We start from the raw sequence: 55,441 nt of genomic DNA, 5'->3' as shown, positions 1-55,441 counted from the left end.
GAAGGTCCCACATCGATTGGGCCAGGGCATAGCCGCCATCAGCGGCCGCCGCAAGGGCCTCCTGCGACCGCTTGCGGACGCCGCGGGCGCGCTCGCCCGCGCAGGCCGCGGCCTCCTCGAGGTCCGCGAGGCGCAGTCCGCCGGTCCCGGTGACTGGCCTGCCGCCACCCAGCCAGCCCAGCAGCGCACGTGCGCGCTGGACGAGTGGCAGGGACGCGAAGGACTCCGCCTGCTCGTCCTCAGTCAGCGACGGCACGTGGATCACCGGGCCCCGGGACCCCAGAGGACCGCCTTCCCCGACCAGCGCATGGACTTGGGCATAGTCGTCTTCGGACCCGGACCACCGCCCGGTGCCGTAGAGGAAATCGACATAGCGGTGAAGCATGTCCAGGACCACGAGGGGAGTCACCTCGTCGTCGGCCTCGTCTGCGAGCTCACCCAGCAGGTCCTCCAGCGGGCCGGGCTCAAAGGCCGTCGCCGTCACCGCGCCAGTCTTCTCGAAATAGGCCGCAACCAGCGACGTGACCACCTCGAGGCAGGCCAGCCCCTCCTCGGCGGGTCCGAAGTCCGCCTCGAACCAGCGCATGAAATCGCTGGCGAGCGCGTCCACAGCGCGGGAGGCCCGGGCCGCGACGAGCGACGTGGGCCTTCGGCCCCCATCAGCCCGGCCGGAAGAAGCCTTGCGTCCGCGCGCCTTCATCTTCTTCGCCACGATCAGCCCTCCCCAAACTCCGTAACGGTCTTGCAGGTGGCCCATCGCGATGTCCGCGGTGCCGGCCTTCATGGGCCACGGGGCTAGTCGTCCCGCTCCACCTTGACGCACACCGTGGTTGGGGGCAAATGATCACGCCACGTAGTCTTGAGTCGACTGGGGGGCTGGACGCGACATGCAGCGGAGGCGATGAGGCGTGAGCGAGAAGCCCGAGAGGTCAGTGCACGCAGAAGAGCCGGGCATCGGGCGCTGGAACGCTGACGGTGACAGCGCGGGTCTGATGCGTCCGGCAAACGGCGACCTCCTTGACCTGTTCCTCGACAGCGCCGACCTCGCCGCCTTCCTGGCCAGGGTCTCCGAGCTCGCGGCCCGGGCCCTCTCGGCCCCCGGGGCCGAGGGAACGGTGCACTGCAGCGTCACAGTGGGCCGCGAGAACCGCAGGGACACGGTCGGCAGCAGCGACGAGGCGGCAGCGGCCATGGACGAGCGCCAATACGCGAGCGGCCAGGGCCCGTGCAGCGAGGCGGTCTCGACGCAGCGGGCCGTGTACGTCCCGGACCTCCGGACGGACCGGCGCTACCCCCGGTACACCGCGGCGTTGGCAGACTCGGACCTGCGCTCGGTCTTTGCCGCGCCCATCCCGCTGCCGGCCTCCTCGAAGGCTGACGCCGCGCTGAACTGCTACAGCTCCGCCGTGGACGGCTTCCCGCCCGAGCTGCAGGGAAGGGTCGCGGAGCTCGCTGGCCTCGTGTCGAAGACGATCCACCTCGCGGTGAAGTTCGCCAGCGAGGCGGACCGCTCGTCCGACCTCGCCGCGGCCCTCGAGTCGCGGACGGCGATCAACCTCGCCGTGGGCGTCATCATGGCCCAGTCCGGCTACTCACAGGCCCAGGCCATTGAGGTGCTCAAGGCCGCCTCCAACCACCGGAACATTAAGCTGCGGGACGTCGCGGCCGCCGTGCTCGCCCGCTTCGACGAGGAGGGTCCGACGACGAGCTTCAGTTAGCGTGTGGTAACCGGCGAGCAACCCGAAACGCCGCATCGCAACACGCCCCAATCCCGCCCGGATTGCGTCGTGTTGTGATGCCGCGTTGGGCTGGGTGCCTCCTACCAGCGTGGGCCGTCGAGCGTCCCGGAGCCGAGACCCGCGGACCGCTCGGCCGTGCCGCCCGTGTAGACGGTGCAGGTCTCGCCGTCCAGGCCCTCCGCCATCTCGGCGCCGCCCGGCGCGGCGAGCCTACCGCCCGAGACGACGAGCCCGCCGTTGACGTCGATCGCCCCGTTGCCGTTGGCGGTCGGGCCGTTGACGACGACGCCGCCCGAGATGCTCGCCGTGCCGTTGAGCGTCCCTGCGACCCGGGTCACGTCCCTGCGACGAAGCCGGCGTCCGCCGTCGCGGGTTGTCTGGGGTGGGTCTCGGCAAGAGACTGGGTGTGGTCCAGCGGCGCGAGCGAAGGGTGGCAGTGTGGCTGTTGAACGGATGGACAACGTCGCGATCGTCGTCGAGGACCTGGACGCCGCCGTCGCGTTCTTCGCCGACCTCGGCATGGAGGTGGAGGGCAGGGCGCCGATCGAGGGGCTCGTCGCCGACCAGACGGTCGGACTCGACGGCGTCCGGACCGACATCGCGATGATGCGAACCCCCGACGGCCACGGCAGGCTCGAGCTGACGAAGTACCACCACCCGCCGGCGGTCGACGCCCAGCCGCAGAGCCCGCCGCCCAACACGCTGGGCCTGCACCGCGTCATGTTCGCCGTCGACGACATCGACGAGACCATCGTCCGTCTGCGCGCCCACGGCGCCGAACTCCTCGGCGAGGTGGCGCAGTACGAGGACAGCTACCGGCTCTGCTACCTTCGCGGCCCGGCGGGCATCATCGTTGCCCTCGCGGAGCAGATCGGCTGAGGCGAGGAATTCCTTGGATGTGCTGGGCGTGATGAGTCGCGAGGAACTCCACCTCTGGTCTTGGGTTCTGCCAGGCATCTTCGTGGTTGTGGCCGGCATCGTGAGCTGGCGCAAGATTCATTGGACTGTGGGATGCGCGCTGGTCTGTGGGCGGAGAGCCCCCGTTGATCGCTCCGCCGCTTTCGGGGACACCCCTCGTGGGGCAGTTTCTGGGGCCCCTCGATTCCACGCTGAATGCAGTGGTCGGCGAGGTGAACGATTTTCTGTCCTTCAAACAGGCACTTCCCATAGCGCTAGAGTTCCTCTCCGCGTCGGGGTGGGCACTGCTGGTGTCGTTCCCTTTGGCAATCCTCGCTGCCGTCATCAGTTTCACCGTGGCTCGGCGCCGAACGGCGGACTTCGAAAAGTACCGCGCCACCGTGGACCTGCTCAAAGAGGAAGTTGAGCAGGACAAGAGGCACATGTCGTCGGGAACCGTGACCGTGGACGGCCGCGAGCAGGGCCTCGAGGTCTATCGTCGGCTACGTGACCGTATCCGCGACGAGCCTCGCCATGCGCTCCCCCATATCGGTGCCGGGCGCGGGCAGGTAGGCGACGATGCGCAGGCTGGGCACGTCGGAGGGGACGAGCTGGTGCTGCTCGAAGTCCAGCCTCCCGGCCACAGGATGGAGGAAGGTCCGGGCCCGGGAGGCGAAGCGGCGCACCTCGTGGTCGTCCCAGACGCGGGCGAAGTCCTCGCTGTCCTCCCGCAGCCGCGTCACCAGCTCGACGTGCGCGGCGCGGTCGGCGTGCGACCCGGCCTCGGCGCGGTAATCGGCGAGGAAGCTGCGGCTCGTGACCTCCCAGTCGGGGAGCATGCCGCGGACGTAGGGGTCGGTGAAGGTCAGCCGGAGGAGGTTGCGATCGCGGGCGGGGACCGTCGCGATGCCCGGGAAGAGCGCCTGATACCCCCGGTTCCACGCACCGATGGCCCACGTGGACGTGATGGCGAACGCCGGCGAGGGATCGAGGGCGTCGAGCAGGTGCTGGATGTGCTCGGGGACGGGCTCGGGCGCGCCGGGAGCCTGTCGCGGGGCAGGGGCGAAGCCGCTCAGGCCGAGGATGTAGTCGTGCTCGGGGGCGGTCAGGCGCAGGTTGACGGCGACGGCGTCGAGCACCTGGCGCGAGGGGTTGATGTCCCGGCCCTGCTCGAGCCACGTGTACCACGTGACCGAGACCCCGGAGAGGAACGCAATCTCCTCCCGGCGCAGGCCGAGGGTGCGCCCGCGACCCACCGGCGGGAGGTCGTACTCGGCGCGGACCAGCCGCTCCCGGCGCTTCCGGAGGAAGGCCCCGAGCTCCTTGCGCCGATCGTCAGGTCCCGCGCTGCCCACCCCCCAACGCTAGCACTCCCACTACTAGTACCAAGGCAGACTGGCGGCCGCCCGCGCGCGCGTGATGTTCTGGTCCAATGCCAGCTCTTCGCTCCCGCACCGTCACCCATGGCCGCAACATGGCCGGCGCCCGCGCACTGATGCGCGCCTCCGGCGTCGCCGACTCGGACATCGGGAAGCCGATCATCGCCGTCGCCAACTCCTTCACCGAGTTCGTCCCGGGCCACACGCACCTCGCCCCGGTGGGCCGCATCGTCTCGGACGCGATCCTCGCCGCCGGCGCCGTCCCGCGCGAGTTCAACACGATCGCCGTCGACGACGGCATCGCCATGGGCCACGGCGGCATGCTCTACTCGCTCCCCTCGCGCGACCTCATCGCCGACTCGGTCGAGTACATGGTCAACGCGCACTGCGCCGACGCCCTCGTCTGCATCTCCAACTGCGACAAGATCACCCCGGGCATGCTCATGGCCGCGATGCGCCTCAACATCCCGACCGTGTTCGTCTCCGGCGGCCCCATGGAGGCCGGCCGCGTGACGCTCACGGACGGCTCGATCCGCTCGCTCGACCTCGTCAACGCGATCGCCGACGCCGTCGACGAGTCCGTCTCGGACGCCGACATCGACCTCATCGAGCAGAACGCGTGCCCCACGTGCGGCTCGTGCTCCGGCATGTTCACGGCCAACTCGATGAACTGCCTCACCGAGGCCATCGGCCTCTCCCTCCCGGGCAACGGCTCCGTCCTCGCGACCCACACCGCGCGCAAGGCGCTCTACGAGCGCGCGGGGGCGACCGCCGTCGAGCTCGCCACCCGCTACTACGCGCACGACGACGACTCCGTCCTCCCGCGCTCGATCGCCACCGCGAAGGCCTTCGACAACGCTATGGCCCTCGACATCGCCATGGGCGGCTCGACCAACACGATCCTGCACCTGCTCGCGGCGGCCCAGGAGGCCGGCGTCGAGTACGGCCTCGCCGAGATCGACGCGAAGTCCCGCAACGTGCCGTGCCTCGCGAAGGTCGCCCCGAACGTGGCCAAGGACAAGACGTACTACATGGAGGACGTGCACCGCGCCGGCGGCATCCCCGCCCTCCTGGGCGAGCTGCGCCGCGGCGGCCTCCTCCACACCGACGTGCGCTCGGTGCACTCTCCGGACCTCGAGTCGTGGCTCGACGACTGGGACATCCGCGGCGGCAAGGCCACCGAGGAGGCGCAGCAGCTGTGGCACGCCGCGCCGGGCGGGCAGCGCTCCTCGACGGCGTTCTCGCAGTCCAACGAGTGGACCTCCCTCGACCTCGACGCCGAGGGCGGCTGCATCCGCTCGGTCGAGCACGCCTACTCGAAGGACGGCGGCCTCGCGGTGCTGCGCGGCAACATCGCCGTCGACGGCGCGGTCGTGAAGACGGCCGGCGTGGACGAGTCGATCTGGACGTTCGAGGGCCCGGCGGTCGTGTGCGAGTCGCAGGACGAGGCCGTCGAGAAGATCCTGAACAAGACGGTCAAGGAGGGCGACGTCGTCGTCATCCGCTACGAGGGTCCGAAGGGCGGGCCGGGCATGCAGGAGATGCTGTACCCGACCTCGTTCCTCAAGGGCCGCGGTCTCGGGAAGAAGTGCGCGCTCATCACCGACGGGCGCTTCTCGGGCGGCACCTCCGGCCTCTCGATCGGGCACATCTCCCCCGAGGCGGCCTCGGGCGGCACGATCGCGCTCGTCGAGGACGGCGACCTCATCCGCATCGACATCCCGAACCGCTCGATGGAGCTCGTCGTGGACCAGGCCGAGCTCGACGCCCGGCGCGAGCGGCTCGAGGCCACGACCGGCTACCACCCGGCGAACCGCGAGCGTCAGGTCTCCGCGGCCCTGCGCGCCTACGCGGCGATGGCCACCTCGGCCGACAAGGGCGCCGTGCGCGATGTCGACTCCCTCACCCGGATCACGTCCCCCCAGCCGGTCGCCTAGCGCGGACCCCACCACCCACGACGCGGGGTCACCTTCCTGCGTTGCGGGGTCACCTTCCTGCGTTGCGGGGTCACCTCTCTATCACGCACTTGAGGCGTTTTAGAGACGTGACCCCGCATCCTTGAGACGTGACCCCGTAACGAGGGTTGGGTTGTTGGGGTGCCAGGCTCAGGGGGCACCTACCGCCCTTGCTGCCTCGGCGATGGAGGCCGCCGCCGCGTGGAGCTCGGGCACGAGGCGGGCCACCTCGGCGTCGCGGTCCTCACCCTGCCCGGCACCGTCGAGCCGGGCCGAGAGCGCGACGTTGATCGCGGCGAGCGTCCGCCCATCCGCGCCCAGGACCGGCACGGCGACCGAGCGCAGCCCCACCTCGAGCTCCTGGTCGACGACGGCGTAGCCCGCCTCCCGCACGCGCGCGAGCTCGGCCTCGATCGCCTCGCGCGATGTGAGGGTGCGCGGGGTGAGGGGAGCCAGGTCGGCGCGGGCGAAGTAGTCCTCGAGCTCGGCGGGCCCGAGGCCCGCGAGCAGGACGCGGCCCATCGACGTCGCATGCGCGGGGAACCGCGTGCCGGGCGAGATCCCCACGGTCATGATCCGGCGCGTGTGGATGCGCGTGAGGTAGACGATGTCGGTGCCGTCGAGGATCGCGAGCGAGGTCGACTCTCCCTGGCGATGCGAGAGCTCCTCGAGGATCGGCTGGGCGAGCTCGGGCAGCCGCTGCCCGGAGAGGTACGCGTAGCCGAGCTGGAGCACGAGCGGCGCGAGCGCGAAGACCCGCCCGTCGGTCCGGACGTAGCCGAGGCCGACGAGTGTGTGCAGGAAGCGGCGGGCCGTCGCCCGCGTGAGCGACGTGCGCGCCGCGACCTCCGAGAGGGTCATCTCGGGGTGCTGGGCGTCGAACGCGCGGATGACGGCGAGCCCGCGCGCGAGCGACTGGACGAACTGGTCACTCGCGACCGGCACCGGCGGGTGGGCGTAGTCGACCGGCCCCGGGCCGGGGTCCGGCATGCTTGGATCAATCACAGTGCCTCCATCCAACCACCGATGCACCCTCAACCAGCGATCAGCGGGACCTCCATGAGCCCCTCGAGCTCCTCGAACGTGATGCCGAACGTCTCGCGGACGCGCACGCCGTCGGCCGCGATGAGGAAGACGGCCTGGTCGGTGTACACGCGCGTCACGCAGCCGACGCCGGTGGCGGGGTAGGTCAGCTCCGGCACGAGCTTCGGCTTCCCGTCCTTCGTCAGCAGGGTCATCATGACGTAGACGTCCTTCGCGCCCGTCGCCAGGTCCATCGCGCCGCCGACGGCGGGGATCGCGTCAGGCGCGCCGGTGTGCCAGTTCGCAAGGTCGCCGCCCGCGGAGACCTGGAACGCGCCGAGCACGCACACGTCGAGGTGCCCGCCGCGCATGATCGCGAACGAGTCGGCGTGGTGGAAGTAGCTCGCGCCCGGGAGCTCCGTGACGGGGATCTTGCCGGCGTTGATGAGGTCGGGGTCGATCTCGTCGCCGGTCGCGACGGGGCCCATGCCGAGCATGCCGTTCTCCGTGTGCAGGGTGATGTCCTGCTCGTCCGTGAGGTAGTTCGAGACGAGGGTCGGCTGGCCGATCCCGAGGTTCACGAACGATCCCGGGGCGATGTCCCGCGCGACGAGCCGTGCGAGGTCGTCGCGGCCGAGGGGAGCGTCGGAAGCCTGGGGGGCGCCGTGAGGCGCGCCGCCCGCGGTGGTGAGGTTCGACGTCGTCTGTTCGCTCATGCTTTCAGCCCACCTTCACGATCGTGTTGACGTAGATGCCCGGCGTGATGACGTTCTCCGGGTCGAGGCCGCCGGTCGGGACGATCTCGGAGACCTGGGCGATGGTCCGCTTCGCGGCCGCGGCCATGATCGGGCCGAAGTTCCGTGCGGTCTTGCGGTAGACGAGGTTGCCCTTGCGATCCGCCGTGAGCGCCTTGATGAGGGCGACGTCGGCGTGGATCGGGGTCTCGAAGACCTGCCACTTGCCGTCGAGGAAGCGGGTCTCCTTGCCCTCGGCGAGCATCGTGCCGTAGCCGGTCGGGGTGAAGAAGCCGCCGATCCCGGCGCCGGCGGCGCGGATGCGCTCGGCGAGGTTGCCCTGCGGGACGAGCTCGAGCTCGATCTGCCCTGCCCGGTACTTCGCGTCGAAGTGCCACGAGTCGCTCTGCCGCGGGAACGAGCAGATCATCTTCCTCACACGCCCCTCCTTGATGAGGAGCGCGAGGCCCTCGTCGGCCTGGCCGGCGTTGTTGTTCACGACCGTGAGGCCTGTCGCGCCGCTCTGCAGCAGCGCGTCGATGAGCTCGAACGGCTGCCCGGCATTGCCGAACCCGCCGATCATGACGATCGAGCCGTCCTCGATCCCCGCCACGGCCTCCGCGACGGTGTCCTTGAATTCCAGCATGTCCGTGGACTCCTTACTTGGCCGAGACGTTCTCGAGCACGACGGCGAGCCCCTGCCCCACGCCGATGCAGATGGCGGCGACGCCCCAGCGCTCGCCGCTGGCCTGGAGCGAGCGGGCGAGGGTGCCGAGGATGCGCCCGCCGGAGGCCCCGAGCGGGTGGCCCATCGCGATCGCGCCGCCGTGCCGGTTGACGATCTCGGGGTCGATCTTCCATGCGTCGAGGCACGCGAGGGACTGCGCGGCGAAGGCCTCGTTGAGCTCGACGGCGCCGACCTGGTCCCAGCCGATGCCCGCCTTGGCGAGGGCCCGGTTCGCGGCCTCGACGGGCGCGAAGCCGAAGAACTGCGGCTCGTTGCCCGCGGCCCCGCGGCCGGCGATGCGCGCGATCGGCTCGAGGCCGAGCGTCCCGGCCGCGGCCTCGGAGCCGAGGAGGACAGCGGAGGCGCCGTCGGAGAGCGGGGAGGCGTTGCCGGCGGTCACGGTGCCGCCCGCCGTCGTGCCCGAGCGGTCGCCGTTGTCGGGGCGGAAGACGGTCTTGAGGCCCGCGAGCTTCTCGGCGGACGAGCCGGGGCGGATGCCCTCGTCGCGCGTGAGCTCGGTTCCGGGGACGGGCACGACGAGGTTGTCGTAGAAGCCCTCGTTCCATGCGGCGTCGGCGCGGTTGTGCGAGCGCGCGGAGAACTCGTCCTGGCGGTCGCGGCCGATCGCGTGCCGCTCGCGCAGCTGCTCGGTCGCCTCGCCGAGGGACACGGTCCACTCCTTCGGCATGTTCCGGTTGACGAGGCGCCAGCCCAGCGTCGTCGAGGCGAGCGTCATGTCCCCGGCCGGGTACGGCTTCTCCGTCTTGGGCAGGACCCACGGCGCGCGGGACATCGACTCGACGCCGCCCACGAGGACAACGTCGGCGTCGCCCACCGCGATCTGGCGCGAGGCGATGATCGCCGCGTCGAGCGAGGAGCCGCACAGGCGATTGACGGTCGTCCCGGGGATCGACGTCGGCAGGCCCGCGAGGAGCGTGGCCATGCGCGCCACGTTGCGGTTCTCCTCGCCGGCGCCGTTGGCGTTGCCGAACACGACCTCGTCGATCGCGCTGTGCTTGCCGTCGGTGCCTTCGAGCGCCTCGGCGGTGAGGCCCGGCGCGCGGTCCACGATGGACCGGACGATGTGCGCGGCCAGGTCGTCGGGGCGCACGCCGGCGAGCCCGCCGCCGAACTTCCCGAACGGCGTGCGGATCGCGTCGTAGACGAATGCTTCAGTCACTTCTGCTCTTCCTTGAGGGTGTCGGCGTCGGGGGTCTGTGAATCTGGGGTCTGGGAGTCGAGCGATGCGAGAGTCTCCTGGGCGACCTTGAAGGCCGTGTTGGCGGAGGGCACCCCGCAGTAGATGGCGGACTGCAGGATCACCTCCTTGATCTCGTCGCGCGTGAGCCCGTTGCGCAGGGCCGCGCGGACGTGCATCGCGAACTCCTCCCAGTGGCCGTGCGCGATCATCGCGGTCAGGACGGCCACGGAGCGCATCTGCCGGGTGAGGCCGGGGCGGGTCCAGATGCCGCCCCACGCGATGCGGGTGATCATGTTCTGGAACTCGGCCGTGAACTCGGTGGTGTTCGCGTTCGCGCGGTCCACATGCTCGTCGGAGAGCACCTCGCGCCGCACGACCATGCCGCCGTCGTACAGCTCGCGCTGCGTCGCGTCCGGCTGGACGGCGCCCGCGCGTCGGTCGTCCGTCCAATTCTGGCCGACCTGCTGGGAGTTCACTGGGCCTTCTCCTGCGTTGCGACGGTGACGGCCGCGCGGAAGTGCGTGCGCAGGAGGTCCGCGACCGCGTTCGGGTCCTCGGTCGGGGCGATGTGTGCGACGCCGGGGAGCTCGACGGCGGTGCCGTCCTGGGCGTGCGCGGCCATCCACTGGGCGTCGGAGAAGGGGCTCACGGAGTCGTGCTCGCCGGCGATCGCGAGGAACGGGACGGCGATCTCGCCGAAGCGGGGGCGCACGTCGTAGGCGGCCAGGGCGCGGCAGACGGCGGCGTAGCCGAAGCGGTCCGCATCGCGGAGGGCATGCAGGAGGCGCGAGCCCTCCGCCGGGTGCTCGCCGAGGAAGCCGGGGGCGAACCAGACCTCGGCGGAGGCCTGGATGCGGATCGCGGTGCCCTGCGCGGCGACGGCGTCGGCCCGCTCGTTCCACATCTCGGGGGTCCCGAACTTCGGCGAGGAGCACAGCATCGCGAGGCTCAGGAGCCGGTCGCCGTGGGCGAGCGCCAGCTCGGCGCCGACGGCCCCGCCGACGGAGTCGCCGGCGTAGTGAAACGCCGTAGGTGAGGACGCAGCTGCCGGGACGATCGAGTCGACGAGCCCGACGACGGCCTCGGCCAGCTCCGCGATCGTGAACGCGCCGGGCGCGGTGGCGTCCTCGGGCGCGGCGGCCGGGGAGTTCCCGTGGCCGGGGAGGTCCCAGCCGAGGAGGTCGTAGTCCTCGCCGAGCAGGCGGGCCGCGGCCTCCCACATCGCAGTCGAGGTGCCGAGAGACGGCCCGAGCACCACGAGCTCCCGCTCGCCGAGCTGCTCGCGCGGCGAGAGCCGCACGGCCTTGATGGTGGGCGTGGTCATGGGGGCGTCACTTCCCTCTCGTGTGGTTTTCGTCGAAGTCGATCAGGATCCGGTCTACGATCCCGGCAGCGTCGCCCTGGTAGTTCGCGGGGTCGAGGACCTCGTCGAGCCGCGCGTCGCTCACGTCCTCCTCGAGGACGACGGCGCGCAGCCGCTCGCGCAGGACGCTCGCCTGGCGCTCGGCGCTGCTACCCGAAGCGTCGGCACCGGCGGCCAGCGCGGCGTCGACCGCGGACTGGATACCCGCGCGTCCGCCCTCAGCGTGGGGGGCGAGCTCGAGCATGATCCGCTCGCTCACGAGGAGCGGGCCGGAGAGCGCGAGGTTCGCGCGCATGCGCTCGGGGACGACGCGCAGGCCCTCGGCGAGCTCGCGCAGCGCGGCGGCGGCGCCGGCGGCGAGGCGCAGGAGGGCGCGCAGGGCCGGCCACTCGGTGTGCCAGGCCCCGCCGGTTCGCTCGTCCTCGCTCAGGGCCGCGGCGAGCTCGAGCTGCATCGCGTGCGCGGGGGCCTGGAGCGCGGCCGAGCGGATCAGGGCCGAGAGCGCGGGGTTCTGCTTCTGCGGCATGGCCGAGGAGACGCCGCGGCCGGCGGCGAGCGGCTCGCCGACCTCGCCGATCTCGGGGCGGGAGAGCAGCATGACGTCGTTGGCGACGTGGCCGGCCGCGGTGCAGGCCGCCGCGAGCGCCCGGCCGAGGTCGGTGACCGGGCCGCGGAACGTCTGCCACGGGGCGACCGCGGGGTGCAGGCCGGCGCGGTGCGCCCAGTCGGCGGAAAGGGCCGCCGGTTCGGCGCCGAGGGCGACGAGGGACGCGTTCGTCCCCGCCGCTCCCCCGCACTGGACGGGGAATCGGAGCGCCTCGAGGGCAGCCTCGGCGTGCGCTACGCTCTGGAGCCAGTTCGCGGCCTTGAGCCCGAAGCTCGAGGGCAGCGAATGCTGGGTGAGGGTTCGGGCGACCTGCGGGGTGGTGCGGTGCCGGGCCGCGAGGTCAGCGAGCGCGTGGCCCGCGGCGCCGAGGTCTGCGGCGATGCCCGCGACGGCCCGGCGGGCGACGAGCATGAGGGCCGAGTCCAGGACGTCCTGGCTTGTGAGGCCTTGGTGCACGGCAGCTGTGTACAGGGATCGGGGGCCCGGACCCCGGGGGTCGACGGACTCGACCGCCTTCCGCAGTTCCTTCACGAGGGGGATGACCGGATTCCCGCCGCCCTGAGCGTCCCTGGCGAGCCGGGCGACGAACGCGGGGCTTGCCGCAGAGTGCGGCCAACCCGCGAAGGCGGCCAGGCCGGCGTCGTGCCCTGCCGCGTGCGGGGCGCTGTGCAGAGCCTCCACGCCCTGCCGCACCGACTCGCCGGCTCCGGCAACCGCGAGCCCCGCGGACTCGAGCGTCTCAGCCCAGGCGGCCTCGAGCTCGAGCATCGCGGCGGCGATCGCGGCGTCGCCCGTCGGGCCGGCCACGGCGGGCGCGGCCCAGACGGGGGCGAGGAGGCCGAGATCGGCGTGGCCGGCAGCCGGCTGGCCCAGCTCCGCCGATGCGCCGGCGGCGGGATCCGTCGTCATCGTGGCTAGCCCTCGCGAGACGCCGGAGAGGCGAAGTCGAGGAACACGGTCTCGTCCTCGCCCTGCAGGCGCACGTCGAAGTGCAGCGAGCCGTCCGCGAGGCGCTCGGCGATGAGGGTCTTGCGGCGGGCCGGCTCGAGGGAGGCCAGGAGCGGGTCGTTCGCGAGGGCCTCTGTGTCCTCGGGAAGGTAGGCGCGGGTGAAGAGGCGGTTCATGAGGCCGCGGGCGAAGACCGCCATCGCGATGAACGGCGCCTTGCCCGGCTCGGTCGCGCCGGGGTTGACCGTGGTGAACGTGTACTTGCCCGTGTTGCCGACCGGGGCGCGGCCGAACCCCGTGAAGGTGTAGCCGTCCCGCACCAGCGAGCCGGTCTCCGTCACGACGTTGCCCGCCGCGTCTGCCTGCCAGATCTCGAGGATCGCGTCCGGGATGGGCTCGCCGTTGCCGTCGTAGACGGTGCCGGCGAGGCGGATGCTGCCAGGCGTGCCGGGGGCGAGGAGCTCGCCGCCCTTCTCGTACGGCAGCGCGTAGCCGAAGAAGGGGCCGACGGTCTGGCCTGGGGTGGGGGTCAGCTTCTCAGTCATGGTCTTCTCAGTGCTCACTGTCTTCGCCCTGCTCTCCGTAGGCCTCGTTCTCGGTCCAGGTCCGCTTCGGGCCCGTGAGCACGATGTCCCACTCGTAGCCCAGCGCCCACTCGGGCGAGGTGAGGTCGTGGTTGTACGTCGCGACGAGGCGGTCGCGCGCGCCCTGGTCCACGATCGACTGGTAGATCGGGTCCAGCGGGAAGAGCTGGTCGCCCGGGAAGTACATCTGGGTGACGATGCGCTGCGTGAACTCCGTGCCGAAGAGGCTGAAGTGGATGTGCGCCGGGCGCCACGCGTTGAGGTGGTTCTTCCACGGGTAGGCGCCCGGCTTGATCGTGAGGAACTCGTAGGAGCCGTCGGGACCGGTGATGCAGCGGCCGACGCCGGTGAAGTTCGGGTCGAGCGGGGCCGGATGCTGGTCGCGCTTGTGGATGTAGCGGCCGGCCGAGTTGGCCTGCCAGATCTCCACGAGCTGGCCCGTGACGGGACGGCCGTCGCCGTCGAGCACCTTGCCCTTGAGGATCATGCGCTCGCCCAGCGGCTCGCCGCCGTGCTGGATGGTGAGGTTGGACTCGAGGGCGTGCACGTCCTGGTGGCCGAACGCGGGGCTGTGGAGCTCGATGGTCTCCGGGTCCGCGTGGTGCAGGCTCTTGGTCGGGTGCCGCAGGATCGAGCTGCGATACGGCGGGTAGTCGATGCGCGGCTGGGTCTCCGCTGGCGCGCCGGCAGCGACCGACGCCTTGTAGGACTCCTCGATGTCCCGGATCTCCCGGCTGAGGATCGCCTGGTTGTCAGCTGCGGCGTCCGACGACTTGACGGGCTCGCCCATGGACCCTCCTAAGGTCGCTCTTGCTTCATTGCCACGTGCCCCGCGGCGGCACGGCGTCCTCGTTCAGGGTAACCGTGTGTTCGCATTCTGCACAAGTGTTCGCGATGCGAACATTTGGAGGTGCCGAGGCGATGCGGGGCGGTCCTGCCAGCGTAGGGCGCGGCTCACAGCGCGGGCCAGAGATCTTCCGTTGAACGGAAGCACAACCGCCGAGCCGCCGTGATGGGTGGCCGGGCGGCTGGACGCGTCTCGCGAGCGGGCGTGGCTACCCACGTCCTCTTGAAGGTGCCGGGGATCACGTTTAGCATGGTCTGAGCGATATTAGAACAATGAATTCTATTATCGAACAAACCGCTGCTGGCGAGAGGTCGCCGCCCCACAGAGAAGTGAGGAAACCCCGTGCAGTTCCACCACCACGGCTACGTATCCGGTGACCCGCGAGTCCAGCCGGCCGCCGGCGTCGGCATCGACCGGCCCGAGGAGCTCCCCGACCACGTCGACGTCCTCATCGTGGGCACCGGCCCGGCGGGCATGATCGCCGCCGCTCAGCTCTCCCAGTTCCCGAACGTGACGACCCGGATCGTCGAGCGCCGCCCCGGCCGGCTCGCGATCGGCCAGGCGGACGGCATCCAGGCGCGCAGCGTCGAGACCTTCCAGGCGTTCGGCTTCGCCGAGCGGATCACGGCCGAGGCCTACCAGATCACCGAGATGAACTTCTGGGTGCCGGACCCGGCCAACCCCGAGAACATCGTCCGCAGCTCGCGCGCGGTCGACGACGAGATGGGCATCAGCGAGTTCCCGCACCTGATCGTCAACCAGGCCCGCGTCCTCGACTACTTCGCCGAGTTCGCGAAGAACTCGCCGACGCGCCTGACGCCGGACTACGGCTACGAGTTCCGCTCCCTCGAGGTCACCGGCGAGGGCGAGTACCCCGTCGTCGTCACCCTCCTCCACACCGCGGGCGAGCTCGAGGGCCAGGAGCGCACTGTCCGCGCGAAGTTCGTCGTGGGGGCCGACGGCGCGCGCAGCAGGGTCCGCGAGTCGATCGGCTGCACGCTCGCCGGGGACCAGGCCAACCACGCGTGGGGCGTCATGGACGTCCTCGCGGTGACCGACTTCCCGGACATCCGCACCAAGTGCGCGATCCAGTCGCACGACGGCGGCAGCATCCTCCTGATCCCGCGCGAGGGCGGCCACCTCTTCCGGATGTACGTGGACCTCGGCGTCGTGCCGGCGGACGACCACGGCGCGATCCGCAAGACCCCGCTCGAGGAGGTCATCCGCAAGGCGAACGAGATCATCCACCCCTACACGCTCGAGGTGCGCAACGTCGCGTGGCACAGCGTCTACGAGGTGGGCCACCGCCTCACCGACCGGTTCGACGACGTCGTGCCCGCCGAGAAGGGCACCCGGACCCCGCGCGTGTTCATCGCGGGCGACGCGTGCCACACGCACAGCGCGAAGGCCGGCCAGGGCATGAACGTCTCGATGCAGGACGGCTTCAACCTCGGCTGGAAGCTCGGCCACGTGCTCGAGGGCCGCAGCCCCGAGAGCCTCCTGGCCACGTACTCGGCCGAGCGCCAGGTGATCGCGCAGAACCTCATCGACTTCGACAAGGAGTGGTCCACGCTCATGGCGAAGAAGCCGGACGAGTTCGAGAACCCCTCGGACCTCGCGGACTTCTACGTGCGCACCGCCGAGTTCCCGGCCGGGTTCATGACCCAGTACGCGCCGTCGATGCTCACCTCCGAGCCCGCGTACCAGGACCTCGCGACCGGGTTCCCGATCGGCAAGCGCTTCAAGTCCGCCCGCGTGGCGCGGGTGTGCGACACCAACCCGCTGCACCTCGGCCACCAGGCGACGGCGGACGGCCGCTGGCGCATCTACGTCTTCGCCGACGCGGCCGCGGCAGGCGAGCAGTCGAAGGTCGCCGACCTCGCCCAGTGGCTCTCGACGTCGCCCGACTCGCCGATCGCCGCGACGCCGGAGGGGCTCGACCGCGATGCGTGGTTCGACGTCAAGGTCGTCTACCAGCAGGACCACCCGCACGTGGACATCAACGCCGTCCCGACCGTGTTCAAGCCCTCGGTCGGGCCGTTCCAGCTCACCGACCTCGAGAAGGTGTACGCGACGCTCCCCGGCGAGGACATCTTCGAGGAGCGCGGGATCGACCGCGGCGGCGTGGTCGTCGTCGTGCGCCCGGACCAGTACGTCGCGAACGTCCTGCCGCTCACGGCCAGGGCGGAGCTCGGCGCCTTCTTCGCGGGCGTGACGAAGGGCCGCGCGGCCACCCCCGCCTGACCTTTCGGGTACGTATCTCGACGCCCAATCACCGTTCCTGGTACGCATCTCGTCGCCCATCAGGCGTCCCGGGTACAGCACGACGGCGGCCGGCGCGCTCCCTGCGGACGCGGCCGACCGCCGTCGTACCCGTTTGCCCGAATCAGGGGCGAGATACGTACCCGACGCTCCTATTGACCGATATGTAAAGGGCCTATCGGAGTTCAATGAAGTGATGAATGGCATCAGGATCGTCCCATGACAAGTGCATTTGCAGATCAGGCGACCGGCTTCGTTCGATGTCGCAGCGCTAGGGAAAGCGGGCCGCTGTGCTCCCGGGTTCTGCCGCGAGGCGTTCCCTGGCACGCCGGCGTCAAGATTAGGCCGTACCTCAAGTACTTTGACGGCGCGCTGCATGACAGGCACATCCCGTTGGGAACGTCATGAGCGCCCGTGCGTCCCTGCGGGAGACGATCCTCACGGAGGGCCTTGAGGACCTGATTCCGTTGCCGGAGATCGCGGAAACGGTCAAGGTCCTGCAACTCGTGGACCCTGGATCCGTGGTCACGGAAGTCTCCTCTGCATTGATCTCTCTTCTCCAGGAAGGCCTCATTCAGGTCTGGAGTGGCCCCTGGCCAGAGGAGCCAGAAGTACTTGATCCAGCCGCCGCTCGGAACCTCCTCCTGGTCCCGGAGCAGTATGAGTTCAACAGTCCCGCCGATCTGATACGCCGGGTCTACTACGTGAACGTGGAGAATCTTCGGGTCGATCAGGAGCACACCTGACGCGGCTCCCAATAACATCCCACGTATGTGCAATTCCACTGCTGAGGAATCATCGAATGAACGCGTACTCCGTCGCCTGTACTTTGAAGCTGTCATCGACCCCCGACGAGGGGCTGAAGGTGCCCATGCCCGCACCGACCCCATCGCTCCTATTGGTCGTCTCTCACCTTGATCCAGAGGCAGACCAAACAGAGCTCCAAATCGGCGCGATGATTAGCGGCCCGGCCGCCTTGGCTCCAGGAACAGCGGTATCGGCCCAACTCAGCTTCTGGGATGACCTCGGGCGCATCTACGCAACCCCCGGAACTGACTTCAAGCTCTGGTACGACGGAAGAATCGTCGGCTTCGGGACGGTCGAATCGTACGTGCCCGAAACATAGCACCGGCACAACGGCGACGACTGCTGGGAGAATATCTCCGGCCTAAGAGGGGGACGCTCATGAGCCCTGAGATTCGAGTCATTTTTGTCCAGCAGGGAACAACGCCGTCCTATGGCTATACCGAGGGCGTTACAGCCCTCGCAGGCTGCGAGCTAGTGTGCGCGGGGGCATTGCGATACAACGTCTATGAAGTGGATCGAATTCTCCGCGCCTGCGCCGAGAATCTCGCACGCCGGTCGTCTCATGAGGCGGCCATGGTGGAAGTCGCCGGACTCGGGACTTTCACGACCGGAGGCGTCGAATCAGACTGGGTAGAGGCATTACTACTCGGCACGCCAATGCGGCGGCTGCAGGCGCATTGGGTTCAGGTCATCCCAGTCGAGCCGACCCCCACCGTCGACACCCCCGACATGGCCAGGAGCCTGAGTGAGGGGCATGATCCAGTTTGGCAGTGGCTAGTGCGCCCCTGGGATCTGCCCATACCAGAGAAGAGCTGCTTGGTCACCACACTCGCGGTCCTCACCAGATTCTCACCGCCAGTATCGATCTATCGCTGGGACGTTGATCAATGGGAGGCCTTGGACAAGCCAGCAGTCGAGCTGGATCGAGCCACTGCGCGCGTGGCGCCCTTCGGGGTGCTCACAGCGCTGGTTGCTGATTGGTCGCTCGCTCTGTCCCTCGAAGTTGGGGAAGGCTTTGAACGCATCGGATCAGAGTGGATGCGGACTCGATGATCATTCCATTGATCTTGGGTTTTCTGCCGCGCGAAGTGGGATAGGCAGCAGCCCAGATGGTCTGGGGATAGCGCCAATGCGCTTGATGCAGATATGGGAGAAGGTGAGCGCGGGAACGGGGTTCGACGCGTCACGGACCGGGTTGGGGCACCACCCCGCGGTAGGGGTGCGCTGTGGGAGGCCGGGAGCCCGACGTCGAGTGAGGCGCGCAGGAACGCACTCATCCAGGCCGTGTTTGCCTGGGTGCTGCGCGGGGGAAAGTCGGGAGGACAGCGCATGACGGACGTCAGGCCTGAAAGGACGGCACTGCCGATGACCTCCGATCCCAACAGCCACGAGCGCCCGCCCTTCCGGCCCCAGCCGGGTGGGGACAGCGAGCGCAGGCCCGGCGAGCGCGGGGCCGCCCGCCCTGTGCCCGCCGCGGGCCATCCTGACAAGCCCCGTGTGACCAGAGCGGGGATGACGTGGGCCGCCGTCGTCACAGCGCTGGTTGTCTTCGTGCTCCTGGTCGTCTTCTTCATCCAGAACCAGGACCTCGTGCTCGTGAGATTCCTCGGATTCGAGGGCCCCGTCCCGCTCGGCCTCGCGCTCTTCATCGCTGCCGTCGCTGGCGGAGTCCTCGTCGCCGTCGTCGGCGCGGTGCGGATCATCCAGCTCCGGGCGGCCGCCCGGCGGCTCCGCCACACCACACCCAGTGCCTGATCCGCGGGGTCGGCCTCCGCGGGACGTGGTCCTGCAGAACGTCGGCCCCGCGTCAGCTCTGGGGCGTCTCGATCCCGCCTGCCCAGGCACCCCGGACGTGCCGCAGATGGCTGGCCATGATCGACGCCGCCTTCTCCGCATCCTGCGCCTCCATGGCGTCGAGGAGAAACTCATGTTCCTCAAGGCGGAGGCCTCCGCTGCTTGGAGTACTGACGTGGGATGCGCCCCGGCGTATCTTCGAGTCCGTAGGTACCAGCGGTCGGACCCCGAACCACCACCGGCCGCTGGGCAGTCTCGGCCGATCGGAAGGACGCCCACTGATGAAGGTCGAAACCTGGCTCTTTGGAACGGGAGCATTCTTCTTCATCCCGCTCGCTGCCATCTACGGGTGGCTCACGAACTGGTCCGAGTGGGTCGGCGTCATCGGCATGCTCCTGCTGGGCGGACTCTCCGTCTTGATCGGCTCCTATCTCGGCGTCACGTCCCGACGTGTCGGAACCCGGCCAGAGGACCGCGAGGACGCCGAAATCCACGAGGGCGCCGGCGAGCAGGGCCACTTCAGTCCGTGGAGCTGGTGGCCCATCACGCTCGGAGCCGCAGCCGCCATCTCCATTCTCGGCGTGGCCATCGACTGGTGGCTGCTCTTTATCGGAGCGGGCGCTGCGCTCATCTCGCTCATCGGGTGGGTCTTCGAGTACAGCCGAGGAGACCACGCCCACTGAACCCGTCCCGAGTGAGTCGCCCCGCTGAGAAGGCTGGAGACGCGTGGGGCGGCACCTCAATCCGAAGGAGAATGCCATGTCCACCAACCCCGGCAGCGCCACGAATCTCGTCACGAGCCTGGCCAAGAAGTCCCACAACGAGCCCGACGAGCGGCGGACCCCCGAGAAGACCCAGGTCGACGTCGTTCACGTTGGCGACTACACAATCGGGCGGTTCACGTTCGAGCCCGGCTGGCGCTGGTCGGAGTGCATCAAGCCGGTGGTCAAGACCGAGAGCTGCCAGAACAACCACGTGGGCTACGTCGTCTCCGGCTCGCTCACGGTCCGCCTCGAGAGCGGCGAGGAGGCCACCGTGACGGCGGGCGATTCCTACACGATCCCGCCGGGCCACGACGCGTGGGTCAACGGCGACGAGAAGTTCGTGGGCCTTGAGTTCGTCAGCGCCGCGATCTACGCGAAGGCCGATTGAGGCTCAGCGACCACAGCGCGCAGCGCGCATCTCTTCTGGGCGATCCGGCTGCCGACGCGCTGCCGGAACAGGGTGCGGATCACCCTCCCGAGGGATGGCCCGACCAGGCACCGAGAGGACAGAATCGGGGCCATGGAAACTCCACTGCTGTTCATCTCCGGGGCCGGCCTTCCCGCGTGGATCTGGGACTCGGTCCGGGAACGGATGAAGCCGCCCTCCGTCGTCGCTCCCCACCCGGGGAGTGGGTCGGTGACGGACTACGCGCAGGCCGCGCTCGAGGCGAGCCCGGGTCAGGACGTCACGGTCGTGGCCCACTCGGCTGGCGGCGTCGTGGCGAGCGAGCTCACGCGCCTCGCCCCCGAACGGATCGCCGGAGTCCTCGGGGTCGCTGCCGTCATCCCGACAGCCGGCGGATCCTTCGTCTCGTCGACGCCGTTCCCGAACCGGCTGCTCCTCCCGCTCGTCCTTCGGGTCGCGGGAACGCGCCCGCCGGACTCTGCCATCCGCAGCGGCCTCGGCTCCGGGCTCGACGACGCGACGATCGAGCGGCTCATTGCCGACTTCGAACCCGAGCCGCTCAGCTACTTCACGAGCCGGACGGACTCGAACACCCTGCGCACCCAGCCGCGCAAGGGGTACATCGTCACAACCGAGGACCGCGAGCTCCCGCCCGCCGCGCAACGCCGCTACGCCGATCGGCTGGGTCCAGCCTTCCGGTCCGAGGTCCCCGCCGGGCACCTGCCCATGCTGTCCCATCCGGCCGCGGTGGCGGCGGCCATCGAGGAGTTCAACGGCTCAGCATCCTGGATCCGTCAGGAAGGGCCTCTGCCCGAGTAGTCGGACGCGGTGCGACTGCGCACTCAGGCAGTTCTCGCAATCGGCGTCTCGGGGCGGTCTACCTCGGCAACGGGGCGGGCACGGGGGCCTGAGGCCGCCTCTCCCCGCAATTGTTGGGTTGGGGCGGGTGCGGAGGCCCGCGACCCGTCCCAACCCAACAATTCCCGCTATTCCTCGAACTCGCCGCCCGCGGGCGGGTAGTCCTCGTCGTCGCCCGGCAGCCCCTCTGCCTGCTCCAGCAGGTCCGCCTCGGAGGCCTCGGCGTCCGGGTTGATCACCCCGGGGCCCTCGTCCGGCACGGCCGGGGTCCGCTGCTCGAGGTAGTCCGCCTCGGTCGCGTCCGCCGGAGTCCCGCCGCCGGGCGCGGCCTGGGCGGCCGCGTCCTGGGCGGCCGGCCGCGCAGGGATGCTCTGCTCGACCGCGTCGGCTTCAGGCACTTCGCCAGTCATGTTCTGCCTCCTTAGGTAGCCGCGGGGGTCGGCGTGGCCATTCGGCCCCGACTGTGCCGTACCCGAGGCGACGGCGCCCAAACGGACGGCGCCCAAACCGACGGCGCCCACACGGCCCGACGGCCTGGGCCCTACGCCGTCGCATGGCCCGCCCCCGCCCGAGGAACCCCCACCGTCTCCATGATCTTCTCGCTCGCGGCCCACGACGCGAGGAGCCGGAGCGCCTCGTCCGCGGGGCTCCCGGGGACGGCGGGGTACACCGTGAGGGTGTGCCCCGGATCCTCCTCGAGCTCGAGGACCTGGTAGTTCAGCTCGAGGAGCCCGACCACGGGGTGCCGAAAGGTCTTGGCCCCCGTGTAGTGCCGGCGGACATTGTGCGCCGCCCACCGGGTGCGGAACTCCTCGCTGCGCATGGAGAGCTCGCCGATGAGCTCGGCGAGCTGCTTGTCATGCGGGTTGCGGCCCGCCTCGCGGCGCAGGATGGCCACGTTGGCGTTCGCGGCCGCGTTCCAGTCCGTGTAGAAGTCCTGCGAGCGCGGGTCGAGGAAGATGAACCGCGAGTGGTTGGCCGGCCGCGAGGGGCCCCGGTACATGTCGGAGTAGAGGGCGAAGCCGAGCAGGTTGGCGGCGACGATGTCCATCCGGTTGTTCCCGATGAACGCGGGCGCGCCCGTGATCGCGTCGAGGAGGTTCTGCAGGACGGGGCGGACGGACGACGACGACGGCGAGCCGCCCGCCGTCGTCCTCCGCCGCGCCGGGCCGCTCGAGGCCCTCGCGAGGTCGTACAGGTGGTCGTGCTCGGCGCGGTCGAGCTCGAGGGCCCGCGCGATCGCGTCGAGGACGCTGTCCGAGACGCCCGAGAGGTTCCCGCGCTCGAGGCGGGTGTAGTAGTCGACGCTGACGCCCGCGAGGCGGGCCACTTCCTCGCGCCGCAGGCCCGCGACGCGGCGGCGCCCGCCGATGGGCTGGATGCCTGCCTGCTCGGGGGTGATGCGTCCGCGGCGGGAGATGAGGAACTCTCGCACCTCGGCTCGGTTGTCCATGCAGACCACGCTACGACGTGGGCCGCGGGCGGAGGGAGGCCCTGCCGCAACCCGTATGGCCCGCATGGCAACGCCGCATCGCAACACGCGCCTTTCAGGCCCGCATTCCAGCGTGTTGCGATGCGGCGTTGCGGCGTCGTCAGCGCTCGTCGATGCGCGTGAGCAGGTCCTTGAGCGCGTCGCGCACGTCATAGTGGTCGTACTGGCCCGCGCGGCTCTCCCCGGAGATGACCGCGCAGCGGTGCACCTTCTTCAGGTCGCCGTAGGGGAACTTGTACTTCCCCTTCGGTCCGCCCTCCTCATCGTCGATCCCGAGGAACCACTTCGAGTACTCGCCCTCGCCCTCGTTGTCGAGGAGCTCGTTGAACGTCTCCGTCGACGGCGCGTGCTCGCTCCAGTCGTCGCGCTCGTCGGAGACGACCTTGCCCTCGCGGACGAGCGCCTTGGCATGCTCGTACGCCTTGTTGTTCAGCTTCACCGTCATCGTGGCCTCCTGTGCGCTCAGGTGGGGGCGTGCTCCCCCCGACGTGGGAGGACTACCCGCGGTGGTCTTCGCCAATCCGGGCGCGCGGCACGCGCAGGGTCCCGTAGCGCTCCATGCGGTGCCACCTGAGGTGCACGCCGGCGAAGGCGGTGACGACAGACTGGATGACGACGAGGTACATGAGCTGGCGGTAGACGAGCTGCTGGAGCGGGAGCGTCCACAGCGGCCCCAGCCGCTCGCCGTCGAGCCTGAAGGCGTACGCGGCCATGCCCAGCTGCACCGCGAGGAACACGAGCCACAGCGCCGCGATCCGGACCGGGTCGAGGAAGATGAGCCCGTAGACGGCGAAGACGTCGACCACGGGGGCGAAGAGCGGGAGCAGGACCTGCAGCACGAGCAGGTAGCCGAGGCCGCGCCGGCCGAGCTTGCCCGCCGCCCCGCGCTGCACGACGGCGCCGCGGTGCTTCCACATGGCCTGCAGCGTCCCGTAGCACCACCGATAACGCTGCTTCCAGAGCGCGCCGAGGGTCGCCGGGGCCTCGGTCCAGGCCAGGGCGTCGTCCTTGTACACGACGCGCCAGCCGTCGCGGCAGAGCGACATCGTGAGGTCGGTGTCCTCGGCGAGCGTGTCCTCACTGACGCCGCCGACGCGCCGCAGGGCGTCGCGGCGGAACGCCCCGATGGCCCCGGGGACGGTCGGCATGCACTCGCCGACGTCGAAGAGCCGGCGGTCGAGGTTGAACCCGACGACGTATTCGATGTGCTGCCACGCCCCGAGGATCCCGCCGCGGTTCGCGACCTTCGTGTTGCCGGAGACGGCGCCGATCGCGGGGTCGGCGAAGGGCTGGACGAGCGCGCGGACGGTGCCCGGCTCGAAGACCGTGTCGCCGTCGACCATGACGACGATCTCGCACGAGGCGGCCTCGAGCCCGGCGTTGAGGGCGGACGGCTTGCCGCCGTTCTCCTTCCGGATCAGCCTGACCCCGGGCAGGCCGAGCGCCTCGACGATCTCCGCCGTCCCGTCGGTCGAGCCGTCGTCGACGACGATGACCTCGACGGGGTGGGTCGAGGCGGCAATGGACCGGACGGCGGCCTCGATCCCCGCCGACTCGTTGTAGGCGGGGACGACGACGGTGACCCGTTCCGTGACGTCGGGCCGGACCGGGATGTCCACGCGCCGGCGGCCGCGGCCCACCGCCCGGTGCAGCCGGGATTGACGGCTGTGCTGCGCCGCGACACCCATGACGAGGACCGCACGGGCGAAGGTCACGATGCCGCTCGCGACCAGCGCCCACGAGATGGCCGTGACGACCCAGCCGCTGAGCCGCACGCCCCAGGCGAACGCGGCCCCGCCGAGCTGCTCGGCCGGCGTCGCCTCGCGCATCGTGCCGACGCCGAGGGCATCGCCGACGCCGGTCACGCGGTAGCCCTGCTCGGCCCATCCGGTGAGCGCCGCGTCGAGCGCGGCGACGGTCTGGTCCCGGCTCCCCCCGCCGTCGTGCATCAGGACCACCTGGCCCTCGTCGCCGGAGAGTGCGAGCTGCTCCTCGATCGCGGGCGCGCCGGGCCGGCGCCAGTCCCCGCTGTCCACGGTGCTGAGGACGGTGAGGTAGCCCTGGTCAGCGGCGGCGCGCATCGCGGACCAGGTGCGGCCGGTGACGGCGGCGTTCGTGGAGCTGAAGGGCGGCCGCAGGAGGGAGGCGGCCTGTCCGGTCGCGTCGACGATGGCCTGCTGGGCGCCCTGCACCTCGAGGTGCTGCCGCCAGGCGGGGGCGCTGCCGAGGTCCGTGTGGGTCAGCGTGTGGACGCCGAGCTCGTGGCCCTCCTCGAGGATGCGCCGGGCGAGCTCGGGGTGGTCGATGAGGGCGGAGCCCACGGCGAAGAACGTCGCGTGCGCGTTGTGCCGACGCAGGACCTCGAGGATCTGCGGCGTCACCTCAGGGTCGGGGCCGTCGTCGAACGTCAGGGCCACGGTTCTCTCGGGCGGCCGGACCGTCTGGACGGCACCGCCGCGCGCGTCGATGACGGGGCCGCCGCCGGTGACGGAGGCGGGGACGGCGGCCTGGGCAGCTCCGGCGCCGGGTGCGGCGTCTCCGGGTGCCGCTCCTCCGGCAGACGCGCCCCCGGCAGACGCAGCCGCCGAGGGGGCGCCGTCGTCGATCCCCGACGCGTGGCGCATGTACCCCTCGACGGCGAGCGCGAGGCCGAGCGCGACGAGGAGGGCGGCGAGCACGGCCCAGTGGGCACGGACCGCCGTCGGGCCGGGTCGCTTCGCGCTCGGGTGCCTCGTGCCGATGCGCCTCGTGCCGATGCGCCTCGTGCCGGTGGGCCGGGCCGTGGTGCGGCGCGGGGTCACGGTTTCGCGGGGGCAGTGGGTCGGGAGGTCTGACCGGGGGCGGACTCGCTCTTGCCCGGGTCAACGGGGGCGGACGGCACGGCCGCGGCGGGGGCCGACGGCGCCGCGACGGGCGCCCCCTCGGCCGGGACGGCGGCGGGCGCCGGCTGAGCAGAGACGGGGACGGCGACGGCGGCGGGGACGGCCCCGGCGACGCTCTCCGGGGCGTCGGCGGCCGGCTGCGGCGCGGGCGTCCCCGTGGTGGCGGGAGCGGGTGCGGCCTGGGGCGCCTTGACCAGGGGCTGGAGGTAGGGGGCGGCGACGTTCGGGCCGCCGAGCACAGCCACCACGAGGAGGACCATGTAGCCCGCGACCGCGGCGAGGGCCGCCCCGCCGATCACACGGACGCGGCCCAGGCTCCTGCCGGAGGCGTCGACGAAGATGGGGCCGCGCCTGCGCGCGGACCTGGACCGGTCACGGAGTCGGGGAGTGTCTGCCATCGGGCATCAAGGCTAGGCCAAACAGACGATTGATATCAAAATGATAACGACGCGGGCCGAAGCCCGCGTCGTCATGTTCTCCAGTCGGAGGCCTTGCTCGGCGCCCCGCTCAGGACCGGGCAGCGCGGCCGGGCGCGGACGCACTCCTCCCGGGAGCGGGCTCCGTCGTCGGCGCGGGAGCGGGCTCCGTCGTCGGCGCGGGAGCGGGCTCCGTCGTCGGCGCGGGAGCGGGCTCCGTCGTCGGCGCGGGAGCGGGCTCCGTGGTCGGCGCGGGCGCAGGCTCGGCCGTCGGCGCGGGCGCAGGCTCCGTCGCAGGGGCGGGCTCGGCGGTCGGCGCGGGGGCAGGCGCCGTCGCAGGGGCGGGCTCGGCCGCGGCGGCAGCGGGCTCCGCCGTCGACGTCGACGCGGGCGCGACGGAGGACCCGGGCGCGACGGCGGGCGCGGGAGCCGCGGCGCGCTCGGCCGCCGTGGGGACGGCCACGAACGCGGGGGCAGGCGCGGCCGCGGCAGGGTCGGCCATCAGCGGCACGGGCAGCTCGGCGGGCACGACGACCTCGACGTCCGGCGCGTTTGCGGCGTCGGCCGCCGGCGCGCCGCCCGTGAAAACCGGGCCGGCAGGCGCCGACAGAAGCGGGAGGGCGGCGTCCTGCGAAGAGTCCGCCGAGGGGGACGGCGCAGCCGCGGGGGCCGAGGCCGAGGCCCCGAGGAAGCGGAGGAGCTCGGGGGCCACGATGCTTGGGCCGCTGAGCACGGCCACCGCGAGGAGCGCACCGGAGCCCACGACGGGGGCCAGGGCCGGCCCACCGGTCAGGCGCCTACGGGCCCGCCTCCTGGGGGACGAGTCGACAAAGGCGGGGCCGCGCCTGCGCGCCGCCCGCGAGCGATCACGGAATTGGGGGGTGTCAGCCATCCCATGAAGGGTAAAGCAAACACACAGTTGATATCAAAAACATAACGACACGGGGCGAACCCGCGTCGTCATGTTGGCCTCGGGGAGGCCCGTGCTAGCGCCTCCCGACCCGTCGCGCTACCGCCCCTGCCGGCGCGCGTGCTGCACGGCGTGACGGATGGGCGCGTTGGGCGCCCCGAACCCGTCGTAGCCGCCGATCCGCTGCACGACCTCGAAGAACACGCTCCCCACGGTGGCCGTGTAGAAGTGGATGAACTCGCCGTCGGCATCCCGGTCGTACAGCAGGTTGAGCTCGCGCAGCGTCGCGAGGAACTCCGGCTCGAGGCCGAACCGCGCGTCGAGATCCTCGTAGTAGTTCTCCGGGATCGTCAGGAACGGCAGCCCGCGCCGCCGGCAGGCCCGCGCGTGGGCCACGAGGTCCTCGACCTCGATGGCGATGTGCTCCTGGAAGGAGTCCTGCATGGTGCCGCGCACCGAGTCGGCCTGGATCCAGGGCGCGAGGTTGAGCGCGAGCCGCACGGCGCGCCCCCCGGAGCCAGCGCCGCGGCCGCCCTCCCCCGCGGCCGCCGTCTGCATGACCTGCGAGCGCACGAGCCCCGTCGGGCTCGAGACGTCCTGCGAAGGCTGCGGCGTGAGCGCGAGCACGGAGGAGTAGAACAGCACGGCCTCGTCGAAGTGCTGCCACGGCTGGGCGAGGTTGATGTGGTCGATCCGGGCGCGCGTTCCCGGCTGCGGCGACGCGGCCGACGGCGCGTGCTCGCCGAACTCGTCCATCCACGCCGTGTCCTCGCACAGGAACACCTCCGTGCCGTCCGGCGCCTGCACGGCCTGGAGGACCTCCTCGCCGGCCTGGGACAGGCGCGGGACGGGCACGGCCTTGAGCTGGACGGCGCGGGCGACGGCGGTGACCGCCTTGGCCACGTCGAAGCCGAGCGCAGAGATCGCCGGGGCGACGCCGCGGGCCTGCTGCCGGTTGAGGACTATCCGCGCGTCGCCGAGCGTCCACAGCGAGACGGGCTTGGTGCGGTGCTCGCCGCGGGCCTCGAAGCCGAGCTGGGCCAAGAGCCGGGCGAGCTCGGCGGTGACCGGCCCCCCGTCCGCGGACTTCACCTCGGCGAAGTTCACGCCGGCGGGCGGGGCCACCTCGGGCAGGGTGCGCAGCGGCATCGCGAGCTTCCCGCTCCCAGCAGCCTGGTCTGTGCGTGCGGCCTGGGCCGTCCGCTCCTCGAGCCAGATGAGCGAGCGCATCGCGTCCACGGCGGTGCGCTCGACGTCGGCCTGGCGGAACGTGTCGTTGAAGACCTCGAGCGAGACGGGCCCGTTGTAGCCCGTGCGTGCCACGTGGCCCAGGAACGTGGGCAGGTCGAACTGCCCCTCGCCCGGGAAGACGCGGTAGTGGCGGCTCCAGGAGAGCACGTCCATCGAGAGCTTGGGGGCGTCGGCGACCTGGACGAAGAAGATCTTCTCCGCCGGGATCCTCTCGATCGGCTCGGTGTCCCAGCCGCGCGAGAGGATGTGGAAGGTGTCGAGGCACGTGCCGAGGCTGGGGTGGTCGGCGTCGGCCACGATCCGCCACGCGTGCTCGTAGTCGTTGACGTAGGTGCCCCACGCGAGCGCCTCGTACGCGACCCTGACTCCGTGCTCGGCGGCGAGCTCGGCGAGGCCGCGCAGCTGCTCCGCGCGGAGGGCGTCGTCATCGATGCTCGCGGTCGCCACATTGCTGCACACGAGGATCGTGTCGATCCCGAGCCGGCCCATGAGCCGGAACTTCGCCTCGGCGCGACGCAGGTTGGCGCGGTAGAGCTCCTCGGGGACGGAGTCGAGGTCGCGGAACGGCTGGTAGAGGTCGAGGCCGAGGCCAAGGTCCGCGGCGAGGGCGCGCACGTCCTCGGGGCTCAGCGGCGAGGCCACGAGGTCGGCCTCGAAGATCTCGATGCCGTCGAAGCCGGCCTTCGCGGCCGCGCGCATCTTCTCTTCGAGGGTCCCCGAGAGGCAGACCGTCGCAATCCCGGTGCGCATCAGCGCGCCCCCGCCTCGAGCGCCTCGGCCTCGATCAGCGCGAGGAAGTGCTCGCGCATGCGCTCCGCGTCCGGCTCGAGGCCCGTGAAGATGCGGAACGCGTCGACGGCCTGGCCCACGGCCATCCGCCCCCCGTCGAGCACGCGGCAGCCCGCGGCGCGCGCGTCGCGCACGAGCTGGGTCTCGATCGGCCGGTAGACGATGTCCGCGACCCAGTGCCGCGGCGTCAGGAGCGAGGTGTCGAAGGGCGTTCCCGGGTGCGCGGCCATCCCGATCGGGGTGCAGTGCACGACGCCGTCGGCGTCCTCGAGCAGCGGGGCGAGCTCCGCCGTCGTGCGCGCCTCGACGGACGCCGCGGGGAAGAGCCGCGCGAGCTCCGCGGTGCGCTCGGCCGCACGCTCGGGGGCGACGTCGACGATCGAGAGGTGCTCGACGCCGGCCGTGAGCAGCGCGTACGCGACGGCCGAGCCGGCCCCGCCCGCGCCGAGCTGGACGACGCGCCCGAGCGCGGCGCCGGGCAGGCCCGCGCGGAACGCGGAGAGGAAGCCCGACCAGTCGGTGTTGTGGCCCACGGTGGTGCCGTCGGGACGGATGACGACGGTGTTCACGGCGCCCAGGCGCGCGGCGTCGGCGTCGACCTCGTCGAGGTGCGCCAGGACGAGCTGCTTGCACGGGTGCGTGATGTTCAGGCCGTTGAAGCCGAGGTTCCGCGCGGCGCGCACGAGCTCGCCGACGGACCCGGGCGCGAGGCCCAGCGCGGCGATGTCGATGGGCCGGTAGAGGTAGAGGAGTCCGTGCTCGGAGCCCTCGCGCTCGTGCAGCGGCGGGGTGAGGGACGGCGTGACGCCGTCGCCGATCAGGCCGGCCAGGTAGGACTCAGAGGGGAGGCTCATGTGATCCAGAGTACACGCGTTTCTGCAACGCGTTGACGTGTTGCAGAAAAAATGTCAGTCTTGATGCAGTCGCTGTGACAGCGGCCACAGATCAGATCAGCTGGACACACCGGACGAGGAGGTTCGCATGGCGACCATTGCCGACATCGCGCAGGCCGCGGGCGTCTCCAAGTCCACCGTCTCCCGGTCCTTCACGCGGCCCGACTCGGTCAACGCCGAGACCCGCGAGCGCATCCTCGCCGTCGCCGCCTCCCTGGGCTACACCCCCGCCCCCGCGAAGGCCGAGGCGACCGGCACCATCGCGCTGTTCATCCCGGACATCGCGAACCCCTACTACCCGCCGCTCGTCAAGGCCGTCCAGGCGGCCTGCCGGCGGCAGTCGATCTCGCTGCTCATCGTCGACGGCGAGGACGATCCCGAGGCGGACGCCGAGGAGCTCGAGCGGATCATCGGGCGCGTCGACGGCGCGCTCGTGTTCGCACCGCGTCTCGGCGCCGGGCGCCTGCGGGCGCTCGACGCCGTTTCGCCGGTCGTGCTCATCAACCACCTCACCGACGGGCTCCCCTCAGTCGTGCTCTCGGCCCCCGAGGGCGCGCGGCAGGCGGTCGAGCACCTTGCGGCCCTCGGCCACACGTCCATCGCGTACCTGCCCGGGCGGGAGGACAACTACTCGAGCCAGGTCCGCATCGCCGCGGCGGAGGAGGCCGCCGACCACCTCGGCGTCACCCTGCGGCTCCTCACGCACGCCGAGCCGTCCTACGCTGCCGGCGTCCGCGGCGCGGACCTCGTCCTCGCCGAGCCGGTCACCGCGGTGATCGCGCACAACGACCTCATGGCCTTCGGCTGCATGAACCGGCTCGCTGACCGCGGCGTCAACGTCGGCAAGGACATGAGCGTCATCGGGTTCGACAACAACTGGCTCGCCTCGGCCTCCCGCCCGGCCCTGACCACGGTGACGACCCCGTACGAGCGGGGCGGCGCCGTCGCCCTCCGCATGCTGACCGAGCGCATCGGCGACCCGGACCGCCCGGCCAGCACCGTCCACCTCTCCGGGGACCTCGTGGTCCGCGCGAGCACCGGGCCCGCGCCCGTCCGGGACTGAGACGTCCCGCCCCTCCCCCTTCACCACCCCCGTTCCGCTGACGCACGAAAGGCGTGCCATGACCAAGCCCTCCGAGACCCAGCTCGCGAGCCTGGATCCCGATTTCCGGTCCCCCGCGGACGAGGCCAGGCGGCTCCGCCGCGCCAAGAAGGCCGCCCTCGCTGCCTTCCTCGGCGGCGCGCTCGAGTACTACGACTTCTTCGTCTACGCGACCGCCGCCTCGCTCGTGTTCTCGAAGATCTTCTTCCCCTCCGGCGACCCGACGGTCGCCCTGATCGCCTCGTTCGCGACCTTCGGCGTGGCCTACGTGGCCCGCCCGTTCGGCGCGATCTTCTTCGGCCACCTCGGCGACCGGATCGGGCGCAAGAACACGCTCGTCATGACGCTCGTGCTCATGGGCGCGGCGACGTTCCTCATCGGGGTCCTGCCGGACTTCCAGACCGCGGGCTACCTCGCCCCGATCCTGCTCGTGCTGCTGCGCCTCATGCAGGGCCTCTCCGCCGGCGCGGAGACTGCCGGCGCTTCGGCGCTGACCATGGAGGAGTCCCCCGTGGGCCGCCGCGCGTTCTTCCCCTCGTTCGCGATGAGCGGCATCTCCGCCGGCATCGTCATGGCCTCGCTCGTGTTCCTCCCGGTCGCATCCATGGCCGAGGCCGACCGCCTCGCCTGGGGCTGGCGCATCCCGTTCTGGTCCTCGCTGCTCGTCCTCGTCGTCGCGTACATCGTGCGCCGCTCGCTCGAGGAGCCCGAGGTCTTCGAGGAGAAGGCCGAGCACAACGACCTCGTCAAGCTGCCGTTCATGGACATGCTCAAGACGCACCCGGCCCAGTTCTTCCAGGTCGCGCTTATGTCCTTCGAGACCGTCACGAACACGTTCATGCAGTCCTTCGGCCTGGCCTACGCCGTCTCGGTGGGCATCCCCGCCTCGACGATGCTCTGGGTCAGCATCCTCGGCAACGTCCTTGCGATCGCCACCCAGCCGCTGAGCGCATGGCTCGCGGACAAGTTCGGCCGCAAGCCGGTGTTCCTCGCCGGCGTGACCGGCTCGACCGTCCTGATCTTCGTGTACTTCTGGGCGATCTCGACGGCGAACATCCCGCTCGTCTTCGTGGTCTCCACGCTCATCACGGCCGGCACGTACGCGCTGTCCAACGCGATCTACCCGGCCTGGTTCGCCGAGCTGTTCAACGTCCGCGTCCGCTACTCGGGCATGGCGATCGGCCTGCAGATCGGCATCCTGTGCGCCGGCTTCACGCCGCTGCTCGGTACCGCCCTCGTGGGCGGCGTCCCGGCCAACTGGGGCCCGGCGGCCTGGATCGTGGCCGGCTCGACGGTCCTCGCGGTCATCGGCGCCCTCTGGGCCCGCGAGACCTATCGGACCCCGATCCACGAGCTGGGCAACAAGGTCCACGGCTCGAAGTAGGGTCCGGCCCGGCGACACAGCGCGACGGAGAGGTGGCCCCGCACCCAGCCATGGATGCGGGGTCACCTCCCAACGTTGCGAGGTCACCTCCCAACGATCCGGGGTCACCTCTCAACGTTCCGGGGTCACCCTATGCGCCCAAGGCGGGGCGACCCCTTCGAGCCAGGATGCGTTGACGCCGCGGGCCCCTCCTCGGCGTAGCGGACGACGACGGCGGGCCGGGTCGCGCCGGTCCCGGCGCTTACGCCGTGACCGGGTGGTGTGGCTATGGGTCTGCTGGGTGCGACCCTCGCCAAGACTGGCGCGCAGATTTCCCCAGCTTTAACCTTCAAACCTCGGCGTGTCGGTCATTTTTGCGGCGTGTCGCGGCCTCGGAGACGGTAACACCGGGGAAACCTGCACGTGCGAGATGTGACCCCGCGTCGCAGGGACACGACCCCGCACCCTTGGGACACGACCCCGCAACGCTGGGAGGTGACCCCGCAACGCTGGGAGGTGACCCTGCGTCGTCATTCGCTAGGGGATGTCGAGAATCTCGCTCCTGATCAGGAAGCGCTTCCCCTCCGGCGCCTCGAGGGAGAACCCGCTCCCGCGGCCCACGACGACGTCGACCGTCAGGTGCGTGTGGGACCAGTACCCGAACTGCTCGCGGGACATCCAGAACGGCAGCTCGCCCCGCCCGGGGAGGTCGAAGACGCCGAGCAGCACATCGGCGTCGCCCGTCATGAACTCCCCCGCGGGGTAGCACATCGGCGCGGACCCGTCGCAGCAGCCGCCGGACTGGTGGAACATGAGCGCTCCGTGCCGGCCCCACAAGGAGTCGAGGAGCGGGAGGGCCGGCGCGGCCAGCGCCACCCGGGAGAAGTCCTCCCCGGGAAGCACGGGCCGCGCGTGGAGCGCAGCTGACGCGGGAACGCCCATCAGAACCTGATGACCACGCGGCCGTCGATCGTGGCGCGGTGCATCTCGTCGAAGACCTGGTTGATCTCGGCCAGGTCCCGCGTGTGGAAGGTCGGGTGGATGTGCCCGCGGGCGTAGAAGTCGAGCGCCTCCTCCATGTCCTGGCGCGTGCCGACGATCGAGCCGCGGATCGTGAGGCCCTTGAGCACGATGTCGAAGATCGGCGCCGGGAAGTCCCCCGGCGGGAGGCCGTTGAACACGATCGTCCCGCCGCGCCGCGTCATCCCGATCGCCTGGCCGAACGCGGCCGGATGCACCGCCGTGACGAGGACGCCGTGCGCGCCGCCGGTCGCCCTCTGGATAGCCTCGACCGGGTCCTCGGCGAACGCGTTGACGGTCACCTCGGCGCCGTGCTTCTTCGCAAGCGCGAGCTTCTCGTCGGCGACGTCGACGGCCGCGACGCGCATGCCCATCGCGACTGCGTACTGGACGGCGATGTGCCCGAGCCCGCCGATGCCCGAGATCACGACCCACTGCCCGGGCTTCACCTCCGTCTGCTTGAGGCCCTTGTACACGGTCACGCCGGCGCACAGCACGGGCGCGATCTCGTACGGGTCGGCACCCTCGGGGATGCGCGCGGCGAACCTCGCGTCGACGAGCATGTACTGCCCGAAGGACCCGTCGACGCCGTAGCCGCCGTTGGACTGCGACTCGCACAGGGTCTCCCAGCCGGTGCGGCAGTGCTCGCACGAGCCGCATGCGCTCCAGAGCCACGCGTTGCCCACGAGGTCGCCCACTCCCAGATCGGTGACGCCCTCGCCGACGGCGACGACGGTCCCGACGCCCTCGTGCCCTGGCACGAGCGGGAGCTTGGGCTTGACCGGCCAGTCGCCCTGGGCGGCGTGGAGATCGGTGTGGCACACGCCGGAGGCGATGAGCTTGACGAGCGCCTGGCCGGGGCCGGGAGTGGGGATCTCGAGGTCGTCGACGCTGAGCGGCTCGCCGAGCGTGCGGACGACGGCGGCCCGGAACGTTCCGGTGGCGGCTGCGGTCGGGCTGGTGGTTGCGGCGGCGGTCATGGACATGCTCCTTTGCATGGGACTGGATGAGGGTGAGGTCTCGCGCGGACTCCGAGAGGGCTCAGAAGAACCCGAGCTTGCTCTCGGCGTAGGAGACGAGCAGGTTCTTGGTCTGCTGGTAGTGCTCGAGCATCATGAGGTGCGTCTCGCGGCCGATGCCGGAGGACTTGTATCCGCCGAAGGCCGCGTGCGCGGGGTACGCGTGGTAGTTGTTCACCCACACGCGCCCGGCCTGGATCTCGCGCCCGGCGCGGTACGCGGTGTTGCCGTTGCGGCTCCACACGCCGGCGCCGAGGCCATACAACGTGTCGTTGGCGATCTCGAGCGCCTCGTCGTAGTCGGAGAACTTCGCCACGGACACGACGGGCCCGAAGATCTCCTCCTGGAAGATGCGCATCCCGTTGTGGCCCTCGAAGATGGTCGGCTCGACGTAGAACCCGCCCGCGAGCTCGCCGGGCAGCTCGGCGCGCCTGCCGCCGGTGAGGACCGTGGCGCCCTCGGCCTTGCCGATCTCGATGTAGGAGAGGATCTTCTCGAGCTGGTCGTTCGAGGCCTGCGCGCCGATCATGGTCTCGGTGTCGAGCGGGTTGCCCTGCTTGATCGCCCGGGTGCGCGCCACGACGTCGCCCAGGAACCGCTCGTAGATGCCCTCCTGGATCAGCGCCCGGGACGGGCACGTGCACACCTCGCCCTGGTTGAGCGCGAAGAGGGTGAAGCCCTCCTGGGCCTTGTCGTAGAAGGCGTCGTCCGCGGCGGCGATGTCCTCGAAGAAGATGTTCGGGCTCTTGCCGCCGAGCTCGAGCGTGACCGGGATGAGGTTCTGCGAGGCGTACTGCATGATGAGCCGGCCCGTCGTCGTCTCCCCTGTGAAGGCGATCTTGCGGATCCGCGGGGACGAGGCGAGCGGCTTGCCGGCCTCGACCCCGAAGCCGTTGACGATGTTCAGCACGCCCGCCGGGAGCAGGTCGCCGATGAGCTCGGCGAGGACCAGCACCGAGGCGGGGGTCTGCTCGGCAGGCTTGAGGACGACGGCGTTGCCTGCCGCGAGCGCTGGGGCGAGCTTCCACGTGGCCATGAGCAGCGGGAAGTTCCACGGGATGATCTGCCCGACGACGCCGAGCGGCTCATGGAAGTGGTACGCCGTCGTGGTCTCGTCGATCTGCGAGAGCGAGCCCTCCTGGGCGCGGATCGCACCGGCGTAGTAGCGGAAGTGGTCGACGGCGAGCGGCAGGTCCGCGGCGAGCGTCTCCCGGACGGGCTTGCCGTTGTCCCACGTCTCGGCGACGGCGAGCAGCTCGAGGTTCTCCTCGATCCGGTCCGCGATCCGGTGCAGGACGAGCGCGCGCTCGGCCACAGACGTCTTGCCCCAGCCGGGGGCCGCCTTGTGCGCGGCGTCGAGGGCAAGCTCAATGTCCTCGGCCTGCGAGCGCGCGACCTCGCAGAAGACCTTGCCCGTGACCGGGGTGATGTTCTCGAAGTACTGCCCGCCGACGGGCGCGACCCACTCGCCGCCGATGAAGTTCTCGTACCGGTCCCTGAAGGTGACCTTGGCGCCCTCGGTCCCGGGGAATGCGTAGACGGTCATGGCGAAACTCCTTCGTCTCTCGTGCCGGTCGTCCGGCCTGATGCGAGCGTAGGAGCGTGGGGGTTGCGGGCTGGTTGCGACCCTGTGGCGGGGGTCACAGCGGACGACGGCGCCCGGTGAGGGGATCGCTTCTCGGGACGTTGACAGGATTGCCGGCGACGCGCGCAATGGTGGCTGAGACCGCACGGTGCACCCCCGCGAGGCTCTCGCCACCACGCACACACTGTTCGGGGCGGCATCTGACGGATTCACTGAACCGGAGGTAAGAACAATGGATTCGCTAGCCTTTCCCTCCCCCGTCCTTCCCGGGAAGGAGGCCGCGCCGGCCGAGATGGGCGCGAAGCTTGCCGAGCATCCGGGGCTGCAGGACTTCCTGGCCGCTGGCACGCTGAGCCTGGTCCGGGTGTACCAGATGACGACACCCATGGGGGACATCGTCACCACCTATGAGGAGGCGGACTCGGTCGAACGGTCCTTCCAGAACCAGATCGATGACCCCTCCGAGGTGGCGCAGCTTCTGCGCGAGTTCGTCAAGGACACCCACGGAATCGACCTCTCGGCGCAACCGCCCCCAGAAGCGGAGCAATGGCTGGAATACTCCGAGCCGAACAGCCAGCGCCATCCCGGCATTGCCTTCTCGGCGCCGATCCAGCCGGGGAAGGCAGGGGTACTCCGCGCCCTCACCGGCGAGACCACGGGTCCCCGGAAGGCGGAATGGGAAGCCCTCAACCGAGAGAACGGGGTAACGCTCCATCGCGCCTACATCATCTCGACTCCGATGGGCGACTTCACGAGCGTCTACTTCGAGGCGCCGGATCCGATCGAAGCGAACCGACGGTTCGCGGCCGATGCTTCCGATTTCGCGACCCACTTCAAGAGTCAGGTGGCCGACGCCCTCGGAATCGACTTCAGCGATCCCCTGCCGCCCATCAGGACCGTCTTCGAGGCGGTGAGGACCACAGAGGCCGCCTGAAGCCCGCGGGGTGTGAACGTTCTGTGGGAAGGCTGGTTAGTGAGGGCTCGGGGGCCGGCAGACCAGGATCTCGCCGTGGCCGTTGGCGGCGATGGGTCCGACGGCATGAGGAACAACCGCGGTGCGTCCCGCGGGCATCGTGACCCCGGAGACAACGGCCTCCCCCTCTGCGATCACGATCACCGCGAAGCCCGAAGCGATCTCCCGCCGACCGTCCAGGAGCACGCGCTCGATGCCGAAGTACGGGTCCGCCGCCCGCGGCAGGAGGGGTCCCGAGTCCCGGCCCGAGTCCGCGGCGCGCGTGATCAGCCCATCGAGCGCGTCCCCGTCGAGGCGTCGGCGCGAAACCGCGGTCAGCGCGAGGTCGAAACCGAGCCCCAGGTGTCCGTCCCGGGGACCGTCCAGATCGAAACCCCGCCACTCGAGAAGGATCGACAGGTCTTCGGGTTCCTGCACCTCGAGCAGGAAGACGCCCTCACCGATCGCGTGGAGCTGCCCGGGCGGCACGAACACTACGTCGCCGGGTGCGACCTCGACGTGGTGGAGAAGGCCCAGCAGGCGCTCGGAATCCTGCTGGTCGATCAGGTCGCGAAGCTCGTGAGCGTCGACGTCCTCGCGCAGGCCGAGGTGCACGGTGCCCCCGCGGAGGATGTACCACGCCTCGGCCTTGCCGTGCGCGTGGCCGAGATGCGCAGCCGCGAAGGCGCCGTCGGGGTGGGCATGCACGGGAAGCCGTTGGCCCGCATCGAGCAGCTTGACGAGGAGCTTCGTGTCCGCCCCGAAGGCGGCCACGTGCTCCCGGCCCAGCCATCGCTCCGGATCCTGCCGGACCGCCGTCGGCAGAGGGACGTGATCCGGCAACACGGTGATTCCCATCTCGGGTTCGCCGAACACGGGGGTGGTGGACGCGATCCAATCCTCGGGCTCGTGGCTTCCCGCCGGGGACTCACCGCGGAAGTCCGTGATGTGGCGGCCCCCGCGATAGAACCGGTTCGCCGGTCGGTTGGATGGCAGGACGATCACGTCCACACTGTTGCTCCTTCTCTCGCGAGGGCGCCTCTCGCGAGGGCACCCAGGAACCCGCCGACGAACGTGTCCCCCAGTCCGACGGTCGCGGCGGCAGGGGCCGTGATGGACCGGGCCGGAACGGCGCACAATCCGTGACCGGACATCGCCGCGGCGAACGCCGCACCCGCTTCGTTGAACGGCAGGTCCGCTGCCTCGGCATACTGTGCCGGCGTGAAATCGTCGCCGAAACGGTAACGGGTGCTTGCCATGGCCACGCCGCCCGCGAGCGCAGGCGCATACCGCTCCGCGCGTTCTCCCGCCGCAAGGGCCCAATACTTCGTGTGGACCACGAGCGTTCGGGCCGGGATGACGACGGCGATGTCCGTGACCGCGCGTCGTACCGACACGGGATCGAGCAGGTCGACCTCGCGGGCGAGATGGGTCTGAAGCTCGTCTTCGTTCATGCCGTAGACGTCGATGCGGTCGAGCAGCGCTGCACGGACCAGCCCACTGAAGGCCGGCCAGTGGAACCCCGCGTCCTCGTAGTACACGAAGGCCTCGTCGGGGAGCGATGTCAGTGCTGATCGCAGCTCGTCGAGCCGAGCTGCCAAGGTTCGCTCGTCCTGCATGGCGTTGAGCCCGGAGAGCAGGACGATGTCGGCCTCGGCGAGCGCCGCAGGAAGATCGCGGCTGAGACGCATCTCGGCGTTCGGCGGATCGTTGACGTAGATCAGGCGGTTGGGGAAGGGAGCGACGAGTTCGGTTTCACCGACGCGGACCCGCGCCCCGCTGTCCCACTGCACGATCAGGTGCGGCTCGATCGAGTCCTGTTCGGCGCTCGTGACCCACGAGCACTCCTGGGGCAGCAGGCGCCGAAAGTGCTCGTTCACGCTGACGAGGTGGAGGGTCGACGGGACCCCGAGCCGGGCCAGGGCGAGTCCCGCCCGGACCCCGGTTCCTCCCAGCGTCACCTTGCGGGGAAGCCGTGAGGCGAAGGTCTCGAGGACGTCGGGGGACGCAACATGATGCTCTCCCCCGACGCCCCTGACGAAGTACCCGAGCACGGACACGACGAGGCTCCGCTCGTCGGTGATCGGCGGCGAGGTCCCGAGCTCGTCGGCGCGAACGCCATAGCTTTCGGCGAGCTCCTCGATCACCTCCGAGGACCACGTGATTTCGTAGTCGACGCTGCCGCCGAGCCCGAGAACCAGCCGTCTCGTCATGTCAGTACAGGACTGCCTTGCCGGCCGCGTCGAACAGATCGATCTTCTGCGCCGCCGTCGCCTTCATCGCATCGATGCACGGTGGCTGGATGCTGAGCGGCTCGCGCAGGCTCGTGTCCGCCAGCACCTCTCGCATCTTCGCGTGGTACGCCACCTTGATGTCGCTTGAGATGTTGATCTTGTTGATGCCGAGCTTGACCGCCTGGGCGATCTCGTCGTCGGGGTTGTTCGATCCGCCGTGCAGCACGAGCGGGATGCCCACCTTGGACTTGATCTCCTTCAGGAGGTCGAGCTTGAGCTCTGGCTTGAGCGTGGCCGGGTAGAGCCCGTGATAGGTGCCGATCGCGACGGCGAGGCTATCGACGCCGGTCAGCTCAACGAAGGTGACGGCGTCGTCCGGAACGGTGTAGATGATTCCCTCGGTACCGTACTCGGCCTCGCTGTCGGTCTTGCCGATGGTGCCCAACTCGCCCTCGACGGAGACGCCGACGGCGTGCGCCGCCTCGACCACCTTCGTGGAGATGGCGACGTTGTCCTCGAACGGCAGCATCGAGCCGTCGATCATGGCGGACGTGAACCCAGCTTGGATCGCGGTCAGGATCTGCTCGTAGGTGGCCCCGTGGTCCCAGTGGATCGCCATCGGGACGGACGAGCGGTGTGCGCGGGAGATGATCGCGGCCATCAGGTCCGTGGTGATGTGGCGGACCTCATCGGGGTGGATCGCCACGATGAGAGGGGCTTCCATCTCCTCGCTGATCTCCGCGATGCCCTTGAACATGGCCCAGTCGCTGATATTGAACGCGGGAACCGCGAAGTTGTGCGTGTTCGCGACGTCCAGGATGGTCTTGCCGTCGACGAGCATGGCGTGTCTCCTTCGTGTGGATGAAAGGTCTTGGGGCGTCAGTCTTTGACCGCGCCAGAGGTGAGGCCGCCGATGAAACGGCGCTGGAAGAGGAGGAAGAGCAGGAGCACGGGAATCGAACCGAGGATGCTCATGGCCATCATCTGGTTCCACTCGTAGGAGTGCTGGCCCATGAGCAATTGGATTCCGATCGGCACCGTACGCATGGCGTCAGTGCGTGTCAGGGTGAGCGCGAAGAGGTACTCGTTCCACGAGATCATGAACGTGTAGACGCCGACGGCGACGATTCCCGGCACCGAAATGGGCACGAGCACTCGCCACAGGGCGGTCCACGCGTTTCCGCCGTCGACCTTGACCGCTTCGTCGAGTTCGCGCGGCAGGGTGTTGAAGTACGCCGTCATCATGATGATCGCGTACGGCAGCGTGAACACCATGTGCGTCAGGATCAGGCCTGGGTAGGTGTTGTAGAGGCCAAGCGCGACCATGAGGCCGAAATACGGGATCACGAGTGTGATCGGAGGAACCGCCTGAACGGAGACGATGGCGATGTTGATCAGCTTCTTGCCCGGGAACTCATAGCGGCTGAAGCCGTAGGCGCTGAGCATCGCCGTCAGGAGGGTGAGCAGGGTGACCGCAATGGCCACGATGTAGCTGTTCATGAAGAACCGCAGCCGTGCAGGGTCAGTGAGGATCGCCGTGTAGGCATCGAGCGAGAATCCCGGCGTGATCAGCTTCGGGGGCACTGCGAAGACCTCACCGTTCCCCTTGAACGACGTGGCGAGCATCCACAGCACGGGCAGTCCCGCGTACAGGGCACCGATCACGAGGCCGGTGAATGCTGCCGCCTTGAGCCAATGGTTGGGGCGCCCGTGCCGAACCGTCACGTCGCTCATGTCAATCACGCACCGTCTGCTGCCGCACGTAGAAGAACGCCAGGATCATCGTGAGCAGCAGCACGATGACTGCACTGGCCGAAGCCGTGGCGAATTCGAAGCTGCTGAAGGCCTGCTTGTAGGTGTAGGTGCTCAGCATTTCAGTGGCACCCAGCGGACCGCCGCCCGTCGTCAACCAGATCAGCGCAAACTGCTGCGAGGTCCAGATGAGGTCGAGCACCGCCATGCTGATGATCACCGGCCGGATATGGGGCAGGGTCACGTACCGGAATCGCTGCCACCACCCCGCACCGTCGACACGTGCGGCCTCGTGCAGCACCGTCGGCACACCCTGCAGGGCGGCAAGGAGGCTGATCATGAAGAACGGGTACCCGGACCAGATGTTGATGAAGGTCAGGGCGCCCATGGCGCTGCCCGGAGTCGCGAGCCAGTTGACCCCCTGGTTGAGGATTCCGACGGAGGTGAGGATGTAGTTCGCGACGCCATACGGGTCCATGATGAGGCGCCAGACGACGGCGATGACCGCGATGGTGAACAGCCACGGAAGGATGTAGACCACCCGGAAGATCGCCTTGGTCACATCGCTCAGCAGCGACGTGTTGAGCAGCATTGCGAAGGCCAGCCCGATCACGAGGTGAAGGATCGTGCTGAGCGAGATGAAGACGAAGGTGTTGCCGAGGGCGAGCAGGAACGTCGGGTCGCTGAGGACCTTCAGGTAGTTGGCGAATCCCACGAAGACCGGGTTCGGTGCGACGATCGCGCTGTCCATGAACGAATAGCCCACGACCATCACGATCGGCACGACAGTCAGCACGGTGATGAGGGCGACCGTCGGCGAGATGAAGGCGAAGGGGGCGAGCCTGCGGGTGCGGACGACGGCGGCGTTCGAGCGGGCGGCCGGCCGGCGCGCTGCGGGGCGTACCCCGAGCCCCTCGATGTTGGTGGACGACAGATTCATGTCTCAAGCTCCCTTGCGGGGCCATACCGCCGGTGTGGCGGCTTGGCTGCGGCGCCTTGGCTGCGGCGGCACGGCCCCTTCAGATATTCAGCGTCAGAAGACGGACGCCCACTCGGATTGGACGGCGGTCAGCGTCTGGTCGACGCTCTGGCTGTCGGTGAGCGTCTTCTGCAGCTGCTCGTCGAACGTGCGCTGCAGATGATCGGACTTCGGCAGACCGACGAACTCATTGGCCGGGTAGCCCGCCTGGTAGATGTCGAACGCCGTCTTGAACAGCGGATCGCTCTTGCTGAAGTCCGGCGACGCCGTCTTGTTGCCGGGGAAGCCGTTCGCGAGCGTGCTCAGCTGGGCGTTGACGTCCTTGCCCATGAGGAATTCAACGAGCTTGGCCGCTTCCGCCTTGTGCGCCGACTTGTCGGAGACGCCGATGCCCCACGAGGCGTAGGGGATGCCGCGCTTGCCGGTGTAGGAGTCCTCGGAGGGCAGCGCCGCGACCGTGAAGTCGAGGCTCGGGTTGTTCTTCTTGATCAGGGTGATGTGAGCGAGCGAGTCGATCACCATGCCGACCTGTCCATTGGTGAACTTCTCGACCTTGTCCTGCTCCTTCATCGTGAGGGCGCCAGGAGCGACGACGTCCGCGTCATAGAGGCTCTTGACGTACTCGACCCCGCTCTTGACCTGGGCGTTCGTGACGTCGGGCTTCCCGTTCTTCAGCATGCTGCCGCCAGAGGCCCAGACCCACGACATGACGTCGTTCTGGATGCCGTTCGGGACCGCGGTGTCGAGGGGAAGGGCCCAGCCCTTCACGTTGCCACCGAGCGCGCTGATCTTCTTCGCCGCATCGAGGAACTCGCTGCGATTGGTCGGCGCCTTGCTCACGCCGGCCTGCTGGAGCAGGTCGTTGTTCACGAACAGGGGGTAGACGAAGTTGACCACAGGGATCATGTAGGTCTTGCCGTTGACCTTGACCTGGCTCGCGAGCTGGTCCTCCGGGAAGTTGTCGGCCTTCAGGAGCGGAGACAGGTCCGCGATGGCGCCCTGCTTCGCGAAGTCGCTGACCCAGGCGCCGTCGAGCCCCACGACGTCAGGAAGCTGTCCCGACGCCGCGGCCGCGACCATCTGCTGCTGGGTGGACGCGAAGGGCGCGCTCAGCAGCTTCACCTTGATGGTGGGGTTCTCCTTCTGGAACTCGTCAATCAGTCCGGCGAACGAGCCTGCCGGCAGCTCCGGCTCCCACCACTGGGCGAATTCGATGGTCACCTCACCCGTGGGGCCACCACCCGGGGCCGGGCCGCTGCAGCCCGACATCGCGACCACCATTGCCGCAGCTGTGCCCAATGTCGCGAGCAACCGCGGGCCGCCGCGCCTCCTCATGCTCATGTCCACTCCTTCGTGCGAATGCTTGATCATGCTCCTTGATGCGTGATGTACGCCACATTAGTCCCGCGCTCCCAGCGCTGGCAAGCATAGAAGCGCAAAGAGATGAACCAAGAGGGCGAAAACTCCTGCTGGAAGTGCATGGAAATGCCTAGGTCGCCTAGCTAAGCAGGCTCGCTTGCGTGATCCTGCATGACTTTGCGGTCCTTCCCTTCGAATGGAGCGGCCCCGGGTGCTAGCATTCGAGCGTGAACGAGCTAGACAGCATGGCCGTCGACGAGAGTCGGGCACACCGGCATCCAGCAGGCAGAAAAGCGCAACTTGCTGCCTACGTCGCTGACGCTGGCCAGGTGACGGTGGGCACCCTGGCAGAGAAGTTCGGCGTGTCGATCGACACCATCCGCCGCGACCTCGATCAACTCGACAATGAAGGGCTCCTCGTCCGCACCTACGGCGGTGCGGTGAGCGTCGCCATGAGCTCCCGGGTCGAGAAGGCCGTCGACGTCCGCCTCGGCATGCAGGCCGCGGAGAAAGAGACGATCGGCACTCTCGCTGCGCGGCTCGTGCGCGACGACTCTGGGGTCATCATGAATGGCGGCACCACGATGCTGTCGGTCGCACGCGCGCTGCACGCCCACCGGGACCTGACGATCGCGACCAACAATCTGCTCGTGCCAGCGGAACTCGACCCGGCAGTCTGGCGGGAGCTCTACATCTTCGGCGGAGCCGTTCGATCGACAACTCTGGCCACGACCGGCCCCACGAGTCTGCGCATCGCCACGGGCGGCGCCGAGCTCGACATTCGCTGCGACCTGGCGCTCGTCGCCGTGGGGGCCGTGTCGGTGCGGGGTGGGTATACGACAAGCAACGTCGGCGAGGCCGCGATGATGAGCGAGATGATGTCACGCGCCACGAAGGTCGCCATCCTCGCGGACTCCTCCAAGTTCGAGAAGCAGCTCTTCGCGCAAGTCGGCCTGCTCAATGCAGCCGATTACTTCGTCACGGACGCGCGGCCCCCCAAGGAACTCGAGGCCGCACTGCGGGACAACGGCGTCCGCATCATCACGCCGGAATCGGCCCCGAGGTCGGTCTCCTAGAGTCCGGCATCCGGCCGACGCCGGGGGGACGAGCCCTCGTAGACGCCGGGCCCGCGGCCCGCGATCATGAAAGTAGCGTGATGATCGGGACTCCGGCAGAGCCTGAGCCGACCCCATCCGCTGGAGGCGTAGAGGCATGTCGCGTGAGACCGCGCCGGCGAGCGTGAATCGGGCGTGGGCGGAGCGGCTGGATGCGGCCCTGCAGGGCCGTCTGCCCCCCGGGCAGGCCGCGCGGCTGTCCTCGCTGTGGTCCGCGGCGTTCCCGGCGAGCTATCGGGCCGATTTCGGGGTCGAGGACGCGGTCGAGGACATCGAACGGTTCGAGCAGTTCGATCTCGACGGCACCGGCGGGCGGCCCCTGGGCGATCCGCTGCTCGTCGTCTCCACCCGCCCGGGTTCCGTGCCCCCGGTGGCCGAGGCCGGCGTCGTCCGTGCTCCCACCCGGAGCGCGCGGCTCCGGCTCTATCTCACGGGTCCCCGGACCCTGACGCAGTTGCTGCCGCTGCTCCACAACCTGGGCCTCGAGGTGCTGAACCAGCGCCCGTTCGACCTCCTGCGCGGCAGGGACCGGCCGCTGTTCCTGTACGACCTCGGCGTGACGTACCCGCCCGGCGTGGACCCGGCCGGGACCAGTGCGCTGCTCGCGGACGCGTTCGGGGCGGCGATGCGCGGGGACGCGGAGTCGGACGGATTCGACGCCCTGGTCCTGCGGGAGGGCCTGGAGTGGCGGCAGGTGGTGATCCTGCGCGGCTACGCGAAGTATTTGCAGCAGCTGGGGACCACCAACTCCTATGGCTTCATCGCGGAGACCCTGCTGGCCAATGCGAGGGCAACCCACGCGCTCCTGGGCCTGTTCCGTGCCCGGTTCCACCCGGCGCTCGGCATCGCCGAGCGGCTCCGCGAGACGGCCGCGGCCCGTGCCGAGGTGGCCGGGGCGATCGACGCGGTCGCCTCCCTGGACGGGGACCGGCTCCTGCGGGTGTTCCTGAGCCTCATCGAGGCCACGACCCGGACCAACTTCTACCGCACCCGGCCGTACCTGAGCCTCAAGCTCAGGTCCGCCATCATTCCGGGCGCACCGTTCCCGCGGCCGAAGGCCGAGATCTGGGTCTACTCCCCCCGCGTGGAGGGCGTGCACCTCCGCTTCGGGCCGGTGGCGCGCGGCGGGCTGAGGTGGTCGGACCGGCGCGAGGACTTCCGCACCGAGGTCCTGGGGCTGGTGAAGACGCAGACAGTCAAGAATGCGGTGATCGTCCCGACGGGCGCCAAGGGCGGCTTCTGCCCGAAGCGGCTCCCCGATCCGGGGGCGGACCGCGCGGCGTGGCTCGCGGAGGGCACGGAGGCCTACAGGGACTTCCTGCGCGGGCTGCTCGATCTCACCGACAACCTGACCCCGCCCGAGGCCGCGGCTCCGGCTTCCACCGGCGCCCGGACCCCCGCCGCCCCGGCTGCGCGGGGTGCCCGGCACTCGGTCGGGCGCGTCGTCCCCCCGCCGAACGTCGTCAGGTACGACGACGATGACTACTATCTCGTCGTGGCCGCGGACAAGGGCACCGCGGCGTTCTCCGACATCGCCAACGGGGTGGCCGAGGAGTACGGCTTCTGGCTCGGCGATGCGTTTGCCTCTGGCGGCTCCGTGGGCTATGACCACAAGCGTATGGGCATCACCGCCCGCGGCGCGTGGGAGTCGGCCAGGGCGCACCTCCACGAGCTCGGCATCGACCCCCAGCGCCAGGACTTCACCGCCGTGGGCATCGGGGACATGAGCGGAGACGTCTTCGGCAACGGCATGCTCCTCTCGGCCCACATCCGGCTCGTGGCCGCCTTCGACCACCGGCACATCTTCCTCGACCCCGACCCCGACCCGGCGGCCTCCCTCGAGGAGCGCCGCCGCCTGTTCGCGCTCCCCCGCTCCTCGTGGGCCGACTACAGCCCTGCCCTGATCAGCCCCGGCGGCGGGGTGCATCCGCGCTCGGCCAAGTCGATCGCCGTCACGCCGGAGGTCCGGCAGGTGCTGCGGCTGGCGGCGAGGACGACGGCGATGACCTCGCCCGAGCTCATCCAGGCCATCCTGCGCGCGCCAGTGGACCTGATCTACAACGGCGGAATCGGCACCTACGTCAAGGCCTCCGCCGAGGCCAACGCCCACGTGGGCGACAAGGCCAACGACCCCGTCCGGGTCAACGGCAGCGAGCTCAGGGCCCGCATCGTCGTCGAGGGCGGCAACCTCGGGATGACGCAGCGCGGACGGGTCGAGGCGGCGCTCAACGGAGTGCTGCTCAACACCGACGCGATCGACAACTCGGCTGGCGTGGACTGCTCCGACCACGAGGTCAACATCAAGATCTTCGTCGACCGCATGATCGCCGCCGGCAAGATGCCCCCCGGCGAACGCGCCGACTTCCTGCGCTCCCTCACCGACGAGGTGGCCCGCCTCGTCCTGAAGAACAACCAGAACCAGAACACCCTCCTCCTCAACGACCGCGCCCTGATCCTCAACTGGAGCCCCGGCTTCGACCCCAACTGGAGCCCCGGCTTCGAGCGCACCATGGACTGGCTGGAAAAGGTCGCCGACCTCGACCGGTCCCTCGAGGCACTGCCCACCACGGACGAATTCCACGCACGACTTCAGGCCGGCAAATGGCTCACCTGCCCCGAGCTGTGCGTGTTGGCCGCCTATGCCAAGATCGCGCTCGCCAAGCAACTGAACGAGAGCGACGTCGCCGACGACCCCTGGTTCGACCGCGTCCTGCGCAGCTACTTCCCGCACCAGATCGTCGAACGCTTTGGCCCGGAACTCCAGGAACACCCGCTGCGCCGGCAGATCATCAGCACCGTGCTCGCCAACGACATCATCAACCTCGGAGGCATCACCTTCGCCTTCCGTGCCGTCGAGGAGACCACGGGGAGCGCGGCCGCTCTCGCACGGGCCTTCGTGACAATACGCGAGGCCTTTGACCTTCACTGGCTCGCCGACTGGATGGCTGGGCTTCCGCCGTCCATTCCGGCCGAGCACGCGGCCGAATTGGCCCTGTATGTGCGCCGGATGCTGGACCGGGGCACGCGCTGGTACCTGACGCATGACCATCGGGACCAGCCAGTGGAACGGGCCCTGAAGAGGATCACCCCGGCGATGGAGCTCCGGCGGAACCGCACCGTGGTTTACCTGCGCGGTGACGATATCGACCTCGGACAGGACCTTCTGGCGCACTGGGAGGCCATTGGGATCCCGCCGGACATTGCGCGACGGGCGTTTGAGGCAGTCCTGAGCTTCACGTTGTTGGACGTCTCACGCATCGCTGAGCAGGTTCATGAACCTGTCGAGCGCATTGCCGATCTCTATTCCGCCGCGTTCCAGCGCATCGGGGTTCTGAAGCTGCTCCTGAAGATCACCGACCTTCCGCGCCAGACCCCGTGGGAAGCGCTCGGGCGCGCTGCCCTGCGTGACGACGCCTACTCCGTCGTGGCCGATCTGACCCTTTCGGTGATGCACACGACACGAGGGCACGACCCCGCGCGGGCCGATCCCGCGGAGCGGATCGTGGAGTGGGAACGCGGCCATCAGGAACAGCTCGCACGGATCAAAGACACTCTCGCCGAAGTCACGGGGCCCGGAGAGGTGGGATTCATCCCGCTCTCCGTTGCGCTCAAGCAGCTCAGGACGCTCGTGCGCAACTGACCCGACCACCTGAGTTCTTCACGGACGGCATGGGTGGCTTCCTGCCCGCCGCTCAAGCGGGCGTGATCCTGACGGTCGCGGCGCGCGGGCTCGCCCCGACCATCGTGGGCAGGTAGGTGCTGCCGTCGTATTGGGGCTGCCCGCAGGGCGTCCTTGTTTCCCCGTGAGACGCCGTCTGGTTTCCCTGTGAGACCCCGTGTTTCCCCTCGAGACGCCACGGGTCGTTGTTACGCAGGCGCATGGACGGGGGCAGGTGCCTTTCGTAGATTCGGACCAGGATCAAGAGCCCCGGCGGAAAGCTCTGGCTGGCCGGGCGGCAACCCTCTCCCGTAGTGGGGTGCCCCAGATGAGGATCCGGCCGCGGTGTTCCATCCGCGGCAAGTACGGCGCCCGGAGGCGGGCGTCCGGGGGGAGGGCTGAGGGATGACGATGACGGTGACGACTGTGCAGGCCGTGAGCGGGGCGGAGCTCCGCCGCGCGATGGGGCACTGGGCAACGGGCGTCTCGGTCATCACTACCCGCAGCGAAGGCACTCTGGCGGGCCTGGTGAGCAACTCGCTGACGTCCGTGAGCCTGGACCCGCCGCTGGTCTCGTGGGCGGTGGACCGGCGGTCCTCGTCCTTCGATGTGTGGAACACCACCGACAACTTCGCGGTGCACATCCTGTCCGAGTCGGATCGCGACCTCGTGCGGCGCTTCGTGGCGAAGGGGACGGAGAAGTTTGCGGGACTGGCCTGGGAGCCCGGGGTGCTGGGCTCGCCGATCATGGCCGACGACGTCCCGCGCCTCGAGTGTCGCCTGTGGCAGCGGGTGGAGGCAGGGGACCACGTGATCCTGATCGGCGAGGCAGTGAGCGTCTCGGATCCGGAGAGCTTCCGTCCCCTGACCAACCACGTCTACTGGGCCAAGTAGTCTTCCGGACCCTGTAGCCGGCCGGGCCGCCGCCTCCGGGCAGACGGCGCCTATCGCCCCGGGCGCGGCGGCCCGCCTGGCCCCCTTCATTCCATCCTGCGCGCGGAGTCCCGCGCGTCCCTCACGGCTGCCTTCGTGCACCCCAGAAACCCTAGGAAACGTCCATGAAGAAACTCACGTCCATTGCAGGTGCGGCGGTCGCTGCCGTCATCGCCCTGGCCGTTTCGGCCTGCTCAGGCTCCGCTGCCGCCACGGGCGCCGGAGGGCAGGAGACCACCGAGCTCCGCTATCAGGGCTCCGCGAACAATGTCACCCTGGCCGAGCTCGCCCAAGATCTCGGCTTCCTCGGCGACGTCAGGCTCAGATGGGTGGGCAATACGACGAGCGGGCCCCAGGACATCCAGTCCGCCGCGACAGGCCAGACGGATGTCGGCGGCGCGTTCGCCGGCGCCGTCGTCAAGCTCATCGAAGCAGGGGCACCCGTGAAGGCGGTCGTGAACTACTACGGCGAGGACGAGAAGACCTTCACCGGCTACTACGTCCGGGACGACAGCCCCATCCGCAGCGCCCGGGACCTGATCGGCAAGAAGGTCGCCGTCAACACGCTCGGCGCGCATCACGAGGCTGTGATCGACACCTGGCTGGAGAAGAACGGGCTCACGCCGGAGGAGATCGAGCAGGTCCAGCTCGTCGTGCTCCCGCCCAACGACACGGAGGAGGCGATCCGCCGCGGTCAGGTGGACGCCGGCTCGCTGGGCGGTGTTCTCCAGGACAACGCGGTCGCGGCTGGCGGCCTGCGCTCCCTCTTCAGCGACTACAGCCTGTTCGGCGCGTTCGCGGGCGGGCAGTACGTGTTCCGCAGCGATTTCATCGCCCAGAACCCCGAGACCGTTCGCGCGTTCACCACGGGCGTCGCGAAGGCCATCGAATGGGAGCGCACGACCCCGCGCGAGCAGGTGATCGAGCGCTTCACCCAGATCATCGAGAAGCGCAACCGCGGCGAGAGCACCAAGAACCTGAAGTACTGGCAGAGCGTCGGCGTGCCCAACGCGGGCATCATCGGCGACGCCGATTTCGCCCGCTGGGACAGGTGGCTCCATGAGTCCGGGATCGTGAACGGCCCCATTGCCCCGTCGAAGTACTACACGAACGAGTTCAACGAGCTCGCCACCGCGCAGCCCGCAGCGAAGGGATGACCCATGACGCCGAAGATCAGCCTGCGCGACGTCAGCCAGCATTTTCCGGTCCGCGGCGGCGCCGGCACCCTGACCGCCCTCGACACGATCACCCTCGACGTCCATGAGGGTGAATTCCTGACCCTCGTGGGCCCGAGCGGCTCTGGCAAGACCACGCTCCTCGACCTGCTCGCGGGCCTCACCAGGCCCACCTCGGGCGAGGTGCTCGTGGACGGCAGGCCGGTCACCGGCCCGGGCCCGGACCGGGCCGTCGTGTTCCAGCAGTACGCGCTCTTCCCGTGGCGCACGGCCTCGCAGAATGTCTCGATCGGGCTCGAGGGCACGGGCCTGGGCAAACGCGAACGGGCCGAGAGGGCCAGCCACTACCTGGGACTCGTGGGGCTCGCGGGGTTCGAGGACCGGTATCCGCACGAGCTCTCGGGCGGGATGAAGCAGCGCGTCGCGATCGCCCGCAGCCTCGCCTACGAGCCCGACATCCTCCTCATGGACGAACCCTTCGCCGCCCTCGACGCCCAGACCCGCGAGCAGCTCCAGGGCGAACTGGTGAAGATCTGGCGGGCCACGGGCAAGACCATCGTCTTCATCACGCACGGCATCGAGGAGGCCGTCTACCTCGGGCAGCGGGTCGCGGTCCTGAGCTCCCGGCCCGGGCGGCTCAAGGCGATCGTGGACATCCATCTCCCCACGCACGACGACGAGGCGGACATCCGCTCGCACCCCGCCTTCGTCGACTACCGCCATCGCGTGTGGGACCTCCTGCACGACGAGGTCCGCCGCGCCCAGGATGCCGGCCACCGCAAGATCCAGCCCGACGGCTCGGCCCCCGATGAGCACGCGAAGACCGCAACAAGCGCCGAGCGCGAGAGGAGCCTCGCCTGATGTCAACCCTCACATCCCCCGTCCATGCTGCCACCGCCCCCGCCGCGGCAGAATCGGGCACGACCGCCCTCCACCCGGTGCCTGCCGGCCGGACAGAGGCCGCTGCCCGCACGCTCCGGCGAGCCGCCGCCGCCGTCCGTTCCACCCAGCGCGTCGTCCGTTCCACCCTGTGGAAGTCCGCGGCGATCCTCGCGTTCCTTCTCCTGTGGGAGGTGGGGCCGCTATGGTTCGCCCCGCCCTCGACGCGCGTCTTCCTCCCGCCCCTGCACGAGGTGCTCGCTGCCACGGGGAGCCTGGTGGCGACGGGCGCGCTGCAGGGGCACCTCGCCGCGAGCCTCACGCGCTCGGCGGCGGGGTTCGGACTCGCTGTCGTGCTCGGCGTCGCCGCGGGGCTCGTGTCCGCGTGGTACCGGCCGCTCGGCTCGTTCTTCACGCCGCTCCTGGAGGTCTTCCGCAACACCGCCGCCCTCGCGCTGCTGCCGGTGTTCACGCTCCTGCTCGGGATCGGCGAGGAGTCGAAGGTCACGATCGTCGCCTACGCCGCGTTCTTCCCGGTGCTGCTCAACACGATCGCGGGCGTGCGGACCGTGGACCCGCTGCTCGTACGGGCCGCGCGCTCGCTCGGGCTCTCCAGTCTCGCGCTGTTCCGCAAGGTGATCCTGCCCTCGGCCGTGCCCACGATCTTCACCGGCATCCGCATGGCGGGCACGGCGTCGATCCTCGTGCTCATCGCGGCCGAGATGGTCGGGGCCAAGGCCGGGCTCGGCTACCTGATCGTCAACGCGCAGTCCAGCTTCCTCATCCCGGACATGTATGCCGGGATCCTCACCGTCTCCGTCCTCGGCCTGGCCGTGAACACGCTCCTCGTCGCTCTCGAGCGCCACTTCTCGCGCTGGCGAGTCGAGGCCAACGCCTGAACCTGCCCTTCCCTCCCTTCGAAAGGACCCAGTCATGACCAGCACTGCCATCTCCACCCGTCTCGCCTTCACCAAGCTCGGCGCGCGCATCGGCGCCGAGATCCGGGGCCTCGACCTCAGCCAGGATCTCTCGGAGGAGACCATCCGGGAGATCCGCGGCGCCCTGAACGAGCACAAGGCCCTCGTGTTCCGCGAGGCCAACATCCGCACCGACGAGGACCAGGTCCGCTTCGCGTCCCGGTTCGGCCCCCTCACCACGGCCCACCCCACCGTCGCGTCCGTGGACGGCGCCGAGAACGTGCTGCCCGTGGACAGTGAGGACGGATCCGCGAACACGTGGCACACCGACGTCACCTTCGTGCTCAACCCGCCCCAGGCCACGACCCTGCGCAGCGTCACGGTGCCCTCGTACGGCGGCGAGACGCTCATCGCCTCCTCGGCGGCCGCCTACGAGGACCTGCCCGCCGAGCTGAGGAACTTCGCCGACACGCTCTGGGCCATCCACACCAACGACTATGACTACGCCGTGCCGAAGAACCTCGAGCACGAGGGTGCGGAGGAGCGCCGCAAGGTCTTCACCCGCATCAAGTACCAGACCGCCCACCCCGTGGTCCGCGTGCACCCCCTCACCCGCGAACGGGGCCTGTTCATCGGCGGCTTCGCGCAGCGACTCCGGATCGTCGGGCTCTCCACCACCGAATCCAGGGACATCCTGCGCCTGCTCCAGGCCTACATCACCCGACCCGAGAACGTGGTGCGCGTGGACTGGGAGCCGAACCAGCTCGTCCTGTTCGACAACCGCATCACCCAGCACTACGCCCCGTCGAACTACGACGACCAGCCCCGCAAGCTCAACCGCGTCACGATCGCCGGAGACATCCCCGCCGGCATCGACGGGACGCCCAGCCAGGCCATCGAGGGCGACTCGTCCCACTACTCCGAGGTGGTCCCTGTCGGGGTGGGCACTGCCGGGGTCGTCACTCTCGGGGCGGGTGCCTGAGCATGGCCAAGAAGCTGCACCTGAACGCGTTCCTCATGAGCACCGGCCACCACGAGGCCTCGTGGCGGCTCCCCGAGAGCGACCCGCACGCCGGCACCAGCCTCGCGCACTTCACCCATCTGGCCCAGACCGCCGAGCGGGGGAAGCTCGACTCCGTGTTCTTCGCCGACTCGCCCGTGCTGTGGGGCTCCGTCGAGCGGCGGCCGACCAGCGCCGTCGAGCCCACCGTGCTGCTCGCCGCCCTCGCGGCGGCCACCGAGCGGATCGGGCTCATCGCGACCGCCTCGACGAGCTACAACTCGCCGTACAACCTCGCCCGGCGCTTCGCCTCCATCGACCACCTCTCCGGCGGCCGCGCCGGGTGGAACGTCGTGACGACGGCGGGGGCCGAGGCCGCGCGGAACTTCGGCCTCGACGACCAGCCGCTCCACCGCGGACGCTACGAGCGTGCGGCCGAGTTCCTCGACGTCGCCTTCAAGCTCTGGGACTCGTGGGACGACGACGCCATCCTCGCCGACAAGGAAGCCGGGATCTGGGCCGACGCGCGGCGGGTGCGCGCCGTCGAGCATTCCGGCCCGCACTTCTCGGTCCGCGGCCCCCTCGACGTCCCCCGCTCCCCCCAGGGGCGGCCTGTCATTGTGCAGGCCGGTTCCTCCCAGGACGGCAAGGACCTCGCCGCCAGCTACGCCGAGGCCGTCTTCACGGCACAGCAGACCCTCGAGGAGGCACAGAGGTTCTACAGGGATCTCAAGGCGCGCACGGCCGCGGCCGGGCGCGATCCGGAGGGGATCAAGATCCTCCCCGGCATCGTGCCCATCCTCGGCGGGACCGAGGCCGAGGCGCTGCGGCGCGAACGTGAGCTCGACGAGCTCATCCGTCCCGAATACGCGCGCAACGAGCTCGCCGAGACCCTCCGCATCGCGCCGGAGGACCTCCCGCTGGACAGGGAACTGCCCGCTGACCTTCCCGACGAGGACGAGATCGAGGGCGCCAAGAGCCGGTACACGCTCATCGTGGACTTGGCCCGCCGCGAGCGGCTCACCGTACGCCAGCTCATCGGCCGGCTCGGCGGCGGACGCGGGCACCGGACCGTCGCCGGCACGCCGGAGCAGGTCACAGACGCCCTCGAAGCCTGGTTCCTGGCCGGGGCCGCCGACGGCTTCAACATCATGCCGGCGGCCCTGCCCTCAGGGCTCGAAGAGTTCGTCGACCACGTGGTGCCACGGCTCCAGGCACGGGGCCTGTTCCGCGAGGAGTACGCGGGCACGACCCTGCGGGAACACTACGGGCTGCCACTGCCCGCAGGCCGGCTCAGCGCCGCAAGTGGGCTCCCGCACGTCTCCTGATCCCGCCGCCATCGCTGGGCACGGGCTGGTCTGCGGGGTCCTCGGCGGAGCGCTGCCTCATGGCAGCGCTCCCCGGGGACCCCGCGCAGCAGGGTGGCCGGGCACCCGGTGCTGCTGCCTGTGACGCACGACGGCGGCGGCCGTCCGCCGTCGTGCAGCCCACCTGGGTCCGGCCTTGCCTACGAGGCTGGCTGGGCTTGTCGGCGGGTGACTCGGGTGGTCACGAGCGCCAGAAGGGAGGCCAGCAGCAGCACCGCCGCACCGGCCAGGAAGGTGGTCTGGTAACCGAGGGAGTCGAACAGGATTCCGCCCATGGTGGAACCGAGCGCGATACACGTCTGGACAACGGCCACCATGAGTCCGCCGCCCTGTTCGGCCCTGTGGGGCATGGCCTCGGCGACCCAACTCCACCAGCCGACAGGTGCCGACGTCCCCAGAAGCCCCCACAGCCCCAGCAGAACCACGACTGCGGCGAACCAGGCGCCGAAGGGAATCAAGGCTGCCGCGAGGAGCGCCATCGCGGCAGGGATAGCGGTCAGGGTCCGGTACAGCCCCGGTCCGAGGAAGCGGCCGATCAGCACGGTGCCGACGAAGCCCGTCATGCCGAGCACGAGCAGCACGAGGGAGACGGCGGTCACGTCGATCCGGGTCACCGTCTCCAGGAACGGCCGGACGTAGGTGAAGAGCATGAACTGGCCCATGAAGAAGGCGCCGCAGGCGGCCATGCCCCAGGCAACGGCGCGGCTCCGGAAGGCCGTGAAGATCGCGAAGATGTCGCGGACCGTCGTCGAACGCTGAGGGGCGGGAAGGGAAGGCAGGCTGATCCACAGCCAGACCAGGCAGAGAGCGGAGACCGGGACCAGACAGAAGAACGCGCCCCGCCATCCCATGATGGAGCCCAGGTAGCTGCCCAGTGGCGCCGCCAGCACGGTGGCGAGGGCGTTGCCGCCGTTGACGATCGCTAAGGCGCGGGGCACGCGGCTGGCGGACACGAGCCGCATGGCGGTGGCTGCCGACATGGACCAGAAGCCACCGATCACCACACCGATGAATGCCCGGCCGGCCATGAAGGGAAGGTAGCCCGGGGCCAGCGAGACCAAGGCGCCCGAGACGCCCATGAGCGCCGTCAGCCCGATCAGCAGTGTCCTGCGGTCCATGCTGCCGGTCAGCGCGGAGATCGACAGGCTGGTGAGCACGGCGAACACTCCGGATATCGCGATGCCCTGCCCGACCATCCCTTCGGAGACCTGGAGGTCGGCGGCCATGGGCGTGAGCAGGCTCACGGGCATGAATTCCGAGGCGACCAGCGCGAAGGCACCGAAGGACATGGCGAAGACGCCTCCCCAGTGCTCGGGATGATGCTCGCTGCCGCTCGGCCCCTGCGCCTCGCGCTCACGGAGGACCGAAGTGTCGGATGACATGAAACTCCCTCTCGTTGCAGTACTGCTCCGATCGGACCATGAACCGGATTCCCTGAGGGAGTCCCGCTTGAGACGGGTCTTGGGAGAACCCCGTTTGTGGGGATCGAAGTTGTGGGGATCGA

The 55,441-nt window shown here is 69.8% G+C and carries 52 protein-coding genes, 1 pseudogene and 1 riboswitch (1 of these 54 running past the window's edge); of the genes and pseudogenes, 22 read left to right on the top strand and 31 right to left on the bottom strand.

Annotated elements, in window-relative coordinates; genetic code table 11:
• Window positions 1-784, bottom strand: partial view of a hypothetical protein gene (locus BV907_RS05760; RefSeq protein WP_077488780.1) — the 5' portion only. The gene continues 473 nt to the left of window position 1, outside the view; 784 of the gene's 1,257 nt are visible here — the first part of the coding sequence; the start codon lies at window positions 782-784; its stop codon lies off the left edge, out of view.
• Window positions 785-908: 124 nt separating this feature from the next.
• On the opposite strand from BV907_RS05760, the gene BV907_RS05755 reads away from it, so the two are divergent.
• Window positions 909-1,718 carry a GAF and ANTAR domain-containing protein gene (locus BV907_RS05755; RefSeq protein ID WP_139346626.1) on the top strand — a complete coding sequence of 270 codons (810 nt, stop codon included), beginning with the start codon at window positions 909-911 and terminating at the stop codon, window positions 1,716-1,718.
• A gap of 101 nt (window positions 1,719-1,819) precedes the next feature.
• Here BV907_RS05755 and BV907_RS18740 read toward each other — a convergent pair whose 3' ends face one another.
• A complete protein-coding gene (locus BV907_RS18740; protein ID WP_077488778.1) occupies window positions 1,820-2,077 on the bottom strand; it encodes a hypothetical protein in 258 nt (85 codons plus the stop codon).
• Between the two features lie 100 nt (window positions 2,078-2,177).
• Here BV907_RS18740 and BV907_RS05745 point away from each other — a divergent pair, with 100 nt between their 5' ends.
• The gene (locus tag BV907_RS05745) at window positions 2,178-2,618 is read left to right on the top strand and encodes a VOC family protein (protein ID WP_245827813.1); all 441 of its coding nucleotides are present in this window, start codon (window positions 2,178-2,180) and stop codon (window positions 2,616-2,618) included.
• A 521-nt stretch (window positions 2,619-3,139) separates the two neighbouring features.
• Here the strand turns inward: BV907_RS05745 and BV907_RS05740 are convergent.
• The gene (locus tag BV907_RS05740) at window positions 3,140-3,991 is read right to left on the bottom strand and encodes a helix-turn-helix transcriptional regulator (RefSeq protein ID WP_077488776.1); all 852 of its coding nucleotides are present in this window, start codon (window positions 3,989-3,991) and stop codon (window positions 3,140-3,142) included.
• 77 nt (window positions 3,992-4,068) lie between these two features.
• On the opposite strand from BV907_RS05740, the gene ilvD reads away from it, so the two are divergent.
• Window positions 4,069-5,952 carry a dihydroxy-acid dehydratase gene (ilvD, locus tag BV907_RS05735; protein WP_077488775.1) on the top strand — a complete coding sequence of 628 codons (1,884 nt, stop codon included), beginning with the start codon at window positions 4,069-4,071 and terminating at the stop codon, window positions 5,950-5,952.
• 168 nt (window positions 5,953-6,120) lie between these two features.
• Here ilvD and BV907_RS05730 read toward each other — a convergent pair whose 3' ends face one another.
• From BV907_RS05730 to pcaH, 9 genes are read right to left on the bottom strand one after another with little or no spacing between them, the layout of a single operon-like run.
• On the bottom strand, window positions 6,121-6,960 hold the full coding sequence (locus BV907_RS05730; RefSeq protein WP_077488774.1) for an IclR family transcriptional regulator domain-containing protein: 840 nt from the start codon (window positions 6,958-6,960) through the stop codon (window positions 6,121-6,123).
• A 44-nt stretch (window positions 6,961-7,004) separates the two neighbouring features.
• Complete coding sequence (locus BV907_RS05725) at window positions 7,005-7,709, bottom strand: 3-oxoacid CoA-transferase subunit B (protein WP_077488773.1); 705 nt, start codon at window positions 7,707-7,709, stop codon at window positions 7,005-7,007.
• Window positions 7,710-7,713: 4 nt separating this feature from the next.
• Window positions 7,714-8,373: a 3-oxoacid CoA-transferase subunit A gene (locus BV907_RS05720; protein WP_077488772.1), complete on the bottom strand. Its 660-nt coding sequence runs from the start codon at window positions 8,371-8,373 to the stop codon at window positions 7,714-7,716.
• 13 nt (window positions 8,374-8,386) lie between these two features.
• Complete coding sequence (locus BV907_RS05715) at window positions 8,387-9,634, bottom strand: thiolase family protein (protein WP_077488771.1); 1,248 nt, start codon at window positions 9,632-9,634, stop codon at window positions 8,387-8,389.
• Window positions 9,631-10,131, bottom strand: a complete 501-nt coding sequence (gene pcaC / locus BV907_RS05710; protein WP_077488770.1) for a 4-carboxymuconolactone decarboxylase — start codon at window positions 10,129-10,131, stop codon at window positions 9,631-9,633. The genes BV907_RS05715 and pcaC overlap by 4 nt, the downstream gene beginning before the upstream one ends.
• Window positions 10,128-10,979, bottom strand: coding sequence for an alpha/beta fold hydrolase (locus BV907_RS05705; RefSeq protein ID WP_077488769.1), 852 nt, complete (start codon window positions 10,977-10,979; stop codon window positions 10,128-10,130). Before BV907_RS05705 ends, pcaC begins: the two co-directional genes overlap by 4 nt.
• A gap of 7 nt (window positions 10,980-10,986) precedes the next feature.
• On the bottom strand, window positions 10,987-12,534 hold the full coding sequence (locus tag BV907_RS05700) for a lyase family protein (RefSeq protein ID WP_077488768.1): 1,548 nt from the start codon (window positions 12,532-12,534) through the stop codon (window positions 10,987-10,989).
• 5 nt (window positions 12,535-12,539) lie between these two features.
• A complete protein-coding gene (pcaG, locus tag BV907_RS05695; RefSeq protein ID WP_077488767.1) occupies window positions 12,540-13,118 on the bottom strand; it encodes a protocatechuate 3,4-dioxygenase subunit alpha in 579 nt (192 codons plus the stop codon).
• Window positions 13,119-13,125: 7 nt separating this feature from the next.
• A complete protein-coding gene (gene pcaH / locus BV907_RS05690; protein WP_077488766.1) occupies window positions 13,126-13,947 on the bottom strand; it encodes a protocatechuate 3,4-dioxygenase subunit beta in 822 nt (273 codons plus the stop codon).
• 399 nt (window positions 13,948-14,346) lie between these two features.
• On the opposite strand from pcaH, the gene BV907_RS05685 reads away from it, so the two are divergent.
• From BV907_RS05685 to BV907_RS05670, 5 genes are all read left to right on the top strand, one after another.
• A complete protein-coding gene (locus tag BV907_RS05685; RefSeq protein ID WP_077488765.1) occupies window positions 14,347-16,248 on the top strand; it encodes an FAD-binding monooxygenase in 1,902 nt (633 codons plus the stop codon).
• 422 nt (window positions 16,249-16,670) lie between these two features.
• Window positions 16,671-17,012: a hypothetical protein gene (locus BV907_RS05680; protein WP_077488764.1), complete on the top strand. Its 342-nt coding sequence runs from the start codon at window positions 16,671-16,673 to the stop codon at window positions 17,010-17,012.
• Window positions 17,013-17,068: 56 nt separating this feature from the next.
• On the top strand, window positions 17,069-17,392 hold the full coding sequence (locus tag BV907_RS05675; RefSeq protein ID WP_077488763.1) for a hypothetical protein: 324 nt from the start codon (window positions 17,069-17,071) through the stop codon (window positions 17,390-17,392).
• 59 nt (window positions 17,393-17,451) lie between these two features.
• Complete coding sequence (locus BV907_RS18230) at window positions 17,452-18,126, top strand: hypothetical protein (protein ID WP_139346625.1); 675 nt, start codon at window positions 17,452-17,454, stop codon at window positions 18,124-18,126.
• 312 nt (window positions 18,127-18,438) lie between these two features.
• A complete protein-coding gene (locus BV907_RS05670) occupies window positions 18,439-18,828 on the top strand; it encodes a lipopolysaccharide assembly protein LapA domain-containing protein (protein ID WP_245827812.1) in 390 nt (129 codons plus the stop codon).
• 52 nt (window positions 18,829-18,880) lie between these two features.
• On the opposite strand, the gene BV907_RS19765 is transcribed toward BV907_RS05670, so the two are convergent.
• A complete protein-coding gene (locus BV907_RS19765; protein ID WP_217697884.1) occupies window positions 18,881-19,195 on the bottom strand; it encodes an FCD domain-containing protein in 315 nt (104 codons plus the stop codon).
• On the opposite strand from BV907_RS19765, the gene BV907_RS05665 reads away from it, so the two are divergent.
• From BV907_RS05665 to BV907_RS05655, 3 genes are all read left to right on the top strand, one after another.
• Window positions 19,149-19,550, top strand: a complete 402-nt coding sequence (locus BV907_RS05665; RefSeq protein ID WP_077488761.1) for a cytochrome c oxidase subunit 4 — start codon at window positions 19,149-19,151, stop codon at window positions 19,548-19,550. The genes BV907_RS19765 and BV907_RS05665 overlap by 47 nt on opposite strands.
• A gap of 76 nt (window positions 19,551-19,626) precedes the next feature.
• Entirely contained in the window at window positions 19,627-20,019 is a 393-nt protein-coding gene (locus BV907_RS05660) for a cupin domain-containing protein (RefSeq protein ID WP_077488760.1), read from the top strand.
• Between the two features lie 132 nt (window positions 20,020-20,151).
• On the top strand, window positions 20,152-20,856 hold the full coding sequence (locus tag BV907_RS05655) for an alpha/beta fold hydrolase (RefSeq protein ID WP_077488759.1): 705 nt from the start codon (window positions 20,152-20,154) through the stop codon (window positions 20,854-20,856).
• A 167-nt stretch (window positions 20,857-21,023) separates the two neighbouring features.
• Here the strand turns inward: BV907_RS05655 and BV907_RS05650 are convergent, their stop codons facing one another.
• The 8 genes from BV907_RS05650 to BV907_RS05615 all read right to left on the bottom strand — a co-directional run bounded on the left by BV907_RS05650 (window position 21,024) and on the right by BV907_RS05615 (window position 29,489).
• On the bottom strand, window positions 21,024-21,305 hold the full coding sequence (locus tag BV907_RS05650; RefSeq protein WP_077488758.1) for a hypothetical protein: 282 nt from the start codon (window positions 21,303-21,305) through the stop codon (window positions 21,024-21,026).
• Window positions 21,306-21,436: 131 nt separating this feature from the next.
• The gene (locus BV907_RS05645; RefSeq protein ID WP_077488894.1) at window positions 21,437-22,348 is read right to left on the bottom strand and encodes a helix-turn-helix transcriptional regulator; all 912 of its coding nucleotides are present in this window, start codon (window positions 22,346-22,348) and stop codon (window positions 21,437-21,439) included.
• Window positions 22,349-22,487: 139 nt separating this feature from the next.
• Window positions 22,488-22,832, bottom strand: a complete 345-nt coding sequence (locus tag BV907_RS05640; RefSeq protein WP_077488757.1) for a hypothetical protein — start codon at window positions 22,830-22,832, stop codon at window positions 22,488-22,490.
• Window positions 22,833-22,884: 52 nt separating this feature from the next.
• Window positions 22,885-25,188: a bifunctional polysaccharide deacetylase/glycosyltransferase family 2 protein gene (locus BV907_RS05635; protein ID WP_245827811.1), complete on the bottom strand. Its 2,304-nt coding sequence runs from the start codon at window positions 25,186-25,188 to the stop codon at window positions 22,885-22,887.
• A complete protein-coding gene (locus BV907_RS05630; protein ID WP_139346623.1) occupies window positions 25,185-25,667 on the bottom strand; it encodes a hypothetical protein in 483 nt (160 codons plus the stop codon). Before BV907_RS05630 ends, BV907_RS05635 begins: the two co-directional genes overlap by 4 nt.
• A gap of 109 nt (window positions 25,668-25,776) precedes the next feature.
• Window positions 25,777-26,577, bottom strand: coding sequence for a hypothetical protein (locus tag BV907_RS18735; protein WP_175637380.1), 801 nt, complete (start codon window positions 26,575-26,577; stop codon window positions 25,777-25,779).
• A gap of 117 nt (window positions 26,578-26,694) precedes the next feature.
• On the bottom strand, window positions 26,695-28,596 hold the full coding sequence (locus BV907_RS05620) for a bifunctional sugar phosphate isomerase/epimerase/4-hydroxyphenylpyruvate dioxygenase family protein (RefSeq protein WP_077488754.1): 1,902 nt from the start codon (window positions 28,594-28,596) through the stop codon (window positions 26,695-26,697).
• Window positions 28,596-29,489, bottom strand: coding sequence for a shikimate dehydrogenase (locus tag BV907_RS05615; RefSeq protein WP_077488753.1), 894 nt, complete (start codon window positions 29,487-29,489; stop codon window positions 28,596-28,598). The genes BV907_RS05620 and BV907_RS05615 overlap by 1 nt, the downstream gene beginning before the upstream one ends.
• A 127-nt stretch (window positions 29,490-29,616) precedes the next feature.
• Here BV907_RS05615 and BV907_RS05610 point away from each other — a divergent pair, with 127 nt between their 5' ends.
• Window positions 29,617-30,591, top strand: a complete 975-nt coding sequence (locus tag BV907_RS05610; protein WP_077488752.1) for a LacI family DNA-binding transcriptional regulator — start codon at window positions 29,617-29,619, stop codon at window positions 30,589-30,591.
• Between the two features lie 58 nt (window positions 30,592-30,649).
• On the top strand, window positions 30,650-32,014 hold the full coding sequence (locus tag BV907_RS05605; RefSeq protein WP_077488751.1) for an MFS transporter: 1,365 nt from the start codon (window positions 30,650-30,652) through the stop codon (window positions 32,012-32,014).
• Window positions 32,015-32,530: 516 nt separating this feature from the next.
• Here the strand turns inward: BV907_RS05605 and BV907_RS05600 are convergent.
• The 3 genes from BV907_RS05600 to adh form a co-directional block, all read right to left on the bottom strand.
• A complete protein-coding gene (locus BV907_RS05600) occupies window positions 32,531-32,935 on the bottom strand; it encodes a DUF779 domain-containing protein (RefSeq protein ID WP_077488750.1) in 405 nt (134 codons plus the stop codon).
• Window positions 32,935-33,993 carry an alcohol dehydrogenase AdhP gene (gene adhP / locus BV907_RS05595; protein ID WP_077488749.1) on the bottom strand — a complete coding sequence of 353 codons (1,059 nt, stop codon included), beginning with the start codon at window positions 33,991-33,993 and terminating at the stop codon, window positions 32,935-32,937. The genes BV907_RS05600 and adhP overlap by 1 nt, the downstream gene beginning before the upstream one ends.
• A 61-nt stretch (window positions 33,994-34,054) precedes the next feature.
• The gene (gene adh / locus BV907_RS05590) at window positions 34,055-35,578 is read right to left on the bottom strand and encodes an aldehyde dehydrogenase (RefSeq protein WP_077488748.1); all 1,524 of its coding nucleotides are present in this window, start codon (window positions 35,576-35,578) and stop codon (window positions 34,055-34,057) included.
• 331 nt (window positions 35,579-35,909) lie between these two features.
• Between adh and BV907_RS05585 the strand changes: the two genes are divergently transcribed.
• Window positions 35,910-36,551 (top strand): hypothetical protein, encoded by a 642-nt coding sequence (locus BV907_RS05585; protein ID WP_077488747.1) that lies wholly within the window; start codon window positions 35,910-35,912, stop codon window positions 36,549-36,551.
• A 36-nt stretch (window positions 36,552-36,587) separates the two neighbouring features.
• Here the strand turns inward: BV907_RS05585 and BV907_RS05580 are convergent, their stop codons facing one another.
• The 6 genes from BV907_RS05580 to BV907_RS05555 all read right to left on the bottom strand — a co-directional run bounded on the left by BV907_RS05580 (window position 36,588) and on the right by BV907_RS05555 (window position 42,875).
• Complete coding sequence (locus tag BV907_RS05580) at window positions 36,588-37,580, bottom strand: class I mannose-6-phosphate isomerase (protein WP_139346621.1); 993 nt, start codon at window positions 37,578-37,580, stop codon at window positions 36,588-36,590.
• Window positions 37,571-38,782, bottom strand: coding sequence for an ADP-dependent glucokinase/phosphofructokinase (locus BV907_RS05575; protein ID WP_077488746.1), 1,212 nt, complete (start codon window positions 38,780-38,782; stop codon window positions 37,571-37,573). Before BV907_RS05575 ends, BV907_RS05580 begins: the two co-directional genes overlap by 10 nt.
• 1 nt (window position 38,783) lies before the next feature.
• A complete protein-coding gene (locus BV907_RS05570; protein ID WP_077488745.1) occupies window positions 38,784-39,644 on the bottom strand; it encodes a ketose-bisphosphate aldolase in 861 nt (286 codons plus the stop codon).
• 38 nt (window positions 39,645-39,682) lie between these two features.
• Window positions 39,683-40,537, bottom strand: coding sequence for a carbohydrate ABC transporter permease (locus BV907_RS05565; protein ID WP_077488744.1), 855 nt, complete (start codon window positions 40,535-40,537; stop codon window positions 39,683-39,685).
• Window position 40,538: 1 nt separating this feature from the next.
• A complete protein-coding gene (locus BV907_RS05560; RefSeq protein ID WP_077488743.1) occupies window positions 40,539-41,495 on the bottom strand; it encodes a carbohydrate ABC transporter permease in 957 nt (318 codons plus the stop codon).
• Between the two features lie 93 nt (window positions 41,496-41,588).
• Entirely contained in the window at window positions 41,589-42,875 is a 1,287-nt protein-coding gene (locus BV907_RS05555) for an ABC transporter substrate-binding protein (RefSeq protein WP_077488742.1), read from the bottom strand.
• Between the two features lie 263 nt (window positions 42,876-43,138).
• On the opposite strand from BV907_RS05555, the gene BV907_RS05550 reads away from it, so the two are divergent.
• The 8 genes and pseudogenes from BV907_RS05550 to BV907_RS05515 all read left to right on the top strand — a co-directional run bounded on the left by BV907_RS05550 (window position 43,139) and on the right by BV907_RS05515 (window position 53,898).
• Window positions 43,139-43,969 carry a DeoR/GlpR family DNA-binding transcription regulator gene (locus tag BV907_RS05550; protein WP_077488741.1) on the top strand — a complete coding sequence of 277 codons (831 nt, stop codon included), beginning with the start codon at window positions 43,139-43,141 and terminating at the stop codon, window positions 43,967-43,969.
• A gap of 169 nt (window positions 43,970-44,138) precedes the next feature.
• Window positions 44,139-47,648: pseudogene (locus tag BV907_RS05545) on the top strand (NAD-glutamate dehydrogenase domain-containing protein); the annotation flags it as partial.
• A 277-nt stretch (window positions 47,649-47,925) separates the two neighbouring features.
• Window positions 47,926-48,038: riboswitch (SAM riboswitch) on the top strand.
• A 39-nt stretch (window positions 48,039-48,077) separates the two neighbouring features.
• On the top strand, window positions 48,078-48,560 hold the full coding sequence (locus tag BV907_RS05540) for a flavin reductase family protein (RefSeq protein ID WP_175637379.1): 483 nt from the start codon (window positions 48,078-48,080) through the stop codon (window positions 48,558-48,560).
• A gap of 164 nt (window positions 48,561-48,724) precedes the next feature.
• Window positions 48,725-49,756 (top strand): ABC transporter substrate-binding protein, encoded by a 1,032-nt coding sequence (locus BV907_RS05535; protein ID WP_077488738.1) that lies wholly within the window; start codon window positions 48,725-48,727, stop codon window positions 49,754-49,756.
• A 3-nt stretch (window positions 49,757-49,759) separates the two neighbouring features.
• A complete protein-coding gene (locus BV907_RS05530; RefSeq protein ID WP_077488737.1) occupies window positions 49,760-50,635 on the top strand; it encodes an ABC transporter ATP-binding protein in 876 nt (291 codons plus the stop codon).
• Window positions 50,635-51,552 (top strand): ABC transporter permease, encoded by a 918-nt coding sequence (locus BV907_RS05525; protein ID WP_139346620.1) that lies wholly within the window; start codon window positions 50,635-50,637, stop codon window positions 51,550-51,552. Before BV907_RS05530 ends, BV907_RS05525 begins: the two co-directional genes overlap by 1 nt.
• 34 nt (window positions 51,553-51,586) lie before the next feature.
• Window positions 51,587-52,552 (top strand): TauD/TfdA dioxygenase family protein, encoded by a 966-nt coding sequence (locus BV907_RS05520; RefSeq protein WP_077488735.1) that lies wholly within the window; start codon window positions 51,587-51,589, stop codon window positions 52,550-52,552.
• A gap of 2 nt (window positions 52,553-52,554) precedes the next feature.
• A complete protein-coding gene (locus BV907_RS05515) occupies window positions 52,555-53,898 on the top strand; it encodes an LLM class flavin-dependent oxidoreductase (protein WP_077488734.1) in 1,344 nt (447 codons plus the stop codon).
• A 179-nt stretch (window positions 53,899-54,077) separates the two neighbouring features.
• Here the strand turns inward: BV907_RS05515 and BV907_RS05510 are convergent, their stop codons facing one another.
• Window positions 54,078-55,319 carry an MFS transporter gene (locus BV907_RS05510; protein ID WP_077488733.1) on the bottom strand — a complete coding sequence of 414 codons (1,242 nt, stop codon included), beginning with the start codon at window positions 55,317-55,319 and terminating at the stop codon, window positions 54,078-54,080.
• Between the last annotated feature and the right edge of the window lie 122 nt (window positions 55,320-55,441).

The organism is Sinomonas mesophila (genome assembly GCF_001999765.1).
Lineage (GTDB): Bacteria > Actinomycetota > Actinomycetes > Actinomycetales > Micrococcaceae > Sinomonas > Sinomonas mesophila.
The sequence above is the reverse complement of the archived record's forward strand: the minus strand, read 5'-3'. Positions and strand labels throughout refer to the sequence as shown.

What these genes read in the sequence shown, in the direction of transcription:
- ilvD (WP_077488775.1), top strand. Translation starts at nt 4,069, where the DNA reads ATGCCAGCTCTTCGCTCCCGCACCGTCACCCATGGCCGCAACATGGCC.
- BV907_RS05730 (WP_077488774.1), bottom strand. Translation starts at nt 6,960, where the DNA reads ATGCCGGACCCCGGCCCGGGGCCGGTCGACTACGCCCACCCGCCGGTG.
- BV907_RS05725 (WP_077488773.1), bottom strand. Translation starts at nt 7,709, where the DNA reads ATGAGCGAACAGACGACGTCGAACCTCACCACCGCGGGCGGCGCGCCT.
- BV907_RS05720 (WP_077488772.1), bottom strand. Translation starts at nt 8,373, where the DNA reads ATGCTGGAATTCAAGGACACCGTCGCGGAGGCCGTGGCGGGGATCGAG.
- BV907_RS05705 (WP_077488769.1), bottom strand. Translation starts at nt 10,979, where the DNA reads ATGACCACGCCCACCATCAAGGCCGTGCGGCTCTCGCCGCGCGAGCAG.
- BV907_RS05700 (WP_077488768.1), bottom strand. Translation starts at nt 12,534, where the DNA reads ATGACGACGGATCCCGCCGCCGGCGCATCGGCGGAGCTGGGCCAGCCG.
- pcaG (WP_077488767.1), bottom strand. Translation starts at nt 13,118, where the DNA reads ATGACTGAGAAGCTGACCCCCACCCCAGGCCAGACCGTCGGCCCCTTC.
- pcaH (WP_077488766.1), bottom strand. Translation starts at nt 13,947, where the DNA reads ATGGGCGAGCCCGTCAAGTCGTCGGACGCCGCAGCTGACAACCAGGCG.
- BV907_RS05680 (WP_077488764.1), top strand. Translation starts at nt 16,671, where the DNA reads ATGAGCGCCCGTGCGTCCCTGCGGGAGACGATCCTCACGGAGGGCCTT.
- BV907_RS05675 (WP_077488763.1), top strand. Translation starts at nt 17,069, where the DNA reads ATGAACGCGTACTCCGTCGCCTGTACTTTGAAGCTGTCATCGACCCCC.
- BV907_RS18230 (WP_139346625.1), top strand. Translation starts at nt 17,452, where the DNA reads ATGAGCCCTGAGATTCGAGTCATTTTTGTCCAGCAGGGAACAACGCCG.
- BV907_RS05670 (WP_245827812.1), top strand. Translation starts at nt 18,439, where the DNA reads ATGACCTCCGATCCCAACAGCCACGAGCGCCCGCCCTTCCGGCCCCAG.
- BV907_RS05665 (WP_077488761.1), top strand. Translation starts at nt 19,149, where the DNA reads ATGAAGGTCGAAACCTGGCTCTTTGGAACGGGAGCATTCTTCTTCATC.
- BV907_RS19765 (WP_217697884.1), bottom strand. Translation starts at nt 19,195, where the DNA reads ATGAAGAAGAATGCTCCCGTTCCAAAGAGCCAGGTTTCGACCTTCATC.
- BV907_RS05660 (WP_077488760.1), top strand. Translation starts at nt 19,627, where the DNA reads ATGTCCACCAACCCCGGCAGCGCCACGAATCTCGTCACGAGCCTGGCC.
- BV907_RS05655 (WP_077488759.1), top strand. Translation starts at nt 20,152, where the DNA reads ATGGAAACTCCACTGCTGTTCATCTCCGGGGCCGGCCTTCCCGCGTGG.
- BV907_RS05650 (WP_077488758.1), bottom strand. Translation starts at nt 21,305, where the DNA reads ATGACTGGCGAAGTGCCTGAAGCCGACGCGGTCGAGCAGAGCATCCCT.
- BV907_RS05645 (WP_077488894.1), bottom strand. Translation starts at nt 22,348, where the DNA reads ATGGACAACCGAGCCGAGGTGCGAGAGTTCCTCATCTCCCGCCGCGGA.
- BV907_RS05640 (WP_077488757.1), bottom strand. Translation starts at nt 22,832, where the DNA reads ATGACGGTGAAGCTGAACAACAAGGCGTACGAGCATGCCAAGGCGCTC.
- BV907_RS05630 (WP_139346623.1), bottom strand. Translation starts at nt 25,667, where the DNA reads ATGGCAGACACTCCCCGACTCCGTGACCGGTCCAGGTCCGCGCGCAGG.
- BV907_RS18735 (WP_175637380.1), bottom strand. Translation starts at nt 26,577, where the DNA reads ATGGCTGACACCCCCCAATTCCGTGATCGCTCGCGGGCGGCGCGCAGG.
- BV907_RS05620 (WP_077488754.1), bottom strand. Translation starts at nt 28,596, where the DNA reads ATGCGCACCGGGATTGCGACGGTCTGCCTCTCGGGGACCCTCGAAGAG.
- BV907_RS05615 (WP_077488753.1), bottom strand. Translation starts at nt 29,489, where the DNA reads ATGAGCCTCCCCTCTGAGTCCTACCTGGCCGGCCTGATCGGCGACGGC.
- BV907_RS05610 (WP_077488752.1), top strand. Translation starts at nt 29,617, where the DNA reads ATGGCGACCATTGCCGACATCGCGCAGGCCGCGGGCGTCTCCAAGTCC.
- BV907_RS05605 (WP_077488751.1), top strand. Translation starts at nt 30,650, where the DNA reads ATGACCAAGCCCTCCGAGACCCAGCTCGCGAGCCTGGATCCCGATTTC.
- BV907_RS05600 (WP_077488750.1), bottom strand. Translation starts at nt 32,935, where the DNA reads ATGGGCGTTCCCGCGTCAGCTGCGCTCCACGCGCGGCCCGTGCTTCCC.
- adhP (WP_077488749.1), bottom strand. Translation starts at nt 33,993, where the DNA reads ATGACCGCCGCCGCAACCACCAGCCCGACCGCAGCCGCCACCGGAACG.
- adh (WP_077488748.1), bottom strand. Translation starts at nt 35,578, where the DNA reads ATGACCGTCTACGCATTCCCCGGGACCGAGGGCGCCAAGGTCACCTTC.
- BV907_RS05585 (WP_077488747.1), top strand. Translation starts at nt 35,910, where the DNA reads ATGGGCGCGAAGCTTGCCGAGCATCCGGGGCTGCAGGACTTCCTGGCC.
- BV907_RS05575 (WP_077488746.1), bottom strand. Translation starts at nt 38,782, where the DNA reads ATGACGAGACGGCTGGTTCTCGGGCTCGGCGGCAGCGTCGACTACGAA.
- BV907_RS05570 (WP_077488745.1), bottom strand. Translation starts at nt 39,644, where the DNA reads ATGCTCGTCGACGGCAAGACCATCCTGGACGTCGCGAACACGCACAAC.
- BV907_RS05565 (WP_077488744.1), bottom strand. Translation starts at nt 40,537, where the DNA reads ATGAGCGACGTGACGGTTCGGCACGGGCGCCCCAACCATTGGCTCAAG.
- BV907_RS05560 (WP_077488743.1), bottom strand. Translation starts at nt 41,495, where the DNA reads ATGAATCTGTCGTCCACCAACATCGAGGGGCTCGGGGTACGCCCCGCA.
- BV907_RS05555 (WP_077488742.1), bottom strand. Translation starts at nt 42,875, where the DNA reads ATGAGCATGAGGAGGCGCGGCGGCCCGCGGTTGCTCGCGACATTGGGC.
- BV907_RS05550 (WP_077488741.1), top strand. Translation starts at nt 43,139, where the DNA reads ATGGCCGTCGACGAGAGTCGGGCACACCGGCATCCAGCAGGCAGAAAA.
- BV907_RS05540 (WP_175637379.1), top strand. Translation starts at nt 48,078, where the DNA reads ATGACGGTGACGACTGTGCAGGCCGTGAGCGGGGCGGAGCTCCGCCGC.
- BV907_RS05535 (WP_077488738.1), top strand. Translation starts at nt 48,725, where the DNA reads ATGAAGAAACTCACGTCCATTGCAGGTGCGGCGGTCGCTGCCGTCATC.
- BV907_RS05530 (WP_077488737.1), top strand. Translation starts at nt 49,760, where the DNA reads ATGACGCCGAAGATCAGCCTGCGCGACGTCAGCCAGCATTTTCCGGTC.
- BV907_RS05525 (WP_139346620.1), top strand. Translation starts at nt 50,635, where the DNA reads ATGTCAACCCTCACATCCCCCGTCCATGCTGCCACCGCCCCCGCCGCG.
- BV907_RS05520 (WP_077488735.1), top strand. Translation starts at nt 51,587, where the DNA reads ATGACCAGCACTGCCATCTCCACCCGTCTCGCCTTCACCAAGCTCGGC.
- BV907_RS05515 (WP_077488734.1), top strand. Translation starts at nt 52,555, where the DNA reads ATGGCCAAGAAGCTGCACCTGAACGCGTTCCTCATGAGCACCGGCCAC.
- BV907_RS05510 (WP_077488733.1), bottom strand. Translation starts at nt 55,319, where the DNA reads ATGTCATCCGACACTTCGGTCCTCCGTGAGCGCGAGGCGCAGGGGCCG.